Annotated in this window: 56 protein-coding genes (1 of these 56 running past the window's edge); 47 read left to right on the top strand and 9 right to left on the bottom strand. The window is 65.5% G+C overall.

What is annotated here, in order from left to right:
- Positions 1-466: the 5' portion of a patatin-like phospholipase family protein gene (locus DU490_RS13140; protein WP_114574741.1), read on the bottom strand. 620 nt of this gene lie to the left of the window's left edge; the window shows 466 of its 1,086 coding nt (coding positions 1-466); the start codon lies at positions 464-466; its stop codon lies beyond the left edge, outside the window.
- A 325-nt stretch (positions 467-791) separates the two neighbouring features.
- Here DU490_RS13140 and DU490_RS13135 point away from each other — a divergent pair, with 325 nt between their 5' ends.
- From DU490_RS13135 to corA, 5 genes are all read left to right on the top strand, one after another.
- Positions 792-1,367 (top strand): TetR/AcrR family transcriptional regulator, encoded by a 576-nt coding sequence (locus DU490_RS13135; protein ID WP_114574740.1) that lies wholly within the window; start codon positions 792-794, stop codon positions 1,365-1,367.
- A gap of 132 nt (positions 1,368-1,499) precedes the next feature.
- Positions 1,500-1,877, top strand: coding sequence for a group 1 truncated hemoglobin (locus DU490_RS13130; protein WP_181870046.1), 378 nt, complete (start codon positions 1,500-1,502; stop codon positions 1,875-1,877).
- Positions 1,878-2,144: 267 nt separating this feature from the next.
- Positions 2,145-2,588, top strand: a complete 444-nt coding sequence (locus tag DU490_RS13125) for an antitoxin Xre/MbcA/ParS toxin-binding domain-containing protein (protein WP_114574739.1) — start codon at positions 2,145-2,147, stop codon at positions 2,586-2,588.
- Complete coding sequence (locus DU490_RS13120; protein ID WP_114574738.1) at positions 2,588-3,061, top strand: RES family NAD+ phosphorylase; 474 nt, start codon at positions 2,588-2,590, stop codon at positions 3,059-3,061. Before DU490_RS13125 ends, DU490_RS13120 begins: the two co-directional genes overlap by 1 nt.
- A 4-nt stretch (positions 3,062-3,065) precedes the next feature.
- The gene (gene corA, locus DU490_RS13115; RefSeq protein WP_114574737.1) at positions 3,066-4,151 is read left to right on the top strand and encodes a magnesium/cobalt transporter CorA; all 1,086 of its coding nucleotides are present in this window, start codon (positions 3,066-3,068) and stop codon (positions 4,149-4,151) included.
- On the opposite strand, the gene DU490_RS13110 is transcribed toward corA, so the two are convergent.
- The 3 genes from DU490_RS13110 to DU490_RS13105 all read right to left on the bottom strand — a co-directional run bounded on the left by DU490_RS13110 (position 4,129) and on the right by DU490_RS13105 (position 6,240).
- A complete protein-coding gene (locus tag DU490_RS13110) occupies positions 4,129-4,788 on the bottom strand; it encodes a hypothetical protein (RefSeq protein ID WP_181870045.1) in 660 nt (219 codons plus the stop codon). The two genes, corA and DU490_RS13110, sit on opposite strands and share 23 nt — an antisense overlap.
- Before the next feature lie 121 nt (positions 4,789-4,909).
- Complete coding sequence (locus DU490_RS17475; RefSeq protein ID WP_258801658.1) at positions 4,910-5,035, bottom strand: hypothetical protein; 126 nt, start codon at positions 5,033-5,035, stop codon at positions 4,910-4,912.
- On the bottom strand, positions 5,032-6,240 hold the full coding sequence (locus DU490_RS13105) for an MFS transporter (protein WP_114574736.1): 1,209 nt from the start codon (positions 6,238-6,240) through the stop codon (positions 5,032-5,034). The genes DU490_RS17475 and DU490_RS13105 overlap by 4 nt, the downstream gene beginning before the upstream one ends.
- A gap of 456 nt (positions 6,241-6,696) precedes the next feature.
- On the opposite strand from DU490_RS13105, the gene DU490_RS13100 reads away from it, so the two are divergent.
- The 9 genes from DU490_RS13100 to DU490_RS13060 all read left to right on the top strand — a co-directional run bounded on the left by DU490_RS13100 (position 6,697) and on the right by DU490_RS13060 (position 17,527).
- The gene (locus DU490_RS13100) at positions 6,697-8,700 is read left to right on the top strand and encodes a heme lyase CcmF/NrfE family subunit (protein ID WP_114574735.1); all 2,004 of its coding nucleotides are present in this window, start codon (positions 6,697-6,699) and stop codon (positions 8,698-8,700) included.
- A complete protein-coding gene (locus DU490_RS13095) occupies positions 8,697-9,242 on the top strand; it encodes a DsbE family thiol:disulfide interchange protein (protein WP_114574734.1) in 546 nt (181 codons plus the stop codon). Before DU490_RS13100 ends, DU490_RS13095 begins: the two co-directional genes overlap by 4 nt.
- Positions 9,239-9,703 (top strand): cytochrome c-type biogenesis protein, encoded by a 465-nt coding sequence (locus DU490_RS13090; RefSeq protein WP_114574733.1) that lies wholly within the window; start codon positions 9,239-9,241, stop codon positions 9,701-9,703. Before DU490_RS13095 ends, DU490_RS13090 begins: the two co-directional genes overlap by 4 nt.
- Entirely contained in the window at positions 9,700-10,602 is a 903-nt protein-coding gene (gene ccmI / locus DU490_RS13085; protein ID WP_114574732.1) for a c-type cytochrome biogenesis protein CcmI, read from the top strand. The genes DU490_RS13090 and ccmI overlap by 4 nt, the downstream gene beginning before the upstream one ends.
- A 101-nt stretch (positions 10,603-10,703) precedes the next feature.
- A complete protein-coding gene (locus DU490_RS13080; protein ID WP_114574731.1) occupies positions 10,704-13,091 on the top strand; it encodes a cytochrome c3 family protein in 2,388 nt (795 codons plus the stop codon).
- Complete coding sequence (locus tag DU490_RS13075) at positions 13,088-14,341, top strand: glycosyltransferase family 87 protein (RefSeq protein ID WP_114574730.1); 1,254 nt, start codon at positions 13,088-13,090, stop codon at positions 14,339-14,341. The genes DU490_RS13080 and DU490_RS13075 overlap by 4 nt, the downstream gene beginning before the upstream one ends.
- Positions 14,299-15,420: a cytochrome c biogenesis protein ResB gene (locus DU490_RS13070; RefSeq protein ID WP_220270502.1), complete on the top strand. Its 1,122-nt coding sequence runs from the start codon at positions 14,299-14,301 to the stop codon at positions 15,418-15,420. Before DU490_RS13075 ends, DU490_RS13070 begins: the two co-directional genes overlap by 43 nt.
- A 9-nt stretch (positions 15,421-15,429) precedes the next feature.
- Positions 15,430-16,245, top strand: a complete 816-nt coding sequence (locus tag DU490_RS13065; protein ID WP_114574728.1) for a cytochrome c biogenesis protein — start codon at positions 15,430-15,432, stop codon at positions 16,243-16,245.
- A 19-nt stretch (positions 16,246-16,264) separates the two neighbouring features.
- On the top strand, positions 16,265-17,527 hold the full coding sequence (locus DU490_RS13060; RefSeq protein ID WP_114574727.1) for a glycosyltransferase family 9 protein: 1,263 nt from the start codon (positions 16,265-16,267) through the stop codon (positions 17,525-17,527).
- Here the strand turns inward: DU490_RS13060 and DU490_RS13055 are convergent.
- Both DU490_RS13055 and DU490_RS13050 read right to left on the bottom strand, forming a co-directional pair.
- Complete coding sequence (locus DU490_RS13055) at positions 17,459-18,865, bottom strand: radical SAM protein (protein WP_114574726.1); 1,407 nt, start codon at positions 18,863-18,865, stop codon at positions 17,459-17,461. The genes DU490_RS13060 and DU490_RS13055 overlap by 69 nt on opposite strands.
- Complete coding sequence (locus tag DU490_RS13050; RefSeq protein WP_220270501.1) at positions 18,862-20,070, bottom strand: DegT/DnrJ/EryC1/StrS family aminotransferase; 1,209 nt, start codon at positions 20,068-20,070, stop codon at positions 18,862-18,864. The genes DU490_RS13055 and DU490_RS13050 overlap by 4 nt, the downstream gene beginning before the upstream one ends.
- Positions 20,071-20,248: 178 nt before the next feature.
- Here DU490_RS13050 and DU490_RS13045 point away from each other — a divergent pair, with 178 nt between their 5' ends.
- The 16 genes from DU490_RS13045 (at position 20,249) to DU490_RS12970 (ending at position 34,892) form a co-directional block, all read left to right on the top strand.
- Entirely contained in the window at positions 20,249-21,622 is a 1,374-nt protein-coding gene (locus DU490_RS13045; protein ID WP_181870044.1) for a cbb3-type cytochrome c oxidase subunit I, read from the top strand.
- Positions 21,623-21,624: 2 nt separating this feature from the next.
- Positions 21,625-22,395, top strand: coding sequence for a tetratricopeptide repeat protein (locus DU490_RS13040; protein ID WP_147270463.1), 771 nt, complete (start codon positions 21,625-21,627; stop codon positions 22,393-22,395).
- Positions 22,392-22,916, top strand: coding sequence for a TlpA disulfide reductase family protein (locus tag DU490_RS13035; RefSeq protein WP_114574723.1), 525 nt, complete (start codon positions 22,392-22,394; stop codon positions 22,914-22,916). Before DU490_RS13040 ends, DU490_RS13035 begins: the two co-directional genes overlap by 4 nt.
- The gene (locus tag DU490_RS13030) at positions 22,913-23,707 is read left to right on the top strand and encodes a cytochrome c3 family protein (RefSeq protein WP_220270500.1); all 795 of its coding nucleotides are present in this window, start codon (positions 22,913-22,915) and stop codon (positions 23,705-23,707) included. Before DU490_RS13035 ends, DU490_RS13030 begins: the two co-directional genes overlap by 4 nt.
- 380 nt (positions 23,708-24,087) lie before the next feature.
- Positions 24,088-25,176, top strand: coding sequence for an SMP-30/gluconolactonase/LRE family protein (locus DU490_RS13025; protein ID WP_114574722.1), 1,089 nt, complete (start codon positions 24,088-24,090; stop codon positions 25,174-25,176).
- Positions 25,177-25,283: 107 nt separating this feature from the next.
- Complete coding sequence (locus tag DU490_RS13020; RefSeq protein WP_114574721.1) at positions 25,284-26,111, top strand: hypothetical protein; 828 nt, start codon at positions 25,284-25,286, stop codon at positions 26,109-26,111.
- A 60-nt stretch (positions 26,112-26,171) separates the two neighbouring features.
- A complete protein-coding gene (locus DU490_RS13015; RefSeq protein WP_114574720.1) occupies positions 26,172-27,170 on the top strand; it encodes a peptidylprolyl isomerase in 999 nt (332 codons plus the stop codon).
- Positions 27,171-27,225: 55 nt separating this feature from the next.
- Positions 27,226-29,019: a hypothetical protein gene (locus DU490_RS13010; protein ID WP_114574719.1), complete on the top strand. Its 1,794-nt coding sequence runs from the start codon at positions 27,226-27,228 to the stop codon at positions 29,017-29,019.
- A 59-nt stretch (positions 29,020-29,078) separates the two neighbouring features.
- Positions 29,079-29,510 carry a c(7)-type cytochrome triheme domain-containing protein gene (locus DU490_RS13005; RefSeq protein WP_220270499.1) on the top strand — a complete coding sequence of 144 codons (432 nt, stop codon included), beginning with the start codon at positions 29,079-29,081 and terminating at the stop codon, positions 29,508-29,510.
- A gap of 14 nt (positions 29,511-29,524) precedes the next feature.
- Positions 29,525-30,103 (top strand): c(7)-type cytochrome triheme domain-containing protein, encoded by a 579-nt coding sequence (locus DU490_RS13000; protein WP_220270498.1) that lies wholly within the window; start codon positions 29,525-29,527, stop codon positions 30,101-30,103.
- 2 nt (positions 30,104-30,105) lie between these two features.
- Entirely contained in the window at positions 30,106-31,203 is a 1,098-nt protein-coding gene (locus tag DU490_RS12995; RefSeq protein WP_114574717.1) for a hypothetical protein, read from the top strand.
- Positions 31,204-31,207: 4 nt separating this feature from the next.
- Positions 31,208-31,900 (top strand): hypothetical protein, encoded by a 693-nt coding sequence (locus DU490_RS12990; protein ID WP_114574716.1) that lies wholly within the window; start codon positions 31,208-31,210, stop codon positions 31,898-31,900.
- A 5-nt stretch (positions 31,901-31,905) separates the two neighbouring features.
- Positions 31,906-32,460 carry a c(7)-type cytochrome triheme domain-containing protein gene (locus tag DU490_RS12985; RefSeq protein WP_220270497.1) on the top strand — a complete coding sequence of 185 codons (555 nt, stop codon included), beginning with the start codon at positions 31,906-31,908 and terminating at the stop codon, positions 32,458-32,460.
- Positions 32,441-32,860, top strand: coding sequence for a c(7)-type cytochrome triheme domain-containing protein (locus DU490_RS12980; RefSeq protein WP_220270496.1), 420 nt, complete (start codon positions 32,441-32,443; stop codon positions 32,858-32,860). The genes DU490_RS12985 and DU490_RS12980 overlap by 20 nt, the downstream gene beginning before the upstream one ends.
- 14 nt (positions 32,861-32,874) lie before the next feature.
- Positions 32,875-33,801 (top strand): hypothetical protein, encoded by a 927-nt coding sequence (locus tag DU490_RS12975; protein ID WP_147270462.1) that lies wholly within the window; start codon positions 32,875-32,877, stop codon positions 33,799-33,801.
- On the top strand, positions 33,798-34,892 hold the full coding sequence (locus DU490_RS12970; protein ID WP_114574712.1) for a 6-bladed beta-propeller: 1,095 nt from the start codon (positions 33,798-33,800) through the stop codon (positions 34,890-34,892). The genes DU490_RS12975 and DU490_RS12970 overlap by 4 nt, the downstream gene beginning before the upstream one ends.
- Before the next feature lie 317 nt (positions 34,893-35,209).
- On the opposite strand, the gene DU490_RS12960 is transcribed toward DU490_RS12970, so the two are convergent.
- Together DU490_RS12960 and DU490_RS12955 are read right to left on the bottom strand one after the other, a co-directional pair.
- Positions 35,210-35,521: a cytochrome c5 family protein gene (locus DU490_RS12960; protein ID WP_258801657.1), complete on the bottom strand. Its 312-nt coding sequence runs from the start codon at positions 35,519-35,521 to the stop codon at positions 35,210-35,212.
- A gap of 114 nt (positions 35,522-35,635) precedes the next feature.
- On the bottom strand, positions 35,636-38,278 hold the full coding sequence (locus tag DU490_RS12955; RefSeq protein ID WP_114574711.1) for a bifunctional diguanylate cyclase/phosphodiesterase: 2,643 nt from the start codon (positions 38,276-38,278) through the stop codon (positions 35,636-35,638).
- Between the two features lie 253 nt (positions 38,279-38,531).
- Between DU490_RS12955 and DU490_RS12950 the strand changes: the two genes are divergently transcribed.
- The 10 genes from DU490_RS12950 to DU490_RS12905 all read left to right on the top strand — a co-directional run bounded on the left by DU490_RS12950 (position 38,532) and on the right by DU490_RS12905 (position 47,835).
- Positions 38,532-39,959: an ATP-binding protein gene (locus DU490_RS12950; RefSeq protein WP_114574710.1), complete on the top strand. Its 1,428-nt coding sequence runs from the start codon at positions 38,532-38,534 to the stop codon at positions 39,957-39,959.
- A 2-nt stretch (positions 39,960-39,961) separates the two neighbouring features.
- Complete coding sequence (locus DU490_RS12945; protein WP_114574709.1) at positions 39,962-40,618, top strand: response regulator transcription factor; 657 nt, start codon at positions 39,962-39,964, stop codon at positions 40,616-40,618.
- Positions 40,619-40,997: 379 nt separating this feature from the next.
- Positions 40,998-41,603: a Crp/Fnr family transcriptional regulator gene (locus DU490_RS12940; RefSeq protein ID WP_181870043.1), complete on the top strand. Its 606-nt coding sequence runs from the start codon at positions 40,998-41,000 to the stop codon at positions 41,601-41,603.
- 175 nt (positions 41,604-41,778) lie between these two features.
- A complete protein-coding gene (locus DU490_RS12935) occupies positions 41,779-42,903 on the top strand; it encodes a c-type cytochrome (RefSeq protein ID WP_181870042.1) in 1,125 nt (374 codons plus the stop codon).
- Positions 42,872-43,483, top strand: coding sequence for a c(7)-type cytochrome triheme domain-containing protein (locus DU490_RS12930; protein ID WP_114574706.1), 612 nt, complete (start codon positions 42,872-42,874; stop codon positions 43,481-43,483). Before DU490_RS12935 ends, DU490_RS12930 begins: the two co-directional genes overlap by 32 nt.
- Before the next feature lie 4 nt (positions 43,484-43,487).
- Positions 43,488-44,111: a tetratricopeptide repeat protein gene (locus DU490_RS12925; RefSeq protein WP_114574705.1), complete on the top strand. Its 624-nt coding sequence runs from the start codon at positions 43,488-43,490 to the stop codon at positions 44,109-44,111.
- A gap of 11 nt (positions 44,112-44,122) precedes the next feature.
- Positions 44,123-44,458, top strand: a complete 336-nt coding sequence (locus DU490_RS12920; protein ID WP_114574704.1) for a cytochrome c — start codon at positions 44,123-44,125, stop codon at positions 44,456-44,458.
- Between the two features lie 36 nt (positions 44,459-44,494).
- Positions 44,495-45,562, top strand: a complete 1,068-nt coding sequence (locus DU490_RS12915; RefSeq protein WP_114574703.1) for a two-component regulator propeller domain-containing protein — start codon at positions 44,495-44,497, stop codon at positions 45,560-45,562.
- Between the two features lie 31 nt (positions 45,563-45,593).
- The gene (locus DU490_RS12910) at positions 45,594-46,745 is read left to right on the top strand and encodes a two-component regulator propeller domain-containing protein (RefSeq protein WP_181870041.1); all 1,152 of its coding nucleotides are present in this window, start codon (positions 45,594-45,596) and stop codon (positions 46,743-46,745) included.
- A 7-nt stretch (positions 46,746-46,752) separates the two neighbouring features.
- Positions 46,753-47,835, top strand: coding sequence for a c-type cytochrome (locus tag DU490_RS12905; protein WP_181870040.1), 1,083 nt, complete (start codon positions 46,753-46,755; stop codon positions 47,833-47,835).
- Between the two features lie 34 nt (positions 47,836-47,869).
- Here the strand turns inward: DU490_RS12905 and DU490_RS17235 are convergent, their stop codons facing one another.
- Complete coding sequence (locus DU490_RS17235; protein WP_181870039.1) at positions 47,870-48,013, bottom strand: hypothetical protein; 144 nt, start codon at positions 48,011-48,013, stop codon at positions 47,870-47,872.
- 160 nt (positions 48,014-48,173) lie between these two features.
- Here DU490_RS17235 and DU490_RS12900 point away from each other — a divergent pair, with 160 nt between their 5' ends.
- The 7 genes from DU490_RS12900 to DU490_RS12870 all read left to right on the top strand — a co-directional run bounded on the left by DU490_RS12900 (position 48,174) and on the right by DU490_RS12870 (position 54,935).
- Positions 48,174-48,953, top strand: coding sequence for a response regulator transcription factor (locus DU490_RS12900; RefSeq protein ID WP_114574700.1), 780 nt, complete (start codon positions 48,174-48,176; stop codon positions 48,951-48,953).
- A 356-nt stretch (positions 48,954-49,309) separates the two neighbouring features.
- Positions 49,310-50,344, top strand: coding sequence for a histone deacetylase family protein (locus tag DU490_RS12895; protein ID WP_114574699.1), 1,035 nt, complete (start codon positions 49,310-49,312; stop codon positions 50,342-50,344).
- A gap of 66 nt (positions 50,345-50,410) precedes the next feature.
- Positions 50,411-50,767, top strand: coding sequence for a RidA family protein (locus DU490_RS12890; RefSeq protein ID WP_114574698.1), 357 nt, complete (start codon positions 50,411-50,413; stop codon positions 50,765-50,767).
- A gap of 1 nt (position 50,768) precedes the next feature.
- Positions 50,769-51,710: an ornithine cyclodeaminase family protein gene (locus tag DU490_RS12885; RefSeq protein WP_114574697.1), complete on the top strand. Its 942-nt coding sequence runs from the start codon at positions 50,769-50,771 to the stop codon at positions 51,708-51,710.
- Positions 51,707-52,837 carry a class II histone deacetylase gene (locus DU490_RS12880; protein ID WP_114574696.1) on the top strand — a complete coding sequence of 377 codons (1,131 nt, stop codon included), beginning with the start codon at positions 51,707-51,709 and terminating at the stop codon, positions 52,835-52,837. The genes DU490_RS12885 and DU490_RS12880 overlap by 4 nt, the downstream gene beginning before the upstream one ends.
- Positions 52,834-53,802 (top strand): branched-chain amino acid transaminase, encoded by a 969-nt coding sequence (locus DU490_RS12875; protein ID WP_114574695.1) that lies wholly within the window; start codon positions 52,834-52,836, stop codon positions 53,800-53,802. Before DU490_RS12880 ends, DU490_RS12875 begins: the two co-directional genes overlap by 4 nt.
- Before the next feature lie 116 nt (positions 53,803-53,918).
- Positions 53,919-54,935 carry a DUF4105 domain-containing protein gene (locus DU490_RS12870; protein ID WP_114574694.1) on the top strand — a complete coding sequence of 339 codons (1,017 nt, stop codon included), beginning with the start codon at positions 53,919-53,921 and terminating at the stop codon, positions 54,933-54,935.
- Positions 54,936-55,580: the final 645 nt, after the last annotated feature.

Genomic DNA, 55,580 nt, shown 5'->3' with positions numbered 1-55,580 from the left:
TGGTAGCAGTGATGAACACTTTCGCCTTGCGGCAGGCGTTCACCCGTTCGAAGTCGACCAGCTCGCAGACCAGGTCACGCAGCGGATTGATGGCCATGGGGTTGAGTTTCGCGGGCGCGATCAGCTGGGTGAGGCTCTCGAAGAACAGGTAGCTCGGCGAGTTGTCGAGGCCGTCGTTGCCCATCAGCCGATCCCAGGGGCTGCGCTGAATGGGAGAGAAGCGTGCCGCATCGCTGACCCCCTTCCAGAACGTGTGCAGCGCTTCCCGGGCGCCCTCGCGCCCACCCTTGTGCAGCCCGTCGGCCAGCACCACCGCATTCATGGCGCCGGCGCTGGTGCCGCTGACACCGTCGATCTCCAGCCGATCCTCTTCCAACAGGCGGTCGAGCACGCCCCAGGTCAATGCACCGTGGGAGCCGCCGCCCTGCAATGCCAGATCGATTCGCTTCTTGTCATCCTTCGCCATGTTGTCTCCTTGTGTCCTGAATCCAGAAGCTTGAGTGCTGCGATGCAGTGTAGGCTTCCTGGTTGGGTCTGTCTGCACCGGGGGAGCCGGCCGGGTTAGTGGGGCCACTCAGCGAAGGCAGGTCGATAGCGCTTGACGAAGCGTAAACTTGAGCCACACTGATAATAGACCAGTCGGTCTAAAGAAAAATGATCCAGAGCGGTCCAGAGCGGGTTGATCCATAGAAGGTTGATCCATAGAAGGTTGATCCATAGAAGGTTGATCCATAGAAGGTTGATCCATAGAAAGTCGGTCTTAGAGGAAACTCGGTGTCTGAGGAAAGTGAATGCAACATGTAACGAAGGATCGGTTGCTCGAGGCGGGGCTCGCCATGTTGCTGAAACAGGGATACAGCGATCTAGGAATTCAGGCTTTACTGTCGGCAACGCACACGCCCAAGGGTTCCTTCTATCATCATTTCAGCAGCAAGGAGGACTTCGCTCTTCAGGTCGTTGATCGCTATATGGTGGAAGTGCATTACGGCCTGGACCTGAGCCTGGGCAATACCTCGCTGGCGCCCCTGGAGCGAGTTCGTCGGTTCTTCGAACTCTCCTGGGAAAAGTACCGCCAGGAAGGTTACCTCGGCTGCCTGCTAGGCGGCTTGGGTCAGGAGCTTTCCGGTATCAGTCCAGCGTTTCGCGACAAGATAGAGACCTGCTTTATTACCATCGCCGAGCGTATCGCCGGCTGCCTGGAAGAGGCCCAGCAACAGGGAGACTTGCCGCCTGACAGCGACCCCCGGGAAATGGCGGATCTGCTGGTGGACTGCTGGGAAGGTGCGGCACTGCGCAGCCGTTTGCGTCGCAATCCCGGCCCGCTCGAACGCATGCTCGACTTCTACTTTTCGGCCGCATCTCGATAGGTTTTCATTCGAGCCGCCGAGAGGTTCTTGTTTGAGCAAAAAATGTACCGACTGGTCTATTCCGGGCAGTCATTCCGCCTGCCCCAAACCAGCGGTAAGGGTTGGTGAATAGACCAACCAGGGAGGTACAAGATGACAAGTATTAGCCTCTATGAGCGCCTGGGCGGCGAGCGTGGCATTGCCGCACTGGTCGAGGATATCGTCGAGAGTCATATGCAGAACCCAAACATCCAGGCGCGATTCCTGCCCTATGCCGAAGACCCGCATCACCTGGAAGAAGTCAAGGGCCACCTGCGGAATTTTCTCTCGGCAGGTGGCGGTGGGCCCCATGAGTATCACGGCAGGAGCATGCCTGAAGCGCATCGCGGCATGAACATCAGTGAGGCGGAGTACATGGCCGCCATCGATGACATTCTCGCAGTGCTCGACAAGCATGAAATCGACCCCCAGACGCGGCAGGAGATGCTCGGCATCGCCTACTCGCTCAAGGACGAGATCATGCACGTCTGAAGGCCATGCATGTCTGAAGACATAACCTCGACGGGCAGGCCCGGCGCCTTATGGCGACGGGCCTCTTTCGTCATAGGGACATGCCATGAAGGCGCTCATACCCGTCCACCATCACGCCTCCAGCCGGGTATCCAGGCTGCCATCCAAGGCCTCTGCCACGGCCTCGATCGCCAGTTGTCAGGTTTTTTGGCATTATGATGATATTTGAGCATCAAAATGAAGTAGAGTGTCATAGGAGCATAAGCAGGCTGATACGAGGGGCTTACCATGGAAGTGCTGGAGAGAGACTGCGGCAGCGAAGAGGGGATTCAGGGGGTCAGGGTGCCGCCCGCAGTGTACCGCGACAAGGTCGCCTTCATTCAGATGGTGCGGGAGGGGATCTCGGGCAGCGTCGTGAAGCAGGCTATTCATGCCTTGGGCGATAACCGGGAGCTGTTCGTCAGGCTGCTGGAGACGACGCCGGGCAACCTGCACCGTTTCTACAAGCGCAAGGCGTTGAGTCGCACCGACAGTGAAGAAGTGTTGGATGTGCTTCGGGTTTTCTACCAGACCCGCAAGGTATTCGGTGACGGTGACAAGGCGTTGCGCTGGCTCAATACGCCCATTCCCGCACTCTCTGGCGAGAAGCCGCTCGACCTGTTCGACACCTTCGAGGGACGTAGTCTCGTTCGCGAAGTCCTGCGCAAGGTCGAGTACGGGGAGTTCAGTTGATGCGGCTGTTTCGAATCGGGCCTGATCAGCACATCGAGAACATGAGTGGCATGGGCGCCAGCTATCGAGATGGTGCCCGGTGGAATACGGCTGGTGTGGCCGTACTCTATTTCGGCACGACGCCGAGCGTAGCGATGCTGGAGCTCGGAAACTATGTCCCCTCACCGCGCGATCTTCCCGACAGCTATCGGCTCGCGGTTTTCGAAGCTCCGGATGATACGGTGGAAACCTGGTCGGTCGATCGGTTGCCTGCCGAATGGGCCGAATTTCCCTGCTCATTTTCCACCCAACTGCTTGGCACGCAGTGGCTGCAGCGGAGGGAAAAACTGATATTGCTGGTACCGAGTTGTGCCGTGGCGGGCGGTATGGAAAATATTGCGATCGTCAATCCTCTCCACCCCGACGCTTCGAAGATACGACTGCTCGAAAAGCACGCCACGATCTATAACGAGCGAATGTTCAAGGGAATCTGAACCGATGACACGACTGTTTCACAAGCACTACCACCCGGCTGGCACCGCGCCCGGGACGCTACGCGAGCTATCGCTGGAGCAGGCCGCTCTGCACGGGCCAGCTGAGTTCTCCCTGGCTTGCCGCGATGCCGGCCGCTGGGGTGAGATGGGCGAGATCCGGCCTGAGGCGATTCCCGAGTTCGGCACGGACGAGCCGCTTTGCTGGCTGCACGTGCAGGGCATGCCCACTGCCGAGGAGTTGGAACTCCTGGGCCAGCGGGTGGGGCTTCACCCGCTGGCCCAGGAGGACATTATCAACGGCGGCCAGCGCCCCAAGGTAGAGCGCTTCGATGCATCGCTGGTGATCATTCTCGGCATACCCGAGGTAGACGCCGAGGGCAGCCTGCATCTCTATCAGCTATCCCTGTTCATGGGCCACAACATTGTCGTCAGCGTTATCGCCGAGAGCCTGGACCCCTTTATTGAAGTGCGCCGCCGCCTCAAGGAGCGCGGCGGGCGTGCGCTGGCAGAGCCCGACGACCTGCTCTATGGCCTGCTCGATGCTGCAGTGGACCACGCCTTCCCGGTGCTTGATGGCGTGGGCGAGCGCATCGAGGAGCTCGAAGTGGAGATCCTCAACCATCCCGACAGCTCGACGCTTGGGAGGCTGCATGGGCTGAAGCGAGAATTGATCATGCTGCGCCGCTATTTATGGCCCACCCGCGAGGTCATCAACCAGCTGCTGCGCGATCACAAGGACTTGTTTATGCCCGATACGCGCATGTGGATGCGCGATGTGTACGACCATACCGTGCAGGTAATAGACCTGGTAGAAAGCTATCGCGACATGACAGCCAGCCTGCTCGACATCTATCTCTCGAGCATGAGTCACCGGCTCAACGAGAGCATGCGTACCCTCACTATCATTGCCACCATCTTCATGCCGCTGACCTTCATCGTCGGCGTTTACGGCATGAACTTCGCCCACCCCACCAGCCCCTTCGCCATGCCCGAGCTCGGCTGGTACTGGGGCTATCCTCTGGTATTGGGTGCGATGATCGCCGTCGCCATCGGCATGGTGGTGTGGTTCAAGCGCAAGCGCTGGTTTTGAATATCCACCGCCTGGTATTTAGAACGAACCCACCAGAGACCCCGCCACGATGAGTACGATCAAGGAGATGATCGGGCGAGATGCCGGCCGCCTGACCCATGGCCAGGTAGGTGTCGCCAAGGGTGGACAGGGCGATGCTCATGCCGCCGGAGGCAGAGTCGGTCATGCCGGCCAGCAGATTGACGGCAAGGGCCAGAGAGATCAGTGGCCTGTCGCCGCCAGCGGTGGTCACCCAGGCGTTGATGGCCTCGAACGCCACCAGCGAGGCGATCACCGAATCGAAGCCGACCAGGCTTGCGGTGTTGAAGATGGGCAGCAGCGAAGCATTGGCGCCGTAGACAGGATCCGACAGGTAGCCGGTGTCCATGGCCGGGATGATCACAGCGGTGAATAGTAGATTCAGCGCAATCACCAGCACGATCGGCAACAGTGCCAGGGGTAGCGAAGGCAGCCCACGGCGCGGTTGCGGGTCGACCTCGGCCAGGTCGAAGCCTTCGCCCGCAGCGCGCTCACGCAGGTAATCGTGCGGTGGGGGTTCGCTTTCATGCTCGCCGTAGCCTTCGCCGGCCGCCCGGGCCTGCCTGGCGCGGTAGGTCAGCCAGGCCTGCCCCAGGCCCAGCATGACCAGCCCGGTCATGATGCCGAGCCCCGGTGCGGCGAATGTTCGGAAGGCATGCCAGGGAGCTGGCGGCGGAATGCGCGGGCGGTGCCTTCGCAGCAGCGCTACAAGCCAGGGCAGGCAAGCACTGACAGTTCGCTCAGCACAGGCGTACACCGAGCAGCAGCAGCGAGGCGTCGGCCGTTTGCCAGCCCCACCACACCAAGGCCAGGGCGCCTCCCAGGGCCAGCATCGCGGCAATTTTCACCAAGTAGTGTCGGCTCATGCCTGGGCCTCCATTGGCTTGGGACGATTGACGGGTGCCTCGCTGATAAACCAGTGCAGCAGTGCCGCGACCACCGAGAGCAGAATGGCGAGCTTCCATACCACATCATAGTGGCCGGTGAGATCGTAGAGGTAACCCCCCATCCACACGCCCATGAATGAGCCGAGTTGGTGGAACAGGAAGACGATGCCGCCCAGCATCGAGAGATGGCGCACCCCAAAAACCGAGGCGACGATACCGTTGGTCAGCGGTACGGTAGAGAGCCACAGCAATCCCATGGCGATGCCGAACAGATAGGCGCTGGCGGGGCTCAAGGGCAGGAACACGAAGGCCGTGATCACCACGCCGCGGGTCAGATACAGCCAACTCAGCAGGCGTGGCTTGGAGTAGATGCCGCCCAGCCAGCCGGCAGTGTAGGTGCCGAAAATATTGAACAAACCCACCAGCGCCAGCACGGTGCTGCCCACCCGAACGGCCAGGCCATTGTCGAACAGGTAGCCGGGCAGGTGCACGCCGATGAACACTACCTGAAAGCCGCACACGAAGAAGCCCAGGCAGAGCAGCCAGAAGCCGCGATGCCCGGTGGCTTCGTCCAGCGCGGCGCGCAGCGAGAGATCGGTGGCCTGGCGCGCAGAGGGGCGGTCCTTCAACAGGCTGCCGAGCGGCACCATCATGGCTGCCAAGGCACCCATCGCCAGTAGCGCGGCCGACCAGCCCAGCCAGCCGAGCAGGCCGAGGGTGCCGGGCAGCATGGCGAACTGGCCGAACGAGCCCGCCGCGCTGACGATACCCATGGCCATGCTGCGCTTCTCCGCCGCCACAGCACGGCCCACCGCGCCGAGGATCACCGAGAAGGTGGTGCCGGAAAGCCCCAGGCCGATCAGCAGCCCGGCGGAAAGCGACATGCCCAGTGCCGACTCCGAGAGCCCCATGAACGCCAGCCCCAGCGCGTAGAGAAGGCCACCGATCACCACCACCCGGGCGGCGCCGAAGCGGTCTGCCAGCGCCCCGGTGAAGGGTTGTGCCACCCCCCAGATCAGGTTCTGGAGTGCCAGGGCGAAGGCGAATACCTCGCGTCCCCAGCCCAATTCGCGGCTCATTGGCTCAAGGAACAGACCGAATCCATGGCGCAGACCCATCGCCAGCGAGATGACAAGGCTGCCCAGGATAATGATCAGCAGTGAGTGACGACGAAGGGCATCCATGGACGGGGCCTGTTTGCAGACTAACGAACTTCCACTATCGCGCGATATGCGTGGATTGACAATATTGCCGCTTGGCGACTCTCCCGTCGCCGTTGTGTCGCATGCGTAACTGCCTGGTGATGCGTTATCATGAATGCGCTCCCTTCAAAGTGCAGATGCGTCATGTCACGGCGATTGTTGTTTCCGCTACTCACCGAGCTTGCCGGCCATTCTGGTGGCGGGGTGCAGCGACATCGAGCAACGGACTCGACGCACCCAGTGCGACGCAATTCGGACCTAAGTCCGTGTCCCCCCTTTCGAGCCCGCTGGTACCCTCTGCGCTGGGGGTTCGTATCGGTCTGTCCGTGTCCACGCGATGGTGTGGGCGGCGGAAGTGGAATACACCTGAACGCATAAAGAGAGGCTGAGAGACGGTTCCCTTCATGGGGCCCTCGACTGGCAAGGAGAGGTGGAGAGATGACGGCCGAGATCGGTCAGTTTGCCCTGGTTCTAGCGCTGCTGATGGCGCTTGCCCAAGGGGTGGTGCCCCTGATTGGGGTGCAGCGAGGGTGGTCGAGCTGGGTGGCCTCGGCGTACACGACGGTAGCGGGGCAGTTCCTGTTCCTCTTCGTGGCCTATGTCTGTCTCACCTACGCCTTTTTGACCCATGACTTTTCGGTGGCCTACGTGGCCAACCACTCCAACTCCAACCTGCCGTTGATGTATCGCATTGCTGCCGTCTGGGGCGGGCACGAGGGGTCGCTGCTGTTGTGGGCGCTGATGCTGGCGGGATGGTCCCTGGCCGTGTCGCGTTTCAGCGGCAGTCTGCCGCAGGTGATGGCGGGTCGCACCATAGCGGTGATGGGTCTGGTCAGCGTCGGCATTCTCTCCTTCACGCTGTTCACCTCCAACCCCTTCGAAGTTCTCGCAGTGGCTCCGCCCGACGGGCGTGATCTCAACCCGCTGCTGCAGGACCCGGGTCTTATCCTGCATCCACCGGCGCTCTACATGGGCTACGTGGGCCTGGCGGTACCCTTTGCCATCGCCATCGCCGCCCTGCTCGGCGGTCGTCTCGACGCCGCCTGGGCTCGCTGGTCGCGCCCCTGGGCCACGGCCGCCTGGGCCTGGCTGTTCCTCGGCATTGCCCTGGGCAGTTGGTGGGCCTACTACACCCTCGGTTGGGGTGGCTGGTGGTTCTGGGATCCGGTGGAGAACGCCTCCTTCATGCCCTGGCTCGCCGCCACAGCCCTGATTCACTCCCTGGCGGCGACCGACAAGCGCGGCGCCTTCCGCACCTGGACCGTGCTGCTGGCGATCGTGGCATTCTCGCTGAGCCTGCTCGGCGCCTTCCTGGTGCGCTCGGGCGTGCTCACCTCGGTACATGCCTTTGCCACCGACCCAACTCGCGGCACCTATATCCTGCTGCTACTATCCACCGTGGTGGGGGGGTCGCTGGCCCTCTATGCCTGGCGCGCACCCAGCGTGAAGGGCGGTGCTGAGTTCACGGCGGTGTCGCGGGAGGGCACGCTGTTGGCCAACAATGTCCTGCTGGTGGTGGCGCTGGCGGCCGTACTGCTCGGCACCCTCTATCCGCTGGTCATGGATGCACTGGGCCTGGGCAAGATCTCGGTGGGGCCTCCCTATTTCGATACCGTGTTCGTGCCCTTGATGCTGCCGTTGATCTTCCTCACCGGCCTCGGGCCATTGATGCGCTGGAAGCGAGTCGCTCCTGGTGAATTGACCGCACGCCTCTGGCACACACTGCTGGCGGCTCTGGTGTTCGCCGTGCTGCTGCCGCTGCTGCTTCAGGGTAGTACCACCGTCATGGCCACCCTGGGTCTGACCATGGCCTTCTGGCTGATCCTGGCCGCGCTGCGTGATATCTACGCCAAGGTGGCGCATCGCCAGCGCCGGTTGGCGGCGCTGCGAAAGCTGCCGGCATCTTACTGGGGCATGCATGTCAGCCACATGGGCCTGGCCGTGCTGGTGATCGGCATCACCGTGCTGAGTGTCTTCGAAAGCGAGCGCGATGTCCGCCTGGGGCCGGGAGAGCAGCATGAACTGGCCGGCTACACCTTCGTGCTGGAAAGCATCGAGCAGCGCCGCGGCCCCAACTACGACGCGCTCGAAGCGCGGGTGGTGGTCACCCGTGACGGCGAGCCGGTTACCGTATTGCTTCCCCAGCGGCGCACCTACTGGGTGCAGACCATGCCCATGAGCAACGCGGCCATCCATACCACGCTGCGCCGCGATCTCTTCGCCGCCCTCGGTGAGCCGCTGGGCGGGGGTGCCTGGTCGCTGCGCCTCTATCACAACCCGCTGCAGGTATGGCTCTGGATCGGTTCCGGGATGATCATACTGGGCGGCTTCATCGCCGTCGCCGACCGCCGCTACCGGTTGCTCTCCCGGCGCCGCGAACGCGCCGCCGATGCGGCATCGAGCGATACCACAGTGCCCGGCCGGCAGGAGGGCGTGGCATGAAACGTGCGTCGCTGCGCTACCTGCTGCCGCTGGCTGGCTTCATGGTGATCGTCGGCTTCCTGCTGGTCGGCCTGGGGCTCAACCCGCGGCTGATTCCCTCGCCGCTGATCGACAGGCCGGTGCCTGTCTTCACCCTGCCGATGCTCGAAGACACGACACGCGAAGTGAGTCAGGCCTCGCTCGAGGGCGAAGTTTCCCTGGTCAATGTTTGGGCGAGCTGGTGTGTCTCCTGTCGCCAGGAGCACCCGGTGCTGATGCAGCTCGCCCACGAGCACGGTATCCCCATTCACGGCATCAACTACAAGGATCGACGCAGTGACGCACTGGAGTACCTGCGTCACGGCGGCAACCCCTTCCGCTGGAACGGGCATGATCTGGATGGTCGGGTGGGTATCGACTGGGGCGTCTACGGCACGCCGGAGACCTTCGTGGTCGATCGCCAGGGGCGCATCCGCTACAAGCACACCGGCCCGATCAGCCCGCGCCAGGCGCGCGAAGAACTGCTGCCGGTGATCGAGCGGCTGAGGGGAGAAACGACATGAAACCGCTGCTGCTGATGGCGCTGCTCCTGCTGGGCGTGGTGGCCAGTGCCCAGGCCGCCTACGAGCCGCGTGAATTCCGCGAGCCGGCCATGGCCGAGCGCTACCAGTCACTGATGCATGAGTTGCGCTGTACGGTGTGCCAGAACCAGTCACTGGCTGACTCCAACGCCGGTCTTGCCCAGGATCTACGCCGCGAGGTCTACACCCTTGTCAACGACGGGGCCAGCGAAGCGGAGGTGATCGATTTCATGGTCTCGCGCTACGGCGAATTCGTGCTCTATCGACCGCCACTGCGCCCCGCCACCTATTTACTCTGGAGCGGACCCTTCTTGCTGCTGCTGATCGGCGTCGTGGTGCTTTATCTTACCGCACGCCGCAGCCAGGCGGGGCATGCGGATGCCTCGGACCCGGCGGCGCAAGAGCGTGCCCGCCATCTGCTGGAAGAGGAACCGGAAGCATGAACATGGCAACATGGATCACCGTAGGGCTGGCGTTGCTGGCCGCCCTGATGCTGGCCTGGCCGCTGCTGCGCCGGGTGCGCGCCGAGCGCTCGGCTCGTGCCGAGCGCAAGCTGAACCTGACCATCTACCGGCAGCGCGCCGCCGAGCTCGAGCAGGAGCGTGACGAGGGCCTGCTCAATGGCGACGAGTTCGCCCAGGCTCGCCGCGAAATGGAACACAACCTGCTGGTCGATGTCGACGAGGCACCGGATGAAGCGCCGATGCTAACCGCAGGGCAGGGGCGTATGGGCCTGCTGGCCGTGGCCGTGCTGGTGCCGTTGATGGCCCTGGGTCTGCAGTACTACCTGAAGGACCCGACAACAGCCGCCGTCGCCTCGGTTTCTCCGAACGCCGGTGCCGGAGGTGGTGAAGTTGCCGGCAGCGCAGAGGATGGCCACGAGGCGGGCGAGGTCGAACAGATGGTGGCCGGCTTGGCTGCGCGTCTCGCCGAGGACCCCGAGGATGGCGAAGGGTGGCTGATGCTGGCCCGCTCCTACACCTTCCTGGAACGCCACACCCAGGCGGCCGACGCCTACGCCCAGGCGCGCCAGCGGCTCGCCGACACACCGGAACTGCTGACGCGCCAGGCCGAGAGCCTGATCTTGGCCGCTGGCGGCCAAGTCACGCCGCCGGTCGTCACGTTGGTCGATGAGGCGCTGGCCCTGGCCCCCGAGTATGGCTCGGCGCAGTGGCTGGCCGGCATCGTCGCCTACCAGCAGGGCGACTATGCCCGCGCCGGTGAACTGTGGCAGCGCCTGCTGGCCCAGATGCCACCTGGCAGCGAATCGGCGCAGATGGTGCGAAATGCCCTGGACGACGTGGTGGCTCAAGGGGTCGAGCTTGAGGATGTGACAGGCTGATACGTTGTTCAGACCGGGGTTGCCTGTGATGAACAAATGTCTGTCGACATGGAAGCACGAACCACGAGAGGGTTCCGTGAGGCGAGCCATTGGGTGAGATCATGATGAGAAATCGGATTGCGGTTCTGCTGTCGATAGGCCTGGCGCTGGCGTTGCTCAGCGCTCCGGCCTTGGCGCAGCGCGCCTCCGACATCGCCAACACCCGGCATAACCTCTCGGTGAGCGGCCCCGGCGAGGTCACGGCAACCGGCGAGTCGCAGCTCTGTGTCTTCTGCCACACACCACACAGCAGCAACCGCGAGATTCCCTCGCCGTTGTGGAACCGCGACCTCTCAGACGCCACCTACACCCTCTACGACTCCGCCTCGCTGGATGCCACCGATCTCAGCGAGCCGGTGGGTGCGTCACGCCTCTGCCTGTCGTGTCACGACGGTACCCTGGCCATCGGCTCTGTGCGCAACGAACCCGGTCGCGGCGGGGGCAGCGGCTCCATCTCCATGCAAGGCACGGCGGATGACGGCACCATGCCACCCGGTGCCGGCACCACCACCGGCTATACCCGCGACCTGGGTGTCAACCTGACCAACGATCACCCCATCTCCTTCACTTACGATAGCGCCCTGGCCAGTGCCGACGGCGAACTGCGCGACCCCTCGCTCGAGGCTCACATCGGCATTCGCGCCGGTGACCGGCCCCTGCTGCCGCTCGAGGATGACGGCAGCGGCAACGGCCTGCTGCAGTGCACCACCTGTCACGACCCGCATATCAATGAACCGGGGGAATACAACAAGTTCCTGCGCGTCAACCGCTTTCAGGTGAATCCAGCCGGTGGGGGGGCCTTCTCCGAGGACAACGACCAGATATGCCTCGCCTGCCACGACAAGCTCGGTGAAGCCTGGGCGAGTTCGGCTCACGCCGACCCCAGCGTGGCCGACCAGGTCTACAAGGATGATCCCGCCGACATTCGCCAGTTTCCCCGCGGCCTCCAGGTGTGGCAGGTGGGCTGCCTCAACTGCCACAACCCGCATACCACCGAAGGAGCGCGCCGGCTGCTGCGCGAAGGCACCGACAGCACCGCCACCCCCAAGGCGGGCGGCAGCTCGGCCATCGAGGAGACCTGCTACCAGTGCCACACCACCTCGCTCGGCAGCATCGTCGAGGGCGGCACCGGCACGGTGCCGGACATCCGCAGCGACTTCCAGTTGGCCAGGCGCATGCCCATCACCACCGCCGACCAGCCGGCGAGCAGCGAAGTACACGACATCAGGGATGCCGATTTCACCGAGAGCCGCACCACCTTGGGCTATCTCAACCCGGACAATCGCCATGCCGAGTGTACCGACTGCCACAACCCCCACCGGGTCATGCGCGACTCACTGTTCACCGGTACGCGCAATGATGGCCGGCGCACCCATGTGGTTGGCGGCCCCGATGGCAATCTCGCCTCCGGGGTGCTGCGCGGCACCTTCGGGGTCGAGCCGGTCTACAGTAGCGAGAGCTTCTTCGACCTGCCCATGGGCTACACGGAGAAGCGCGGTGACGGCGGTATCGCCGCGAGCACTGACGTGGGCAGCAGTTGGGTCACCCGCGAGTACCAGATCTGCCTCAAGTGTCACTCCGATTTCGCCTACGAAGATGACAACGTCTACCCCAGCGGCAGCACCCGCCCGCCGCTGGGTGGCCCCGGCCTGACCAGCCCCTCGGACACCCAGCGCAGCAACTACACCCGCTACACCAATCAGGCCCGTGAATTCCAGGCACCTCTGGCGCACCAGGGCAATCCCGGCAACATGGGCAACGCCGCGGGGGCCAGCTACGACAGCAACAACCACCGCTCCTGGCATCCAGTGATGGAGCCCACCGGGCGCACCGCGTCGCTGCGCAATAGTATGAATTCCAGCGTCTTCCGTCCCCCGTGGAACCAGAACATCGGCAACCAGACCATGTACTGCAGCGACTGCCACGGCGCCAACACCCCGGCCGGGCAGCACGAGCCTTCCACCGGCCAGGCCTGGGGCCCCCACGGTTCGCAGAACAATTTCCTGCTCAAGGGGTTGTGGAACACCAGTTCGGGCTCCGGCCAGGGCAATGCACTGTGCTTCAAGTGCCATGACCAGAGCAGCTACGCCGGCTCCGGCAGTAGAACCGGTTTTCGCACCAGCCGTGGCGACGGCCACGAGGTACACAGCAGCGAGGACAAGATGAACCGGACCCGCTGCAACTGGTGTCATGTGGCCGTGCCCCACGGCTGGAAGAACAAGGCGCTGCTGGTCAACCTCAACGACGTCGGGCGCGAGGTGGGTCTCGACCCAGGCACGCGCATCCCCAACAATCAGTTGCCCTACAGCAACGGCCCCTACTACCGCAACGCCATGCTCAAGATTCGCAACTTTCGCCAGAACGCCAACTGGTCAGAGAGTGATTGCGGCCCCACTTCCGGGGACATCGGCGAGACATGGATGACCGAAGTCTGCATGAATCCCCCATGAGCCATTCTGCAAGATCGCTTGTGCGGCCGCTGGCCTGGCTGCTGGTGATGGGCTACCTGGCCTTCATCGCCCTGCAGTACCACCAGGGCTACGGTGGCGCCGCGGCGGGGGAGCGTCCCTTCTGGACGGATTACACGCCCACCTACGGGGCGGCGTTGCTGGCGCGTCATGAAGCGCCGGAAAACCTCTACTACCCGAAGCGCATGGCGGCGGCGGCGCGTGTCGCCGCCAATGCCGCCTACGACTACCGCTTGACGGATGAGCAGCTCGACAGGGTCGGCTTTCCGCCCTGGATGTATCCGCCGACCTTCATCGTGCTGGTGCTGCCGCTGGCCTATCTTGCCTATCTACCGTCGCTGGCCGCCTGGTTGATACTCACCGCCGTGCCCTACCTGGTGGCCATGCGCCGTATTCTTCCCGATGGGGGTCTGTTGCTGGCCCTGGCCGCTCCGCCGACTTTCTACAACCTGATGTACGGCCAGACCGGGTTCCTCATCGCCGGGCTGATCGCCCTGGGCCTGGTGCAATTGCGCCGCAGGCCCTGGCTGGCGGGGGTGTTGATCGGCCTGGCCAGCGTCAAGCCGCACTTCGGGGTCTTGATCCCGATCGCTCTGGCCGCGGGCGGGCACTGGCGTGTCTTCGTCTCGGCCTCCTTGACCGTGGTGGCCATGGTCGTCGGCAGTGTACTGCTGCTGGGCATGGATGCCTGGTACGGCTTCATCGGCACGCTGCTCTTCAGTCTGGAAGGCTTCGGCGCCGGCGCCTACGCCTGGCACGCCATGACCTCGGTGCTGAGCACCGTCAACCTGGCCGGCGCGTCCCTGGAATTCGCCTGGGCCGTGCAACTCCTGACGAGCGGTGCGATGGTGCTGCTGGTGGCCGCGGTCTGGTACCGCGGCCGGAGCGAGCCCGCGACCCACGGGCTGCAGTGCGCCGTGCTGTGCCTGGCGGCGACGCTGGCTGTACCGCTGGTCTACCTCTACGACCTGATCATGGTGGTACCGGCGGCGGCCTGGCTGCTCGCCGACCTGCGTGCCCGTGGCGGCCGCAGCGGCGAATACCTGTGCCTGGGCGGGGCACTGGCGCTGATTCTGCCGCTGTATCTGATCGCCTCGCGGCTCGGCTTTCAACTCGGCGCCCTGCCCAGTGCCGTGCTACTCGGCCTGGCGCTCAGCCGCCTGGGCCCGTGCGGTCGGTCGCTGCTGTCATGGCGAGCAGCCCCCGTGCCACCTCGTTCCGGGAGGGCGTGATGGGGCTCTTGTGGCAAGGAATCCATCGGTTGGCCTCGCTGCGTTTGACTCTGGTGCTGCTGCTGCTGCTGGCTCTCGGCGTGTGGCTGGCGCTGCGCAGCGAGTTGCGCACCACCTGGACGCTGGTGGTACCCTTGGCCCTGGTGGCCATCAACCTGGCTGCGTCCCTTCTGGTCAGCCCGGTGTTCCGCCGTCATCCCGGCCTGCTGGTGTTCCATCTGGCCCTGCTGACGATCCTGCTGCTGGTAACGGCGGGACGCCTCACCTATCTCAACGGGCATGTCGACGTGGCCACCGGCCAGGCCTTCGAGGGGCGCTTGACAGTGCAGGATGGAGGCTCCTGGCACGCCGGCGACCTCGCGTCGGTCTCGTTCGTCAACGAAGGCTTCATCATCGACTACTCCCCCGGGCAGCGCCGTGACCGCACTCACAACCGAGTGAGCTGGCACGACGCGAGCGGCGAACGTCACACCATGGTGATCGGCGACAACACACCGCTGGTGCGCGAGGGGTACCGCTTCTACACCACCCACAATAAAGGCTTCGCGCCGATTTTCATCTGGGAACCCGCCGACGGCTCGCGTCCGCAGCGTGGCAGCGTGCACTTGCCGAGCTACCCGCTGAATGATTATCGCCAGGCCGCAGAGTGGACCCCGCCCGGCGCCGAACAGGCGCTGTGGGTCATGCTCGAGATCGAGGAAGAGGTGCTGCCGGCTGACCAGGTTGCCCATTTCCGCGCGCCCGAAGCGCACCACCTGCTGCTGCGTTTCGACAACAATCGTCAGATACTGCGTCCTGGCGACGGCGTCGAAATGGCGGAGGGGTATCTCACCTACATGGGCCTGACCACCTGGATGGGCTATCGCGTCTATTACGATTGGACCATTCACTGGTTGTTCGCTGCCGCCGCCCTGGGAGTGGCCGGGCTGGGCTGGCACTATTGGGCCAAGTACAATCGGCGCCCCTGGCGGCCGCGCTATGTGGAGAGTGAGGCACTGCGCCACAGGGGCGCGCAGACCGACGCCAACGTGCCCGCCGGCGACGACACCAGGGCGTCCTTGCCGTCACGTCAAGGTTGAGGAGTACGCATGGAACTATGGGAAGTTGTGCTGTTGTGGGGCGCCGTGCTCGGCTACGTGCTGGGTGGCGCAACGGCCATCACCGGCGTGGTGCTCAAGCGTTTGCCGGAACGCAGTGTACTGGCATTGCTCGCCCTGGGGCTGGCCTTGCACACGGCATCATTGGCGGTGCGTTGGGTGCGCCTGGGTAATGGCCCCTACCTGACGATGTTCGAAATCCTGTCGAGCAATATCTGGAGCTTCATGCTGGTGTTCCTGATCGTCTACTGGCGCTACCCGGTGGTGCGGCCGGCCAGCGCCATCGTGATGCCGGTCATCTTCACCATGATGGGCTGGATGAAATTGAGTGACAATCATCCCGGACACCTCCCCAGTCAGTACGATACTACCTGGCTGTTCATCCACATCGGCTTCGCCAAACTGTTTTCCGGCATGCTGCTGGTGGCGGTGGGGCTTGCCGGGATCATCCTGTTGCGCCACCTGCAGCCGGCTCGCGAGCGCTTCGCCCGCCTGCCGGTCAGCGACAGCCTGGCCGAACTCGCCTACCGTTTCATGGCGGTGGCGCTGATCTTCCATAGCCTGATGCTGGTAGCGGGTGCCATCTGGGCCCAGGATGCCTGGGGGCGATACTGGGGCTGGGACCCGCTGGAGACCTGGTCGTTCATTACCTGGTTGCTGCTCGCCTTCGCCCTGCACCTGCGAGTCACCCTAAAGCCCTCGCCGCAGACCAGCGCCGTCCTGGTGGTGGGGGTCTTCGTGCTGGCCTTCCTGACCTTCTTCGGGGTGCCCTTCGTCTCTGTGTCGCCCCACAAGGGGATGATGTGACCCTCCATGAGGTGCGTTGATGCTCACGCCTGACCGCCTTCGCCGTCTCGACCGCTGGCTGGGCGCGCCGGTTGCCTGGCTGGCCTCCGCCTGGCTGGCCCTGCGGCGTCGCCAGGCACGGGCGGACGAAACAACGGGCCGCGTGCTGCTGCTGCAGCTCTCCGAGTCCGGCAGCATGGTACTTGCCGACCCGGCGATCCGTGCCCTGGCACGCCAGCAGGGTGAGCTGCCGCTGTGCGTCACCCTGGCGCGCAACGCCCCGGCACTGGCGATCACCGGCACCTTGCCACCGGAACGGGTCTTCGCCCTGCATGTCGAGCGGTTCTGGCAGCTACCCGGCGAAGCGTGGCGCCTGGCCCGCTGGGCGCGGCGCCACCAGGTGCGTACCGTGCTCGACCTGGAACTCTTTTCCCACGGTTCGGCGCTGCTTGGCGTGCTGGCCGGCGCACGGCGCCGCGTCGGCTTCACGGCCGAGGGGCTGCGCCACGGGGCGCTCTACACCCGGGCCGTGCGCTACGATCAAAACGTCCATATGGCGCGCAACTACCTACGCCTGGTCGCCACTGGGCTCGACCAGCCGGCGGCATGGGGCGAGGCGCTAGCGCTGACGGTGCCGCTGCGTGCCGGCGATCCCGCAGTGCGGGCGCGGCTGGGCGAGACCCTGGCCGCCCGCCTGCCCGAGGGTAGCCTCATTGGGCGGCGCCTGGTGCTGATCAATGCCAACGCCAGCGCCTGGCTGCCCCAGCGGCGCTGGCCGCTGCCTGCCTATGCGGCGCTGGTGCGGGCACTGCTGGCGCGTCATCCCGACCTCGTCGTGGCGCTGATCGGTGCCGCCGAGGAGCACGATACCACCACGGCGTTGGCCGCCGCGGTGGCTAACCCGCGTTGCCTGGACTTCGCCGGCAAGGTGACGCTGCCCGAGTTGCCGGCGCTGTTCTCGCTGGCCAGCCTGATGGTCAGCAACGACTCCGGCCCGGCCCACTTCGCCGCGGTGTCACCGCTGCCGGTGGTGGTGCTCTTCGGCCCCGAATCGCCGCTGCGCTACCGTCCGCTGGGCAATGCCCGTACGCTCAGTGTGGGGCTCGCCTGCTCGCCCTGCGTCAGCGCCACGAATCAGCGGCGCACCCGCTGTACCGACAACCAGTGCCTGCAGCAGATCGGCGTGGATGCGGTACTCGCGGCCGCGGAGGCGACACTGGGCCCGCCCAAGCCTTCAGCGCTGTACCAGGTAGCGCATCACGCTGGGCAGGCGGGCGAGCAGCCGGCCGCCACCATGGGGTGACAGATAGTAGCGCCAGAAACTCGCCAGGTGGCGCGCGACATAACCGGGGCGCAGGTAGAACTCCCGGTACATGCGGCCGTGCAAGGCGGCGATGCGTGCCGCTGAAATCGCGCTGCACTGGCTCGGCGCGACGATGTAGTGGTAGTCAGCCCCGCGGATGCGCTGCGCATCGGGCAGGTCGTCCCACAGGTCGACATCGGGGTAGGGGCGGTAGAGGTGCACCTGCAGATAGGCGCTGCGCAGCCGCCGAATCAGCGCCTGGGTGGCTTGGGCGTGCTCCTCGGTCTCGCCGGGCAAGCCCAGGGTAAACATCGCCACCGTGGCAATGCCGGCGCGGTGCAGCGCCGCGCTGCCCGACGCCGCGGCGGCCACCCAGGCCTCGCCGTCGGCGGCCTTGCCGATCGTCTCGATCATGTGCGGCGAGCCGCTGTCGATGCCCAGCTTGATCAGCGTTGCCCCCGATTCCCGTGCCGCGGCGATGCGTTCGTCGTCTAGCTCGTCGGGGCGGGCGTTGGCCATCCAGGGCAGTGTCAGGTTGCGCCGGCATAGCGCCTCGGCCAGTTCCAGGAACCGCGACCGATGCACCAGCAGCGAGTCATCCTCGAAGGCAATCGCCTCGGCGCCGACATCGCGCAGCGCCGCCACCTCATCGACGACCTGTTCGACGGGACGCGTGCGCAGTCGCCGTCCCGCGCTCTTGCGCACGATCAGCGTGCAGTGGCGGCAGGGGCGCGGACAGCCCCAGGCGGTGAGCAGGTACCCCCAGCGTCGTGCCGGGCGACCGGGCGTCGGGAAGGGGAAAGCGTAGTCGGCCAGTTCATCGACGCTGAAGCGCGGGCGCGGCAGCGCCTCGGGGTCCCACACCAGGGCGGTGCTGAAACCGGCCTGTTCCGCTTGCAGTCGCTCGAGTGGCTCGCCCGCCAGCAACCGGCCGAGCAGGCGCGGCACCTCCTCCTCGGGTTCGCCGCCCACCGCCAGGTCATAGGCCTCGTGCCAGCCGTCGTAACCCGCCTTGGTGACATGCTCGACCTGCTGGCCCACGGCGATGGTCACCACGCCGGCATGGCGCAGGGTGCGCCCCAGGCGAATCGACTCGTCGAGGTTCCAGGTCACCGCCCGGATCACCGCGTAACGCGAGCGCCGGGCAAGGATAGTGGCAGCCGTCTGTGCCACCGAGAAGGGTGTCAGCCAGCCATCGATCAGTGGTGGCGTCTCGCCCGTGGTCGTGGCCAGCGCCGCCTGGAGGTACTTGAGGTCCAGTGGCGGTGCGCAGTGGCGAGGATGGGCCGTGTGTCGCGCACTCTCGCGGTCGACCCGCACCAAAATCACGTCGCTCATGGCAGTTCCCGGGCCAGCTCGTGCAGGGTGTCTAGCAGGTAGTCGCGTCGGCGGGGCGTCAGGCCATCGTAGAGCGGCAGCATAACCGCCTCGGCGAACACCCGGGCGGCGCCGGGACAGTCGTCGCGACCTAGCCGGTGTGCGGTGTCGCTCATGATCTCCTCGCCGATGCCGAGGTCGACCCCCCGCGCCAGTGCCGCGCGGCGCAGTTGGCGAATATCGCCGTCGAAGCGGGCCACGCACTGGTAGAAGGCAGGGGTGCCGAAGGCATCCCGCCGCTGGGGACGAAATCGCGCCGGCAGTTCGGCGGCGAGCGCCGCACAGGCCGCCTCCAGGCGCTGGTTACGGGCATCCAGGCGCGCCAGTCGGGGCAGGGCGAGGTTGGCCTGGAAGGCGCTGAGGTGCTGCTGGGGGCCACGGCGACGGGCATTGGCGCGTCGATAGAAGGCCTCGAAGCGGTTGGCGCGCTTGTCGTCGAAGAGGTGACGCGCCAGCACGCCGTAAGCGGGGCTGCGCACCACCAGTTCCTCGGCCCCCTTGAACAGTGCTCTGCGCAGGGCGGGCCATGACGACGCCGACGGCCCGTTCAGGGCGGTATCGACGTAGGCCGCCAAGGCATCGTCCGCGGTGGCCAGCACCCCGCCGCCAAAGGCGGCTACCGGCTTGGTCGGCTCCAGGCTGAACAGCGCGGCGCGGCCGAAACTGCCCACCACCCGGCCAGCCACGCGGGCGCCGGTGGCATGGGCGCAATCCTCGATCAGCGGCACCCCGTGGGCCTGGGTGACGGCGAGGATGCCTTCGATGTCGCAGGGGGCGCCCAGCATGTGCACGGCCAGCACCGCCCGGCTGCGCGGCCCGAGGCAGGCTTGGACGCTCGTCGGTGTCATGTTGTAGGTGTCCGGGTCGATGTCGGCCGGCACCAGCACCAGGCCGCGCGACTCCAGCAGCGGCAGCAGCTCGCCCAGGGTGTAGGCGGGAATCACCAGCTCGTCGCCGGGCCTCAGGCCCAGGCCATCGACAATCAGGCCCAGCGCCAGACGGCCGCTGGCCGTGGCGCGGGCGTGGCCCACGCCGATACTCCGCGCGAAGGCGGCCTCGAAGGCGCGCACCTGGGCGTCGCGTCGTGAGGCGGCCTGCCAGGGCGCCAGCAGCCAGGCCAGGGCGTCCCGGCCCTCCAACGCAATACGGCGGCGCGGGATCATCATGGCCGTCCACGGCGGTGGCGCAAGCGGAGAGGGAGAGGGAGACGTGATGACATGCAAACCTCCGGTGTAGGGACGTGACGGCGAGTCTATCATGCTCTCTGTGACCTGCAGAGGCTGCGCTCGGCATCGGACCAAGGTCCGTGTCGAGCCCCTTGCCGGCGCAGGTACTATCCGCCAGATGCGTGACAATACCTCACATTCTTCGCCGGATATCGGTGCGCGTCATCCCGGAGCACTGGGCTGGTTGCTGCTTGCCGTGGCGGCGCTCGGTCTGTCCGCCGCCATGGCGCTGCTGCTGGTTGCGGCACGCACGCCGGGCGTCGCCACGCTGTTGGCGGGGCGTATCGCCTTCGCCGAGGCGCTGGTGCTGCATGTCAACCTCTCGGTGCTGGTCTGGTGCCTGGCCCTGGCCGGCCTGCTGTGGGTCTGGCGGCGTCCGGTCGTCGGCCGCCTTGGCGACGTACCGCTGGGCATGGCCGGCGGCGGAGCGCTGCTGATGCTGCTCTCCCCACTGGTGGGGGGCACGACGCCGGTGGTGCTCAGCAACTACGTGCCGGTGCTCGATCAATCGGCCTTCCTGGTCGGTCTGGCGCTGTTTGCTGCCGGCATGGCCGCTGCCGCGGCGCGATTCGTGGTGCTGGCCTGGCCGCGTCGTTGGCCGACTACGCTGGGCGCGGTGCTCGACCTGGGGCTGTGCGGCGTCGCCATCAGCGTGCTGATGGCCGGTGCCGTGCTGCTTTTGGCCCTGGCCGAATTGCCCCGGGGGCTGCCCGTGGCGGTCTACTACGAGCGCCTTTTCTGGGGCGCGGGCCATGTGCTGCAGTTGGCCTACGCCCAGTTGCTGGGGGTGGTCTGGTTATGGCTTGCTGCCCAGGGAGGGGGGCGCTGGGCGTTACCGTCCAGCCATGTCGCCGGCTGGCTGCTGGCCGGCTGGCTGCCGACCCTGGCGGCACTCGTCATCGCCGTGGCCCTCCCGGTGCTGGCGCCCCGTCAGGCCCAGGCCTTTACCCTGTTGATGGTAGTGGGGGGGTGGTGGCTGCTGCTGCCGGCACTGGCGATCGGCCTGCGCGGGCGGCGGGCCGTACCCCTCGCCGCGCGGCTGACCCTGGCGCTGTCGCTGGGGCTATATCTGCTTGGCGCCCTGCTCGGTAGCCTGATTCGCGGCGACACCCTGCTCGTGCCGGCTCACTATCATGCCGTCACCGGGGCGGTGACGTTGGCGCTGATGGGTGGCGTATACACCCTGCTGCCACACCTCGGTGGCCGGCGACTCGCCACACGCCTGAAGACCTGGCAACTCGGGCTCTACGCCAGCGGGGTGGCTCTCATGGCGCTGGGGCTGGCCTGGTCGGGCATCCACGGCGGCGTACGCAAGACACCGGGCGCGCCCGTCGACGAGATGGCCCTGGCGGGCATGGCCATGATGGGCGTGGGGGGCATGGCGGCCATTGTCGGCGTGTTCGGCTTCGTGGCACTGCTGTGGCTGGCTCTGGGCGCGCGCCGAGGCGTGCCTGCAGCGCTGCCCCAGTCCCCCGACGGAAAGCGAGGATGATCATGGACCGGAAAACCAGGGCGGCACTGCTCGCCTCCGTGGCGATCGTGGTGATCGGCTTCGGCCTGTCGCGGCTGCCCACGGCATCGCTGCTGGCCCCCGATCACCTGCCAGAACTGGATGACTGGGAGCCGGGGCACACCGGTACAGCCGAGTCCGTCGATGAACTTGCCCTGAGTCGCAGCGGCACCCTGGTATTGCCGCCCCCGCTGCTCGCCGATCCCGACAGCGCCCCCGAGGCGCACGTGCGCGAAGCCGGTGAAGCGGCGCTGCGCGAGCGCTTCAATCAGGCGGCGGTGATGCTTCACGCCGGTGAATACGACTACGCCATCAAGGCGCTGCATGGCGTGCTGGCCCTCGCCCCGCGCCTGCCCGAGGCCCACGTCAACATGGGCTTCGCCCTGCTCGGCAGTGAAACTCCCGGCCCCGCTGCCGACTTCTTCGCCACGGCCATCGAACTCAACCCCTATCAGGCCAACGCCTACTACGGCCTGGCCATGGCCAGCGAGGTCCTCGGCGAGCGGGAGGCGGCCCTGGGCGCCATGCGCAGCTTCATTCACCTGGCCGGCGACGCCGAGCAGCCCTACCTGCCCCGGGCCCGCGCCGCCCTGTGGGAGTGGCAGGCGGCGGTGGAAGCCGAGCGGGCCGTTGTCTCGGGAGAGGCATTTGCCGGGGCTGAAGCGGGTCATGTCGCGGAATACGACATCCTTGTCGTGATAGACGACGCCCTTGCCGCAAGAGAGGGTGCCTTCGCCGTGGGAGAGCCCCCATGAGGCGCCGCACCGCCTGGCTGATCGGCGCCGCCGCCCTGGCGCTGGCCGTGATGGCCCTGGCCGGGCGCGAGCCGCCCGCGCCGTTGGTCGGCCAGGCGGCCCCGGCGCTGGAGTTGCCGCGGCCCGACGGCACGACCTGGCGTCTCGCCGACCAGCGTGGCCGCGTCGTGGTGCTCAATCTATGGGCCACCTGGTGCCCCCCGTGCCGCAGGGAGATGCCCGCGCTGCAGCGTCTCAGCGAGGCCCTGCCCGAGGCGCAATTCACGGTGGTGGGCCTCTCGGTGGATGAGGACCGCTTCCTGGTCGAGGAGTTCCTGCGCCGCCTCGCCATCACCTTCCCGGTGGTTCTCGACCCTGACGCCCGTGTCACCGACGACGTGCTCGCGGTGCGTGCCTATCCCGAGACCCTGCTGATCGACGCCGACGGCGTGGTGCGCGAGCGCATCCTTGGCGAGCGCGCCTGGGACAGCGCCGAGTGGCAGGCGCGAATTCGCGCCTTGGCCGCGGAGGGCGCGCCATGAAGTGCAGGGCGTTCCTGCTGTTGCCGTTCCTGCTGTTGCTATTCCTGCTGCTCGTCGCTGGCGGCGCCCAGGCGCAGTCAGGCATGCAGCAGTCGCCGCACAATATGGCGGCCCAACAGGGCGGCGGCGAGGCGGTGCCAGCCGGCGACCGCGAGGTGTGCATGGCCTGCCACACGCCCAGTGGGCGGGCCGATGACGTCGAGCAGCCGCTATGGCAATCCGCAGGAGAGCTGCCCGAACGCGGGTATAAAACCGTCGATGTCCTGGCGCGCAGCCAGGGTGCCGAGGGCGGCGATGGCGGTAGCATCTCGCTGGCCTGCCTGGCCTGCCACGACGGCAGTCAGGCTCAGGCGGTGGGCGGCCTTCAGGGTGGTGGGGCGCGCAGCGTGCTTTCGGGCCTTGGCGGCACCGCCTTGCAAGCCACCGTCGCGGGGGGCGGGAGTGGGCATGGTCCTCATCCGGTAGGCATCGCCTACGCCCGTGGCCAGTTCAACGACTCCACCTCGCGCAGCGCGAACACGGAGGCGCTGTTCGCCTTCCCTTCGCAGCCCACCGCCGAGTACCACCCGCCGCAGCGCGACGTGATCGATGAGCAGGTGATCTGGTGGATGGGCGGTGGGGCGGTGCGTGGCAAGGAGGATATCCACCTGTATACGCGCCCGGGCGGCGACGGCGAAGCGATCCCCTACGTCGAGTGCGCCAGTTGCCACGACCCCCACAGCCTGCGCGAGAACCTGCTGCGCCGCGACAACAGTGGCAGTGGGGTGTGCCGTGCCTGTCACGCCCTTTAATGATGAAACCATGATCTGTGTCAAGACAGTGCCAGCCAGCCGGGAAAAATAGGACCTAGGTCTGATCTCGGCACTGTCGGGCGGCCTCATCATATCTGATATTCGGTTGTACCATGCGGTTATGCAAAGGGCTATGCGTAGCCACATGGATTATGCGTAGCCCAATGCATGGCGACGAGCTATGTCGCTGGACCCTATGGCATGTCACGCATGGCATATCACGCATGTCATATACCGTATTACATATATGGTGACTCGGTATGGCATATATGAGGTTGCGCTACATAATGGTTACGATATATCCATATATGGTCTCACCATGGCGTTGGCTGCGGCCGGCGCGAAATACACCCTATCACAGCCCGAGGTGACGTTACGCCATGAGGCTCATGCGTTCGCTGGCATCACTCCAAGGCCTGGCGCTGGCAGCACTGCTAAGCGCCTGTGCTGCCGGTCCGGTCGACGACACGGTGCGTGGAGATCTGGTCTTTCCCGAACCGCCGGACGAGGCGCGCTTCATCTTCGACACCACGTTGATCAGCACCGCCCAGGTGACCCGGGTCGAAGGCAGCAACCGCCTGCGCATGATGGTCACCGGCGAGAACCTCCGCGGCCAGACTCTACCCAAGCCCTTCGATGTCGCTGTCTGCCGCGGGCGTATCTACGTCAGTGATACCGTGGCCGGTCGGGTCTTCGTCTTCGACCCGGTCGAGGGTCGCAGCTTCGAGATCGGCGATCGCCGCCCCGGCGCCCTGGCCAAGCCCATGGGGCTGGCCACCGACCGCGACTGCAACCTCTATGTCGCCGACATCTCCCAGAGTCGCGTGGTGATCTACGACCGCGACGGCAACTACCTCACCGCCCTGGGCGGCTCGGAGGCCTTCGAGCGCCTCTCCTACGTGGCGGTGGATGCCGTCGGCGAGCGAGTCTATGCGGTGGACACCGGCGGGGTGAGCAGCCGCGACCACCGCGTGCGCGTCTTCGACCGCTTGAGCGGCGACCACCTCTTCGACATCGGCACCCGTGGCCGGGAGGCCGGCGAGTTCAACCTGCCGCGCGGCATCGCCGTGGCGCCGGACGGCACCGTCTACGTGGTCGACAGCGCCAACTTCCGCGTTCAAGCCTTTGACCGCGATGGCGAGTTCCTGCATAGCTTCGGCTCCCTGGGGCGCCAGATGGGTCAGTTCTCGCGACCCAAGGGCATCGCCGTGGACCCCGAAGGGCGGGTCTATGTCGCCGACACCTCCTTCGGCAACTTTCAGATCTTCGACGACGAAGGGCAACTGCTGCTCTTCATTGGTGATCGCGGCACCCAGGGCGGCCCTGCGCAGTACATGCTGCCCAACGGCATCGCCGTGGACGAAGACGGCCGCATCTACCTGGTCGACCAGTTCTTCTCCAAGGTGGATATCTATCGGCCCGCGGCGCTGGCACGCACCGACGGGCACCTGGGCGCCTGGTTCCGCTAGGCAGCAACGACAGGCGCGCCAAGAATCCGGCGCGGCGGCGACAAGGCGCCGTCGGCGGCGGGAAACGAGCAAGGAATGGCCTACAACATGACGAGAGGGGACACACCATGACACACACCAATCAACGGGGCGCCTGGCGCTCCCTGCGCCGCGGCCTCGCCACCCTGACGCTGGCCCTGGGCGGGCTGGCTCTGGCGGGCGGCGCCCAGGCACAGATGGCCGGCACCGGCCACGACCTCACCGACGGCACCGAGGGGCGAGAAGGCGCGCTCGGCGAGATCTGCGTCTACTGCCACACCCCCCACGGCGGGGATACCGACGCCGCAGCGCCGCTGTGGAACCGCACGATGACGGACAGCATCACTGAACGCTACTCGGCGCTGGGCACGGTGACCCTGCAGGGCGAGGAGGCGCCGGTGGGCTCGGTGTCGCTGGCCTGCCTCTCCTGCCACGACGGCACCCAGGCCATGGACACCGTGATCAACGCCCCGGGGCGTGGCCTGGGCGATACTGGGGACAGCACCTTCGTCATGGACAACAGTGCTGAGGGCGTGAGCAACGATATCGCCATGCGCGGCACCGACCTGCGTGACGACCACCCGATCAGCATCCAGTTCTGCGGCGGCGGCATCACCTCGACGGGTGGCGCTACGACGGGTACCTGTAACGACCCCGACTACAATACCCCCGAGTTCGATACCATCAACGGCAACGACGTCTGGTGGGTGGATGTCGACGCTACCGCTGGGCGTCAGCGCACCGATATCTTCCTCTATACCCGCACGGATTTCTCCGGTGGCGCCGCGCAGCCGGCGGTGGAGTGCGGTAGCTGCCACGACCCGCATGTGGCCTCAGCGAATACTGCGGCCGAGGTCCACTTCATGCGTACCAGCAATGCCAATAGCGCGGTATGCCTGGCCTGCCACAACAAGTGATGCGTTAATTTCGACCGGCCCGTCGCCCTGCGGCGGGCCGGTCGTTCGACTGGAGAGGCGATGATGAGAGTGCGCAACGGTTACGCCAACGCCCTGGGCGCCGCGACCCTGGCGCTGCTGCTGGTGGCGGCCCCCGCCGGGGCGGCCCGCGAGGCCCCCGACCCGGCGGCCACCTTCGCCACGGTGAATGGCACGGTGATCACGGTGGGCGAGTACGCCCAGGCGCTGCGCCACGAGGCGCGCGACAGCTTCTACCACGGCCAGCCGCCGGAGGGGGGGCTGGCGCGCTTTCAGCGCCGCGTGGCTGACGCCCTGGTGGAGCGGGAACTGCTCGCCACCGAGGCGCGTCGGCGCGGGCTTTCCCCCGACGCCGAGGCCGTCGAGGCGGGGTTGGCCCGCCTGGCCGAGCGCGGCGCCGACGAGGCAGCGCTTGCTGCCGAACGCGGGCGCCTCGAAGCCCGCAGCCTTATCGATCAGCTCGAGGCCGTGGTGCAGGCGCAGCCCGAGCCCGACCCCGCGGCGGTGCGTGCCTTCTACGACGCCAACCCGGCGCTTTTCACCGAGCCGGCCAAGCTCAAGCTTGCGGTGATTTTGCTGCGCGTCAACCCCGGCGAGGGTAGCACGGCCTGGCAGGCGGCCCACGAAGAGGCCGAGTCGATCCTGGCGCGGCTGCGCGATGGGGCCGACTTCGCCGAACTGGCCGAGATCCACTCTGCCGATGGCAGCGCCATGGATGGCGGCGACCTGGGCTATGTTCACGAGGGCATGCTGGCCCCGGAGATCGAGGCCGCGGCCCGCGAACTGACGCCTGGCGAACTGGCTGAACCGATCACCGTGCTCGAGGGGGTGGCCGTGGTGCGCCTGGAGGGGCGTCAGGCGGCGCAGCTTCGCGACTTCGCCGATGTTGCCGAGCGCGCGGCGGGCCTGCTCGCCCGCGAGCAGGGCGAACAGGCGCTGACGACACTGCGCGAGACGCTGCTGGCCGAGGCTGAGGTGACCCTGCGTGATGAACTGCTGGAGCCCGCCGGTGGCATCGGCGCCGATCCGGACGAGCGCTAGCCTTCTGCCAAGCCTGCGGCTCCCATCGAGCGGTGGTTGCGGCGCGAGTGGCTACATGAGAGCCCTGGCGGCGGGGCTCATAGTGGCGGGGCTGCTCTCGGTGGGGCTGCACTCGCCCGGTGTCCTGGCCGCACCGCTGACCGGTAACCTGGAACTGGGCGGGCGCTATACGCGCAGCGACGGTGCCGGCCGTAGCAGCGAGAGCCAGGGGCAGAATGCCACCCTGCGTCTGCGCAAGAGCACTTATGTGTGGCAGCCGTGGTTCGCCCAAGTCAACGCCGAGGTGGGACTGTCGCTGACCCGCGACAGTTCGCGCGTCGAGGGCGAGTCGACGCGGGCGACCAGCGGCGAGGTTGTCGACGGCAGGCTGGATCTGACGTTGCTGCCGCCCTCGCGTTTCCCGCTGCGGCTGTGGCTCGAACGCCGCGACAGCCGCTTCACCGACGACCGTCTGATCGGCTCGTCGCGGCTGGACCGCACGCTGACGCGCTACGGCCTTCGCCAGCAGTACCGCAGCCCGACCGCCGGCAACTACGTCTTTCGCCTGGAGGAGACGGTGGTCGAGCAAGTCGATGACGCCACCCAGCGTGACGAGCGGCTGAGCTGGTCGTTCACCGGCCAGCGCCGCTTCGAGCGCCACGACCTGGGCGTGCAACTGGATCAGGACCGCACCAGCAGCGAGCCCGAGTCGCGGCGCACCGAACGCAGCGACCTGTCCCTGCGCCATCGCTATACGCCGGACATGGAAGGGCCGGGCAGCATCACCTTCAATAACCTGGCCAACGCCAATCGCCGCCGCACCAGCACGCCGCAGCTACAGTCTCGCTTCGATCGCAACCAACTGAACAGTACGGCAATGTGGCGCAATCTGGGCGGCCGGCCCCTGGACTTCACCGCCAATGCGCGGCTGATGGAGACGCACAGCCGCGGCGGCGACACCGCCAGCGAGCAGCAGTTGCTGGCGCTCAATACCGGGGTGCGTTACCGACTCTCCGACCAGTGGCGTTTCAATGCCAACAGCGGGGCGACGCTGCAGCAGCGCGAGCACCGCGATGCCACGGGCCTCACCAGCGAGCAGAGCCAGGTGGCCCACCAGCATGGTGCCGCGGTTGACTTCAGCTCTCAGGTACGCACCCTGGCCGGCTTCCGCCACCGCTGGAACGCCGACCTGAGCAGCAACTACCGCGATGGCGGCGACGGCGAGGGGGCCGCCAGCGGCAGCCTGGGGGTGGGGCAGAGCCTGGACCGGGCACTGGCCAGCGGCGATTTCGGACGCCTGCACGGGCGCGCCAACCAGTCCGCCTCGCATCGGGTGTCGAGCGTCGACGAGTCGGGCTCGAGCCTGCAGCACGGCCTGGCGCTGCGCTGGAACCGCCCGCTCAGCGAGGGCTCGGCGTTCGGCGAGTTGCAGTTCAGTGACGCCCGCCAGTTCAACGCGGGGCGCCAGGCCAGGGTGTTTCAACTGGCCAACCTGCAACTGTCGTTGCAGCAGCAGGTGAGCCCTGCTCAGTCGCTGTCGGCCAACGCCACCCTGCAGGTGAGCCGCAGCGGAGACGAGGCGGGCTTCGACCACTGGCAGCCGAGCACCAGCCTGGGGCTGGTCTACCGCCAGCAGGGGCTGTTCGGGGTGCAGCGACTGCACTGGCGCTCTGACCTGCGTTATACTAGCGACAACCTGCTCTACCTGGTGCGCCGCGAGGACGCCTTCGAGGAGCGCGAGCAGGTGCGCTGGGAAAATCGACTCGATTACCGCATTGGCATGATGTCGGCGTCCGTCTCGGCCACGCTGACGGAGAACGACGGTGTGCTCGACCAAGCCTATCGATTGACGTTGAGCCGCCGATTCTAAACAACGAAATGCCCCGTCGGGCGCATTCGTGGAACTGGGAAAGCACGAGGAGTCCATTTATGTCTGTCGGAACAAGGGTGCGCCACCGGGCGTGGCAAGGGGGCATCATGGCCGCGGCGCTACTGGCGCTGGTCATGACGCTGTTGTTGGCGCCGTCCGAGGCGCGGGCCGAGTACGGTGATGTGGTGATGAACAACTACTCCGACGAGGCGGACATGCGCCCGGTGGTCTTTCCCCACTGGTTCCACCGCATTCGCTTTCGTTGCAAGGTATGCCACGGCGACCTGGGCTTCGAGTTCGAGGCCGGCGGCAACGAGATCAACATGCTCAAGATCATCGATGGCGAGTACTGCGGCGCTTGCCACAACGGCAACATTGCCTGGGGCGTGGAGAACTGCGAGCTGTGCCACACCGGCAAGCCGGGTACCGAGACGCAGGTTCACGGCAGCACGCTCAAGCGGCTGGTGACACCCGCCAGCCAGAGTCAATGAGGGGGAGTGACAGCATGTTCCGATTCGCCAGTCTCGTCGTTGCCGTACTCCTGCTCACGGTGCCGCTGGCCCAGGGCCAGGGCAACGATCCGCTCAGCTTCAACCGCCTGATGCCCTCGCCGGACACGCGCAATGCGCCGCCCGCCGAGGATGGCATTCATGACGCCGCGTCCGAAGGTACGCATATGCTGCAGACGCCGCGCGAGGCCTTCCAGCCGTTGCCCGAATCGAATGCCGGCAATTACGTCGATTGGGTCACGGCGCTGCAGGAGGAGCACATCACTCCGCGCTTCGACCTCAATGACCCGACCCGCAGGCCGACGGTAATGGACCTCAACATCGTTCGCGAAGTGAAGGGCTCGATGCCCGATGTGGTCTTTCCCCACAAGGAGCACACCGAGTGGCTGGACTGCTCGAACTGTCACCCGGCGATCTTCATTCCCCAGCGCGGGGCCAATCAGATGAGCATGGCCGAAATCATGCTGGGCGAGCAGTGCGGTGCCTGCCACGGCCGCGTCGCCTTCCCGGTGACCGACTGTCGCGCTTGCCATTCACGACCCAAGGATGGCGCCCAGGCGGCGGGGGGGCAGTGACCATGCGCCTCACGACCCTGACTTCGCTGCGGCCCGTCTCCGGCCGCAGCGTGCTGGCGGCGTTGTTCGCCGCCGGCCTGCTCGGCGGCTGTGCCGCTGGCTCGCCCCCGCCGGCGGAAACACCGGGCAGCCCGCCCGACGCGGGCGCCATGGCGGCCACCGAGGCCGAGCCCTCCGCGGCGGCCGACCTTGACGTTGAGGTCCGTCCTGAGACTGCCGCCGTGACCACCGCCGAGACCAACTCGCCGGAACCGGCGACGGCCGACGAGGCGCTGCCCCGTGGTGACTCGACACCCGTTCAAGCCCCGCCCAGCGGGGTGCCGGGCGGGGCTCACCTGGCTTTCGTGGCGCGCCTGATCGAGGAGTCGTCGGCGGCGGCCCAGGTCGAGAGTAGCGACAACCCGGCCGCGCATGCACGTCGTGACGTGGCCCGCGAGCAGTACCGCCAGGCCGTGGCGGCCGCCCAGGCGGGCGATGCCGAACAGGCCGACGAGCTCGGCAAGGAAGCGACCCGCCAGATGTTCGAGGCGGTGCGCCTGGCCGAGTCCGAAGAGGTGGTGGGCGAGAAGCGAGAGCGCGACTACGCGCGGCGCCTGGAGAGCGTGCGGGCGCTGCTCGAGGCGCACCAGCGGGTCGGTACCGAGGACCGCCTGGGCAGCGACTTCGCGCGCAGCCGCGAACAGGCGCGAGACAAGCTGTCTGAGGCCGAAGCACTGCATGGGCGGGGCGAGCTCGCCACGGCACGCGGGATTCTCGACGAGGCGTATGTGGCTCTCAAGCTGAGTATCCAGGCGGCGCGGGAAGGCGCCACACGGGTGCGTACCCTCGACTTTGCCACCAAGGCGGAGGAGTACCAGCACGAACTGGGGCGCAACGACACCCACCAGAGGCTGGTGGGCCTGTTCATGCAGGACGCCGGCACCTCCGAGGGAGCGCGGACGATGGTGGCGCGCTTCGTCGAGGAGGGCGAGTCGCTGCGCCGTCAGGCCGAGCAGCAGGCCTCACGGGGCGATCATGCCGCCGCAGTGGAGAGCCTGGAGGCCTCCACCGGCCAGTATATCCGCGCCTTGCGCACCGTGGGTATCTTCATTCCGGGGTGAGCTAATGCGACACACAGGCAAGCGCGAGCAACTCCGGCGGTGGCAGGTGGCAGGATTTTCCGCGGGCCTGCTTTTCTTGTCGCCCGGCGCGGTGGCGCAAAGCGAACCGTTGTTCGATGATGACCCGCTGGCCGCCGAGCAGCGCCAGGCCGAACGGGAGGCGCGCCAGGCGGTGGCCTTCCAGGAACGCCTGGTCAGCGCTCGCTCGCTTCTCGACGCCTATCAGCGTCTGGTCGAGGAACAGTCGCTCGATGGGGCTGCCGCCGATGGCCGGGCAGCCATCCGTGAGGCGCTGGCGCGGGCCGAGGCGCGGTTTGCGGCAGGTGAGCGCGAAGTCGCCAGGGCGCAGTTGGAAGACGCCTACGTGCGGGTCGAGGTCAGCCTGGGCGCGCTGCTCGATGGCACTACGCTGCGCCTACCACTCAACTTCGCCTCCGCCGAGGAGGAGTATCGCTACGAGCAGCGTCGCCATGCCACGCACCGTGAACTGGTCGCCCGTTTCATGGCCGAGCCCGAAGCCCGCGATGCGTCGCGCCAGCGCCTGCTGGCGGCGGTCGATGTCAGTGAGAAATTGCGCGATCAGGCCGCGGCGCAGGCCGGCCGCGAGGAGTACGAGACGGCCATTGCCACGTTGGAAAACGCCACGCGCGAGTTGATCCGGGCCTTGCGCTCGGTGGGCATCTTCATACCGGGGTGAGCATGATGAGAATAGCCAGATGGATAAGCGTGGTGCTGTTGGCCGGGCTGGCCATGACCAGCCCGGCAGTGGCGCAGGAGGCAGCGCCCAAGCACAAGCCGCTGGCCGAGGATGGCCTGCACGACCCTGATTTGCCGGGGGTCCACATGCTGCAGGAACCCGGCGATGTGCTGGGCCACCTGCCAGCCACCACGTCCGGTAACCTGGTGGACTGGAACAAGGCGGTACGTGATGGCTATATCGAGCCACGCGCTACACTGCTGGATAGAGGCGAAGTCAAGACTCTGGATCTGGACATCTACCTGCCCAACACCGGGGATGCCAAGGTGGTGCGCTTTCCCCACCTGGAGCACAGCGAATGGCTCGATTGCAACAACTGCCATCCCGTACCCTTCGCCGAGGAGGTCGGAGCTACGCCCATGAGCATGCTCGAGATCCTGATGGGAGAGTACTGCGGAATCTGCCATGGCGCCGTGGCTTTCCCGCTCACCGAGTGCAGCCGCTGTCACAGTGTCGACTATGACGACTACCTCAAGATCCGTGATCAGCAGCGGCGCTGAGCGCGCCGGTCGGCGGTGGTCGCGTCGGCTGGCTGTGCTGCTGTTGCCCCTGGCCGTGGCTCTGCCGCCGGGTACCGCCGATGCCGAATACGCCGACGTGGTGCTCAACCGCCTCTCCGAGGCGGCCGACATGGCGCCGGTGATCTTTCCCCACTGGTTCCACCGGGTACGTTTTCGCTGCAAGGTGTGTCACTCCGATTCCGAATTGGGCTTCAAGATGCGGGTGGGGGCCAACCCCATGGACATGCAGCGCCTCCAGGAGGGCGAGTACTGCGGGGCCTGCCACAACGGCCAGATCGCCTGGGGGCTGGAGAACTGCGAACTATGTCATTCCGGCAAGATGGGGCTGCCGACCCACATCAAGGGCGGCCACGAGACCTCTGGCCCTGGTCGATGGTGAGCCGGGGCACGGGGATGCGCACGGCTCTGCTGCTGGTTCTGCTGGGGCTGGGTGGTTGCGCTGCCTTGCCGCCGGGTCAGGCCGGCGAGGCGGCGCCCTGCGGCTGGACTGTGGAGGAGTGGCGCAGCATTGATGGTGGCTACCTCGATGAGCGCTTCGTGCGGCTGCGCCAGCCCGTGGCGCTGGATGCCGATATCGAAGGGCTGTGGTTCTACGATGCCGGCCATGACAGCATCTTCCTGCTCGAAGCGGTCAGCGATCGGCTACGCCGGGTGGCGACGCTCTCTGCCTCGCGAGAGGTACGATTGCGCCTGGATGGCGTCGGCCAGCTCTATCTGGCCGACCCGCGAGCCGGTAGCCTGTTGCGCCTCGATACGGTCACCGGAGAGGCGCAGTCCTTTGCCCGCGAGTCGCCCCTCGCGCCCACCGCCGTCGCCCTGGACCGCCTGGGGCGCGTTCTGGTGGGCGACGGCCAGGCCGGGCGGGTGGTGGCCTACAATGCCCATGGCGGCTTCGAGGCGCCCGTGGCGGACGATCTGCCACCGCTGGGCGGCGTAGCCGGGTTGCTCGCCCGCGACGAGCAGCTGTGGATTGTCGACCCGGTCGAGCGACGGGTGCATCTGGTCGAGGCGGGTCGCGCCCGGGTGGTCTTCACGCATTCCGCCTGGGTCTCCCCCGGGCCGTTGGCCGATGATGGCCGTGGCGGGGTGGTGATGGCGGATACCGCGACGCGTACCCTTTATCGCCTCACCGCCGAAGGGCCGGTGGAGGTGCTGACCCCGGTGCCGCTGGACGTGCAGCGCATCGACGACCTGGTCGGTGATGGGCGCGAGATCTATCTGGCCGACGGCGCGCGGGGGCAGATCCGGGTGCTGGATCTGGTGCCTCTGGGTTGCCCGGTGGCGCCCGGTGAAGATGCGACGGGAGACGACAATCCATGAAACGCTGGGCCGGAGTGGGGGTGGCGCTGCTGCTGGCGGGATGTGCGAGTGCACCCGAGTTGTTCCATTACCGCCCGCCGGCAGAGCCCGGCGAGCAGTCGACCCAGGTGTGGCCGGAGCCGCCGGAAACGGCTCGTTACGCCTACGTGGGCCAGTTGCTTGGCGAGCAGAACTTCCGCGCCGCGGCCGAGGCGCGCTCCACGGGGGAGCGCATGGTGCGTTGGCTGGTCGGGCTGGGAAGCGGCGATCGCGAGCCCACCGTATTGCGCCGCCCCAGTGCGGTGACGGTGGATGCCGACGGCCGTGTCTATGTCACCGATATGGCACACCCCTCGGTATATGTTTTCGACCCGGTGGCGCCGCGGCTCTCGGTGTGGGAGCGCGCCGACGTGGGGCAGCCCTTTGTTGCACCCAGTGGGGTGGCGATACTGCCGGATGGTGAGCTGCTGGTGGCCGATGCCGAACTCGGAGCGGTGTTCCGCCTGGATGGCGAGGGGCGACCGCTGGGGCGCTTCGGCGACACGCCTCTGCTGCGCCCCGGTGGCGTGGCCTGGGACCCTTACCGCGAGGAGGTGGTGGTGAGCGACATACGTGCCCACACCCTCGAGGTGTTTGATGCACGTGGCCACCACCGGCGCACCCTGGGTGGCCCTGGTCAGGCCCCGGGGCGTTTCAATGCCCCGACCCAGGTGGCCGTTGCCGCCAGTGGCTATTTCATCACCGATACCTTCAATGCCCGGGTTCAGCATCTGAGCCCCGAGGGTGATCCGCGCGACAGCATCGGCCAGCGGGGCTTGCTTGTCGGCGACCTGGTGCGCCCCAAGGGGGTGGCGGTGGACCGGCACAACAACCTCTATGTGGTCGAGTCCTATTATGGGTATCTGCTGGTCTACGACGATCAGGGGCGTTTTCTGATGCCACTGGCGACGGAGGGCACGGCGCTCGGGGGGCTCTACCTGCCGGCGGGAGTGGCCGTGGATAGCCGCCAGCGGGTCTACCTGGCCGACATGTTCAATGGCCGTGTGCTGGTGTTCAAGTACCTCGACCAGGGCATGGATCCTGACTTGATGGGACTGGTGCGGTACGACTGAGCCGCTCGACACGAAATGCGCTGTCCACACATGGCACAGGGCGTGACACGACGCCACATAACACGACGCCACATAACACGACGCCACATAACACGACGCCACATAACACGACGCCACATAACACGACGCCACATAACACGACGCCACATAACACGACGCCACATAACACGACGCCACATAACACGACGCCACATAACACGACGCCACATAACACGACGCCACATAACACGACGCCACATAACACGACGCCACATAACACAACGCCGCCCGGGGGCGGCGTTGTGCTTTGCAGTGCGGCGCTCAGAGCGCCATAACGTTTACTTGGCCTGGTCGATCATGTACTGCACGGAGGCTTTGACGGCGTCTTCGCCGACATGGCCTTGCGGCGGCATGCCACCCTTGCCATCGATCACGCTGGCCACCAGGGCGTCGGTGCCGGCTTCTAGACGCGAGGCCCAGGCAGCGGCGTCGCCCAGCACGGGGGCGTCGGCCAGGCCGCTGTCGTGGCACATGGCGCAGTTGGCGGCATAGGTTTCCTGGCCGAGATCGGCGCTGGCACTCATCGGCAGGACCAGCAGGGCGCCGGTCATCAGCGCGGAGGAGAAGAGAACGTTCTTGGTGACTTTCATGATTGTGACTCCCGATGGTTTCACGGTCTGGACTGGGTCGTCCATTTTTTTGCGAGCCGCCTCCTGCTAAGGGAGGCGAGCGTGCCAGATGATATTGGGGATAAGTTACTCCTATTACGGTATTTTGTTATCGGACCATGGTCCGATTTGCCCTGGGTCGGCGGTCACGCGACATGGGTCGACCGCCGGCCTGCCCAGATGAAATCCCTGGGCATAGTCGATACCCAGCGTGCGGATGGTCTCGAGCACCTCGGCATTCTCGACGAACTCTGCCACGGTCTTTACGCCGAGTTCGCGAGCCAGGGCGATGATGCTGATGACGAAGGCACGGTCGCGGTGGTTCTTGGGCAGATTGCGGATGAATTCCCCTTCGATCTTGAGGTAGTCCACCGGCAACCGACGCAGGTAGTGGAAGGAGGAGTAGCCGGAACCGAAGTCGTCGATGGCGAAGGCGAACCCTTGCGTCTTGAGGGTGCCGACCAGCTCTTCCAGCAGGTCGAGGTTGGTGACCGTGTCGCGTTCGGTGAGCTCCAGTACCACGCGGCCCGGCGGCAGGGCATGGCGCTCGCGCAGTTCCCCGAGGGTGGCGAGGAACCTCTCGGAGAGGATCGCGCGTGGCGACAGGTTGACGAACAACTGGCCGGGATAGCCGTCGGCACGAAAGCGGGCGAAGGCCTTGTCCATCAGGATCAGGTCCAGGTCGGGCATCACGCCCATGCGCTCGGCGACGGGGATGAACTCCGACGTGGGCAGCAGTCGTCCCTTGCTTTCGATGCGCATCAGTACCTCGTGGCAGGCGACCCCGCCGCTCTGCGTGGCCACAATGGGCTGGAAATAAGGCACCACACTGCGCTCGCGAAGGGCGCGTAGCACGCGTAGACCCTGCTCGCCCATCGAGCGGAAATTATCGACGAGTTCGTCCGCGCCAGGTAGTGCCACCCGGTGCTTGCCCAGGCTCTTGGCGCTGTAGACCATGTTGCTGGCAATGACGAAGAGGTCCCGGGCGCTGCCGGCGTGCTGCGGGTAGATGGCCACGCCGATCGAGGCGCTGAGGTGGATGGTCGTGCCGTCGGGGGCCTCGAGGGGCAGGTGATCGAGCTGCTTGATGAGCCGGTGCCCCTCCTTCTGACTGTCGGTTGCGTTGGCTCCGGGCAGCACCAGGGTAAACTCGTCGCCGCCGTAACGGGCGAGCACGGCGCCACGAGGCAGGTGTTGCTTCAGGGCGTCGGCGATTTCGCAGAGCATGCGGTCGCCAAACCCATGGCCATAACGGTCGTTGAGCTGCTTGAAGTTGTCGACATCGATCACCAGCAGGGCCACCGGCTTGCCCGACGGGCCGGCGCGGTCTATCTCGTGGGTGAACAGATCCCAGAACATGCGCTGGTTGTGGAGGGTGGTCAACGGGTCGCGGGTGGCCAGTGTCTCTACCTGCTGGGTGTACTGCTGTATGGCGCGGATCGAGCCGATGACGTTGAGCAGCGTCGGCAGGATGCCGCTCAGCACCGTGCGGCCCACGGCGTCATTGGCGATGTTCGTCTGCAGGGCCAGTGCGCTGATATTGCCGATACTCGGTGTGTCGAGTCGATGCACATAAAACTCGTCACGCAGGGTGGCGGCATTCAGGGCTGCTTGGGGACGTGTGACATCGCTGACGTGATGATGAATCTCGTTTACCGTTCGGGCGTGTGGGTGCGAGAGCAGTCGACGCGCCACGCGTTCGATCAGGCGGCGGTCGCGGGGCGAAGGTTGGCCGCGCCAGAACAGGTCGAGCTGGCAGGTGCCGGCATCGTCCTCCAAGACGGTGATGAGCAGTGGGGCGTCGATGACCTCATTGATTTCACGTCCCAGCAACTGGACATAGCGGCTCCAGTGCTGGATGACGTTTGAGTTGATCACGAACTTTTCCAGCAGACGCCGCTCGAGGGTGAGGACGTCGCGGTCGACCGCGACGTGGCGCAGGCGCTCGATCAGTAGCTCGACGTGGCGCATGATGTCGTCGAGCTCCTTGAAGCCCAGCGGCAGGTTGCGTGTCTCCAGTTGGTTCATGTCGCTTAGCGCCTGGACTTTCTGCACGCGGCCGCGGAAGATTCGCAGCGAGCGGTTGATGCGCCGCGTGGCGAGCAGTCCCGCCGCGGAGGCCAGCAGCAGCGTGAGTGGGCCGGTGGCGAGCAGCAGCGAAAGCAGCTCGCCGCGCGCGCGATCCATCGCCGTGCCCACGTGCTGATAGACTTCCACAGCGCCGAGCACGTCGCCGGTCTGGGCGTTGTCGTGACAGCCGAGGCACTCCTGTTGGGCCAGTACCGGCATGATGTGGCGGTGATCGATGCCGTCGGAGAGGGTCAATTTCTCCCCGTCGCGGTAGACCTGGCGCACGGCCGCGTCTGGTACGGCGCTGGGGGCTTCGCCGAAGCGCTGGTTCACCCGCTCGCCCCGGTAGAGCTCGACGCGGATGTTGCTGTTGTCGAAGGATTGCTCCAGCGAGTCGAGAAAATCCACGAGCTGTTTGCGGTTCCAGCCCAGGCGCATCACCTGGTACATGCTGGCAAAGGTTTGCCGCGAAAGCACTTCGGCGGTCTCCGCGGCGCGCTCTTCGAGGGTTCGCGAATAGATGGTGGAGGCGGCGGCGAAGACTACCAGGAACACGGTAAGGGCGATCAGGGCCACCGCCGAAATAATGTAGGAATTGAGGCCGGGGCTGCGAAAAGCGCCCGGCGCCGGCGTAGTATCGGGCGCTCGGTTGCCCGCAGTTGTCGGCATCTCGGGCCTCGCGTTAAGTGTCGGAACGGCCCAGGCACCATGGGTGGCAACCAACAGGCCTGGGAATGAGTAGTTGATATGCTATGTCGTCAAATGCCTATGTGCATTGGGCCAAGGTCCGGGGTGGTTTGCGCCCTTGGTCTTTTGGCGGTGATGTGGAAGGCCGGTGGTACCTCTCGCCTGGACCAAGGTCCGGCGCCAGGTGGGGCGGCATTTGTTACAATATGTGGCGAAAGGAACAGCGGGGAGTGTGATGGGCGGGATTGAACATGCGCTGAGCCGGATGCGCAACGTTGGCCTGACGGCGCGCTTCAGCCTGGTGAGTCTGCTGCTGCTGTCGTTCGCCTTGCTGGTGTTGGGCGCCTGGTTGACCCTGCGCATCGAGACGGCGGCAGTCACCCGCAGTACTGAGCTGAGCGGGACCTATATCCAGGTCTTGATGGGGCCCCATCTGCGCAAGCTCGAACGGCAGGGCTGGCAAGGTGCCGAGGCGATCGCCGCGCTGGATGCGCATTTCCACGACGAGGCGGTGCTCGACAGCGTGCCGGCGGTTAAGGTGTGGCTGGGCGACGGTACCATCGTCTACAGCAGTACGCCGCAGTTGATCGGGAGTCGCTTTCCGGTCGATGACACCTTGCGCCGCGCCTTTGCCGGGGATGTGCAGAGCAGCATCAGTGAGCTGGAGGCGGCGGAGAACCGCTTCGAACGTGACATCGCCGATCGCCTGATGGAGGTCTATGTGCCGATACGGCGGGAGCGAGGTGGCGAGGTCTACGCGGTGGGTGAGTTCTACCTCTCGTTGGCGCCCCTGGAGGCAACTGCCCAGACGGCGCGACTACAGACCTGGGGGGTGGTGATCGGCCTGGGGGGGCTCGTCTATCTGCTGCTGTTCGGCATGGTGCGTGAAACGAGCCGCACCATGCGCCGTCAACGCGACAAGCTGGCACGCTACTCCATGCGCCTGCGCGCCCTGCTTCGGCAGAATCGGCGCATGCATCGGCGGGTGGTACAGGCCGGAGCCAATGCCATGGCCATCAACGAGCACTATCTGCAGCGCCTGTCGGCCGACTTGCACGATGGTGCGGGGCAGGACCTGGCGCTGGTGCTGCTACGCCTGGATGAGATCCAGGAGCAATGCACATCTCGCCAGCGGGTGAGGGGAGGCTGCGGACTATTTCTGTCGGAGGAGCTCGCGGCGATGCGGGTGGCTGCGCAGTCTGCACTCCAGGACGTGCGCAGTCTGAGCAAGGAGTTGCGCCTCTCGGCCGTCGATACGGCCTCGGTGGTGCAGACGGTGCAGCGGGCCGTGCGTGACTACGCCCGCAAGACCGGGCGCAAGGTGTCGATCGTGCAGCACGGTGACGACGTCGACGCTCCCCAGTCGGTGAAAATCACGCTATACCGGGTCGCCCAGGAGGCGTTGATGAACGGTTTTCAGCATGCCCGGGAGGCGGAACAGGAGGTCGACATCTCGGTCGGCGACGATCAGGTCACCCTCAAGATCACGGACACCGGGCCAGGATTTCGCGTGGGTGAAGCACTCGTCTCGGGGCGCCTGGGCCTGGTGGGCATGCGTGACCGAGTGCAACTGCTTGGCGGCGCCTTCAGTTGTGTCAGTTGCGAGCGACAGGGCACCCGCGTGACGGCAACCCTGCCGAGGCTTTTGCCAGGAGGCAAGTGAGCATGGAAACACCGATTCGTGTGGTGATCGCCGATGATCATCCGCTGCTGCGTGAAAGCGTGGCGCGCACCCTGGGGGCCGAGCACGGTTTCACAGTGATGGCGCAGGCGGCGCGTGGCGATGAGGCGGTGGTCGCCGTGCGTCACCATCAGCCCGATGTGGTGTTGCTCGATATCAGCATGAGAGGCGGGGGCGGCGGAGGGCTCGATGCGATCGAGGCGATCAATGCGGCCAGCCCCGCCACCCGTGTGGTAATGCTGACCGCATCCGAAGATGAAGATGATCTGCTTGAGGCCTTCAGGCGTGGTGCGAGCAGCTACGTGCTAAAAGGCGTCTCGGCAGTAGAGTTGCGGCATATCGTTCGGCTTGCTGCCGCGGGTGAGGCGTATGTATCGCCCGACCTGGCTGCGCACATGTTGGTGGACCTCGCAGAACCCACGCCGGCGCAGGGCCTCGAGGCGCTGACACCCCGGGAGGCGGAGATCCTGGCGCTGCTCGGCGACGGCCTGACCAATCGCGAGATTGCCGAGCGGTTGATGATTGCCGAAAAGACAGTCAAGCACCACATGACCAGCATCCTGCACAAGCTCCAGGTACGCAATCGCCTGGAGGCCGCGTTGCTGGCGTCGCGACCTTCGCGGTTCAAGCCGGCGCCCTGAAAAGGGCAGCAGTTTTTCACCGATTCCGCTCCTGCGACAATTCGACACTTGTGCCGGTGCCTTTTTTTCTGTATCCGACTTCAGTCCTGTGGCATTTCGGTATTTGTGCCGATGCGGCCTCTTCACCAGCGGGTTAATGTGACTGGGGGGAGGTTGGCGCCCCGCTAAGGTTGGCGTCCCGCTATCAGGAGAGTGAGTCATGAGTACAGCAGCATCGGCCTGGGCTGGTTTGGCCAAAAAGCCCGTGCGTCAGCAACAGATGCCAGTGCATAGCCGCCCGGAGCGATACTCGCTGAGCCCGCTAGAAAGGCCTGCCGCCTCTTGTCGAACCTGTCACCTGGCCACCGTGTGCAGCGAGGGCGCGGCAGAGTCGGTCGTCTTGCATTGCCTGTCCATCAAGCAGGCGCTCGATGTCAGCGTCGTCGATGCCCCGGCCATTGGGGTGCTGGTGTCGGGGGTGGTCAAGGTGAGCCTGGGCTCGCCGGGCGAGGGGGGCAGTGTGCTGGCCTTCCACTACCCCGGCGAGATGATTGATCTGACCGCCTACCGTGAGGGTGGCGCGGGAATCCGACTGACAGCCGTGTTGCCGGTGCGGCTTTGTGTTCTTTCTGCGGGGCACTTCGCCTCCGGTGGCAGTCGCCTGATTGAGGGTTATCAGCGCCTGCTTACCCATTTCGCGGGGGGGCTCGTTCACCAGTTGGCTGAGGCGCGGATGCGTCAGGGGCAGAGTGCCGAGCAGCGCCTGGCGGCGGCATTGCTGGATATCACCCGGCGTCTGGCCGCGACAACCCAAGATGTCGACAGTGTCGTGTTGCCCATGTCGCGACGCGATCTTGCCGACTATCTGGGCATGGCCCAGGAGACCATCAGCCGGCAATTCCGGCGTCTTGAGTCGCTAGGCTGCATTGAGCCGCGTGGGCGGCGAATCATGCTATGCGACCGTTCGCGACTCGAGGCCCTGGCCCTGGCATACAAGCGATGCTGATTCGGCGAGTTCGGTTACGACCAAGGTCCGTGGTGACCTTTACTGGCCGTTGATAAGGTGGAGATGACTCCACCCTCGGTTGTGTCTTGCCATGAAAAGTGTTCTCCGCTCTGTTGCTTGTTCACTCTCGCTGCACCGTCTGACGAAGCCTGCCCGTTTGACATGCCGATTCGGCATGATAACCCTGCTGCTCAGTGCTGCCGGGCCGCTGGCGTTTGCCGAGGAGGGGCCTGACGGCCGCACCATCTACATGAAGAACTGCTCGGTTTGCCATGGCGAGTCGGGCGATGGGCGCAGTGGCGCCCGCTTCGGACTCAACCCACCTCCTTCCTCCTTCACCGAGAACTACCACGGCGATCGTGACCGTATGCTGGGCGCTGTCATCGCTGGGGTGCCCGGAACCGCGATGATCGGGTGGAGCGGGCGCCTTAGTCAGGTCGAGATCGAGGCGGCGGTGGATTACCTGATCGATGAGGTTGTGTCGACCGGGAGGGGAGCTCCCCAGTCGTCGGGAGCGCTGTCGATTCGTGACCTGATCGGTGAGGAAGTGGTTGCGCCGCATGGGGGTGTCGATCCGCATGGGGCCATGCCCCGGGAATCCAGTCGTGAGACGGTTCCTGCAGCGCGGCGCCCCCCGCCGGTGGATAGCGAGGCGGCACAGCTCTACGCACGCAATTGTTCAGTGTGCCATGGTGAGGACGGCACTGGCGCCTTGTGGGGGCGCCAGGGCTTCAACCAGCCGCCGGTGGACTTTACCGACAGCGTGGCCACCGAAGGCATGAATCGGGAAGCCATGATTGCCATTGCCACCCACGGCAAGCCAAGCACGGCGATGGTCGGTTTCGGGGGGCGGCTCTCCAGCGAGGCGATCGAGTCCATCGTCGACTATATCCGCGCGGCCTTCATGGGTGAGCCATCCGGCGGTGATGCGCTCGATCCCGCCCTGGGGCTGACCCCGCGCGACCGCAGTGGCTATGCCCCGGTGCCCATGGAGGTGCCGATGCCCGATGGGCTGACCGGCAATGTCGCCCGGGGTGCCGGCCTCTATGCGGCCAACTGCGTGATGTGCCACGGCGCCAGTGGGCAGGGGGATGGCCGTCGCGCCTATTTCATCATCCCCAGGCCGCGCGACTTTACTGCAGCCGATGTGCGGCCTGCTCTCAATCGCCCGGCGATCTTTGCAGCGGTCAAGCATGGTGTACGTGGCCGCGAAATGCCGGGCTGGCGGTTGGTGCTCAGTGACCAGGAGATGGCTGACGTGAGTGAGTATGTTTTCCGTACTTACGTGGCCTCGGAGTAACGCGGCCCGCCTGCTGGCCGTGCTGGCTATCGCCGTTCTGGTCACGGCGTGCCGCACGGCATTGACCTCGGCGGATTCGCCCGAGGAGCAGCGTGGTGCGCGTGTCGAGCTGCCACAATCGGTGGGCGAGGTGCGGCACGCCGGCGAGTTGGCTGACCATTACGACCATTCCATGACAGGGATCGAGGCGTTGCAGCACCCCGCCCAGGCGATGGCCGACTTCCCGCGTACCCGCCTCGGCGAAGTGGACTGGGTGGAGGCCATTCGCCAAGGGCGCATCACGCCACGAGCCGGGCTCGCCGACGACGCGGTGATGACGCGGCTCGATCTCGATATCATCATGCCGCGCACGCGCGCGATGGCCTACGTGCGCTTCTCGCACGCCGTACACACGGAGTGGCTGGGTTGCGACAGTTGTCATGATGCCCTCTTCGAACCGCGCCAGGGCGCCCATCGCGCCGATATGAATGATATTCTCGAGGGTCGCTCCTGCGGCACCTGCCATGATCGGGTGGCCTTCTCCTCTTACGCCTGCGAGCGGTGCCACAGCGTGCCACTCGATGATGATACGGTGAGGTGATTCCATGGATACACAGAGTCGCTGGTGTACTCTTCTGCGCCGCGCGAGCCGTGGCGGTGTGTTGGCCCTGGCGATGACTGGCGCCACCCTGGCTATGGCGGAGTCGCCGCGCGAGGCGGTCGAGCGGGCGCTACAGGTGTTCGCCGACGGCGATGTGGTGCAAGCCATGCAGATTCTGCAGCCGGTGGCGGAGGCGGGCGACCCATTGGCTCAGGTACGCCTGGCCTATATTTTCGATCAATCGCGCCTCTATGAGCCGGCCCTGCGCTGGTATCGCGAGGCGGCCGAGGCGGGCAACACCGAGGCGGCCGTCGGCCTGGCCACGCTAATCGTGGCGGGTGAGGGAACCGCAGCCGACCCTGTCGAAGCCGGCCGCTGGATGCGCCGTGCCGCCGAGGCCGACCATGCAAGGGCCAACCTGGCAATGGCGGCGGCCTACGAGCGTGGTGGTCTGGGGCTCGAGGTGGACCCGGCCGATGCGCTGGAGTGGTATCGGCGAGCCGCCGAACTGGGTAGCCGCGAGGCGCGACAGCGTCTCGCTCGGGCGTATGCCGATGGAGAACTGGGTCTCGCGCCCGACCCACAGGCCGCCGCCCGGTGGGCGGAGAGTGCCGGTGCCAACCAGTGAGGAGAAGGGCCATGTACATTTCTCAATGGCGCCGCCGCCGGCGGCTCTGGCGTGGTGCTCTGCTGGGGCTGTTACTTGCCACCGGCAGCGCTGAGGCCGCGGATATCAACGAGGGGCGCAGTCTCTACGAGGAGCAGTGCACCCAGTGCCATGGTCCGGATGGGCGCGGCGAGTTGCCGGGAATGCCGAACTTCCAGCAAGGCGATGCCCTGATGCAACCCGATGCGGCGCTCTTTGCGGTGATCAGCCAGGGGCAGGGCGGCATGCCTGCCTTCGAGGGCATGCTCAACGAGCGAGAGATCCTTGATGTGATTGCCTTTTTGCGGACCTTCATGGGCTTCTATTAGCAGCCTGCCCCAAAGTGGGCAGTAGCGGAGGATGTGATGTTGCAGCGAGTGTGCGGATGGCGCGGCCTCGGTGGCCTGGCGCTGATGCTGGGTGCGGGAGTGCAGGCTCAGGCTGCCCCTTACACGGTGGTCGAGAGCTTCAATGTGGGAGATGACGTTTATGTGCGCTCCCTGGCTGTCGAGGCGGATGCCGAAACGCTTTGGGTAGGCACCTCGTCGGGCCTGCTGGAGATCGGTCTGGCGGGCTATGAGGTACGCAATACCTTCACCCGTGCCGATGGCCTGGCCAACGAGTATATCTTCGCCATCGGCATCGACAGCCGCGGCTACAAATGGTTCGGCACCAACGCCGGGGGTGTCTCGCGCTACCGCGATGGGGAGTGGCAGACCTTCTTTCCCATGCACGGCCTGGCTGACTACTGGGTATATGTCTTTGACGAGCAGCCTAATGGCGACTTCTGGATCGGCACCTGGGAGGGCGCGAACCGGGTCGACCTCGATACCCTGACATTCCACACCTACCTGGATGAATTGATCAACGAATGGGTCTATGGCCTGGCGATCGATTCCGAGGAGCGGGTCTGGTTCGGCACCGAAGGCGGGGTCTCCATGTTCGATGGCGAGACGTGGGAGCACTGGACGCATGATGACGGCCTGGGATCGGACAACCACCGTCGTCTGTCGGTGAGCCCCAACACCGGGCTCGGTACTCGCGATCGTCACGACTTGACGGTGTTGGAGGGGGGCGAGGAAACCTTCAACCCCAACTATATCTTCGCCATGCACGCCGACCCCGAAGACCGTATCTGGGCCGGTACCTGGGGCGGTGGCGTTTCGGTCTACGAGAACGGGGCTTGGTACAATTACACCTCGGCGGACGGCCTGGCCGGGGATCTGGTCTACAGCATCCTCCAGGCCGAGGATGGCGCCTACTGGTTTGGTACCAACCGTGGCGTTAGCCGTTTCGACGGCGAGACCTGGCAGACCCTGGATACCGGGGACGGCCTGCTGGCCAGTCATGTCTACGCCTTGGCCCAGACCCCCGACGGCGATATCTGGGCCGCCTCGCGACGCGGGGTCACCCGCCTCGGGCAGGCCGAGTGATCCTCTCATTCTTTACAGCAGGAACCGCGAAATGAAGAGCAATCAGGTAGCGTGGGTCGGCGGTGTGGCAATGTTGGCCCTGGGGGCTGGCGTTCTGTCACCGGTGACTGTGCCCGCGGCACAGGCGCAGGAGAGCGAGGCGGCGCCGCTGCCCGCACAATTCACCCACTTTCGCGTGGGTCAGCGTAATGTCAAGGCGATCCACCAGGACGGCCACATCATGTGGGTGGGCACATCCGGCGGGGTGATTCGCTACGATAGCCACGCCGAGGATTATGAGCTGATCGACAATCGCAACGGCCTGCTCGCCAACGGCATCTTCTATGTCGGTGAGTTGGAGGGGCGGATCGCCGTCGGCACCTATGGTGGTGGTATTTCGCTGCTCGCCGAGGACGGCTCCTGGGACACCTACAACGTGCCCGACGGCCTGGGCGATGCTTTCGTCTATGATGCCGCCCTGGATAGCCAGGGTGATCTGTGGATTGCCACCTGGTCCGGGATCAATCGCGTGCGTGGTGGGGTCGAAAGCCTCGACCAGCCGGAGCAGTGGGACCTGTATACCGTTGCCAATAGTGATGGCGGTCTACCCAACGATTGGGTCTATGCCCTGGCGCCGGCCGAGGACGGTACCGTGTGGATGGCCACCGAAGGCGGACTGGCCGCCTGGCGTGACGGCGAGTGGGAGAGCTGGAAACACGAGGATGGACTGGGCGCCCCCTACGCACTGGTACGCGATGCCATCACCTTCATGGACGACCCGGCACAGGTCTCGGACCACCACTCTCGCCAGAAGGACGAGATGGGCTTTGCCGAAGTCGACGTCGCTTACAACGCCAACTACGTGGTAGCCCTCGAGCTCGACGCTGAGGGCGGGGTGTGGACCGGCACCTGGGGGGGCGGTCTCTCGCACTTCGACGGCGAGCAATGGACCACCCTGACCACCCATGATGGCTTGCCCTCCAACCATGTCTTTGCGCTGCACCGTGATTCCGAGGATCGGTTATGGATCGGTACCAGTGACGGCCTGGCGCGGCTCGATGGCAAGGACGCAGCGCTCAAGCTCTTCACCACCGAGCACGGGCTGTTTTCCGACCTGGTCTTCTCGATTACCACGGTGCCTGATCAGGATGCCCTGTGGGTCGGCAGCTATGGAGGCATCGCCAGACTGGTGGGCCTGCAGTGAGGTGAATATGCACTTTCGCAAGGGCGGCTTCGGCCGCCGTTCATTAGCTTGGGTCAGCACCGCTCTGACGCTGTTGCTGGCCCTCCCCGCGGCGGGTGAGGGCCTTGATGAGGGCCAGCGTCTCTACGATTTCTACTGCTATCAGTGCCACGCCTATTCTGGCACCGGCGAGACGGTGGCGGCGCGTACCCTCGATCCTCCGCCCCGCGATCTCACCGGTGAGTGGGTGAGTTCGCTTAGCCGCGAGCAACTTGTCACGGCGGTGCGCGATGGGCGGCCGGGCACCGGCATGGTGCCATTCGGCGAGGTGATGGGGGAGGCAGGCGTTGAGGCGGTGGTCGATTACGTGATCGCCACCTTCATGCAGGGCGAGGCTTCCGATGCCCGTTACCACACCGAGGCCAACGGCTGGCCTGACCACGAGGCGCGCTACGCCGTGGCTTTTCCCTTCGCCCGTGGCGAGTTGGCCCTGGATACCCCGGTGGAGGAGCTCAGCGAGCGTGAGTTGCGTGGCAAGCGCCTCTTCTTGTCCGGCTGCGTTACCTGCCATGAGAGCGGGGTCGTACGCGATCCGGGGCCGGTGTGGGAGACCCGCGCCGTGTCGTTTCCGCGCGGGCGCTATGACCATCGCAACCCGCCCACCGGGGCAGGGCCACTCGATGCCATCAGCGGTGCCTCCCCTTACCTGCGGCATGAACTGGCGCCGACGCTGCCAGAGGGGGCCAGCGAGCAGGTGGTGCGGGGTGAGACGCTCTACCAGGACAACTGCGCTTTCTGTCACGCTCCCGATGGCAGCGGTCGCAACTGGATCGGCAGTTTCCTCGAGCCGCGCCCGCGCGACCTGACAGCCCCGACGGTGATGCGCCACATGACGCCCTCACGGTTGGCCGCGGTGATTCGCCAGGGCTTGCCCGAGACCTCGATGCCGGCCTGGGAAGCGGTGCTCGACGAGGCAGAAATTGCTGCCATGGTCGCCTACATCGACGCACTCTTCCATCCGCTGGCGAAGGACAGTGAAGCGGCGATTTCCATCTCGCCCCCCAGCCCCCGATCGACGCCGGCGTGGCAGCGTCACGCCACCAGCCATTGAATGAATGGACCCGCCTGCTGGCGGGTCTTTGGTGTCAGGCAAACCGGATCTGTTGGATAGGCGTGTCGCGCAGCGTGGCAGGAGGGTGCTGGGCCAGCCGGCTGACCAGCACGCGGTGCTTCGCCGGGTCGATCAGTCGTCGTCGTAGTTCCCGCGAAAAGTGGTGGGAATCGGTCACTCCAGGGGAATTTCTCTTCGTTTGTTCACGCCGTGCTGCCCCTCGGTCCTGGTTGGTTGCGATTTGACAAGTCATTCGAAGTTGACTCGCATCAACTTTGTTGACGGTTAACTAATGCATACTTTCACTTACAGGATCTGTTCACAGAGAGGCGAATCCGATGAGTGTCATTATCGGCGCAACACAGCACATCGCACATCGCTTCGAGTGGGGAGAAACGAGGTGCGATGCCAGCGGGTCAGAAGACTCGCTCGATACGGACACGGCTCTGATTCGCATCGTGCTGGCCGACGACCATCCACTGATGCGCGAAGGCATTGCTCGTTCTCTGTCTGAGGCACATGGCTTCGAGGTGGTGGGAGAGGCCGAGGACGCGACAGGGGCCGTCGATCTCGTTGCTCGCCACGCCCCCGACCTGGCCGTGCTCGATATCAGTATGGGCGGCGGCGGCGGCCTGGCCGCGGCTGCCGACATCTTGGCACACTACCCCGCGACCCGTGTGGTGCTGCTGACCGTCTCCGAGGAGGAAAGTGACCTCAACCTGGCCCTGAAGCTCGGGGTCAAAGGGTATATCCTCAAGGGCGTCACCTCGCGCGAATTGCGCCGGGCTCTGGCCAGTGTCGCCCGTGGCGAAGCCTTCGTGTCGCCGACGCTGGCAGCGGAACTGCTGGCGGATGCCACGCGCTCGCGCCACCGCCGCGAGATCGACCTCGATGCACTGACCCAGCGGGAAGAGCAGATACTCAAGCTACTCGGTGATGGGCTGACCAATCGCGAGATTGCAGATCGACTGTGCCTGGCCGAAAAGACGGTCAAACACCACATGACTAATGTGTTGCAGAAGTTGCAGGTGCGTAACCGAGTCGAGGCGGCACTGGTCTCTCGGCAGCGCTACCCCTCCACCAGCACTCGGGATCACTGCGTGCTTCAGCGAGTCTAGGAGCCTGTCGGACTTAACGCTGATCTACTCTTGGCCATACGGCGTTGAAAATCGGCTCGCGAGCGAGTCCGATCAAAGTTGGCGCGATGGTTTCCCTGAAGCGCGTGGCAGAGTAGTGTAGGGGATACACCGACCGAGCGGACACCAAGAAACCGTCATGGCCTGCCTCGACCGCAATACCCGCAAGCTGGGTCAGCCATATCTATCCCATGCCCATCGCCTGCTGCTTCTGATGACTTGCGGCACTCTTGACCTTGGGTCGAGGGTGTCGGCGACCTCAATGTCGGTGGCCGTGGTAGCCGGGCTTCCGTGCCAGCCTGTTCGACTGAGGCGTGCACAAGGCAAGGAACCATCCCATGAAGTTTTTCTATCATCCCGACCAAGAACGTCATGCGCCGACGACTTTTCTGGTGCGTGGCCAGCCGACTCCGTCACCGGAGGGGCCGAAACGTGCCGAACTCCTGGCCGGTGGTCTGGCAACGATAGGGTTCTCCCTGACCGCCCCGGTCGAGATCGACAGCCCGACGCTGCGAAGCCGACTGGCCAAGATCCACACGCCACGTTACCTGACGTTTCTCGAAACCATTCATCGGCGCTGGCGTGAACTGCCCGGTGCCTCGGAACTGGTGTCGCCCAACGTTCATCCCTGCGGCGGAGGGCATCACTACCCGCGCCACCCGGTGGGACAAGCAGGCTGGCATCTGCATGACATGGCCTGTCCGATCGGTGGCGATAGTTTTGCCGGTCTCCTGGCCAGCGCTGCCACAGCCCAGGCCGCTGCGGATGCGTTATTGGGTGGTCATGGCACCACCTATGCGCTGTGCCGGCCACCTGGTCACCATGCCGGGCCGGATCGGGCCGGTGGCTTCAGCTTCCTCAACAATTCGGCACTCGCCGCAACCGTGCTGCGCGAGCACTTCTCGCGGGTGGCCATCCTGGATGTCGATCTCCATCATGGCAACGGCACCCAGGATATCTTCTACTACCGTGGCGATGTCTGGACCGGGTCGCTTCATGTCGATCCCACCGACTTTTACCCCTTCTTCTGGGGCGGGACCAACGAGGAGGGCATGGGCGAGGGGCTGGGCACCAACGTCAACCTGCCGCTGCCGTTGGGCAGCGATGGCCGGGTCTTTCTCGACACCCTGGATGAGCTGATCTGGCGGATGAACGAATTTCGACCCGAGGCGCTGGTGGTGGCGCTGGGGCTTGACGCCCACCGCGACGATCCACTGGCCGGCATGGCTCTGGAAACCGTGGATTTCACTGCCATCGGTCGGCGGCTCGCGGCACTGTCGCTGCCCACGGTGCTGGTACAAGAGGGGGGCTATCCCACCGAGCACCTGGGCGCTAATCTGGCCGCCTTCCTGTCCGGTTTCACTGGCGACTGAGACGACGCCCCCCTGCGATATCCCGCATTAGCATGACGAATCGAATAGACAAGAGAGAGAAGTGACATGAGCATCAGCTATCGCGACAGCAACACACGCATGAGCCAGGCCACCGTTCACAACGGTACCGTCTACCTGGCCGGCCAGGTTCCCCAGGACGCCAGTGTCGATATGCGAGGCCAGACGGAGCAGGTGCTGGCGCGCATCGACGAACTGCTTGCCCAGGTTGGTACCTCCAAGGAGCACTTGCTTTCGGCTCAGATCTGGGTGACCAGTATGGCCGAATTCGACCAGATGAACGCTGCCTGGGACGCCTGGGTGGTGCCGGGGCGGCCGCCGGTGCGCGCGGCCCTGGAGGCCAAGCTGGCCAAGCCCGAGTGGAAGGTCGAGATCATGGTGGTGGCAGCGCTGCCGGAGGCCTGAGATGCGCATCGTATCCGCTGAAGAAGTTGCTGCTGCGCTCCCCTGGCCGGCGCTGGTGGAGCGCCTGGCGACCACTTTTCGTGTTGGGGTGGAGTCGCCGCCCCGACACCATCACGCCATGCACCGGCCCGATGGTGAAGCCACCATGCTGCTGATGCCCGCCTGGGAGCGTGCTGGCTATATCGGCGTGAAGATGGTCAATGTCTTCCCCCAGAACGCCGACCATGGGCTGCCTGCCATCTCGGGGGTCTATTTCCTCAGCGAAGGCGACCACGGACGGCCGCTAGCCTGCCTGGACGGCAGTGAGCTGACGCGCCGCCGCACGGCTGCCGCCTCTGCCCTTGCCGCACGGGAACTGGCCCGGAAGGAGGCCTCATCCCTGCTGGTGGTGGGAACCGGCAAGCTGGCGCCCATGGTGATCGAGGCCCATGCCGCGGTGAGGCCGATCACGCGGGTACGTATCTGGGGTCGCAACCCCGAGAAGGCGCGGAAGCTGGCAGCGGTGTATAGCGGTCGTTTCGATACCGAAGCGGTAATAGACCTGGAAGCGGCGACGCGCGAAGCGGATATTATCAGCTGCGTGACGCTCTCCACGGAGCCGTTGATACGCGGCGAGTGGTTAGCCGCCGGCACGCATCTCGATCTGATCGGCGCCTTCCGATCGAGCATGCGGGAAACCGATGGTGAGTGCCTGCGCCGCGGCGAAGTCTTCGTCGACACCTTCGCCGGTGCCAGGGGCGAAGCCGGCGATATCCACCAGGCCATCGATGAAGGGGCCTTCTCCTTCGACGAGATTCGTGCCGACCTGGCCGAGCTGCTGCTGGGCAAACAGCCTGGGCGCTCCTCCGAGGAGGCAATCACGGTATTCAAGTCGGTGGGAGCTTCTCTCGAGGACCTGGCCGCTGCCATCGAGGTCTGGGAGCAACTGGAGGCGAAGGCATGAGGGCAGGCAGTAGTGCAGGAAAAGGAACGGGTTTTTTCTGGCATGAGCGCTGCTTCTGGCACGACCCGGGGCCCATCGGTGTCTTCTCGTCCCGGGGCGAGTATCTGCAGCCTCAGCCGGCATCGGAGAGCCCCGAGAGCAAACGCCGCCTGAAGAACCTGCTCGAGGTGTCGGGTCTGATCGATGAACTCGAGGTGCGCAAGCCGCCGGCGGCTTGCCGAGAGGACCTGACGCGGTTCCATACCGCACGTTACCTCGACGAGCTGGAGGCCGGTGACCAGGCCGAGGGCGGCGATGCCGGCGAAGCCGCCCCCTATATGCCGGGCAGCCTGGCGGCGGCGCGGCACTCGGCGGGCCTGGCCATCGCTGCGGTGGAAGCGGTGGCGACTGGTGAGCTGACCAATGCCTATGCACTGTGTCGACCCCCTGGGCATCACGCCGAGGCCGACCGTGGCCGTGGTTTCTGTCTACTGGGCAACATTCCGGTTGCGGTCATGCGTGCCCGCGCCCTGGGCCAGGTGCAGCGTGTGGCGATACTTGATTGGGACGTGCACCACGGCAACGGTCAACAGGCAGCCTTCTACGACGACCCGGACGTACTCACGATATCGATTCATCAGGCCGGCAACTATCCACTCGATACCGGCTTCTTCGAGGAGTTGGGGGAGGGCGCCGGGTACGGTGCAAACCTCAATCTGCCGATGCCGCCGGGTTCCGGTATCGGTGCCTACCGCTATGCCATGCAGGAGCTGGTGCTGCCGGCTATCGGTGGTTTCGCCCCGGACCTGATCGTGGTGGCTTGTGGCTATGACGCCTGCGGCAAAGACCCGCTGGGGAAAATGCTGCTCAACAGCGCTGCCTTCGCCGCCATGACGCAACAGATGTGTGCGCTTGCCTCGCGCATCAGCGGCAATCGACTGGTGATGATCCATGAAGGAGGCTACTCGGAAGGCTACGTGCCACTGTGCGGTCACGCCGTGGTCCAGATACTCTCTGGCAGCCGAATTTCGGTGCCCGACCCCCAGAACGACGAGATTGCTGCCTGGGGTTACCAATCCCTGCAGTCGCATCAGCGAGCGCTGATCGACAGTTGGCGTGAAGGCTGGATACAGGCGGCACCGCTATGACCCCCCTATACGACCGCGACGGCTGGCTCTGGCATGACGGCGAGTGGCTGCCCTGGCGCGATGCCCGCACCCATCTGCTGACCCATACCCTGCACTACGGCATGGGGTGCTTCGAAGGAGTGCGTGCCTATCAGGGCCCTGGCGGTACCAACCTGTTCCGCGTCGCCGAACACACCCGGCGACTGCTGGACAGCGCCCATGCTCTGGACATGGCAATGCCGTTCACCGATTACGACCTGATCGAGGCACAGCGGCAGTGCCTGTCCCGCAACGGCCTGGCCAATGCCTACCTCAAGCCAACGGTCTACTTCGGTGCCGAGGGGCTGGGGCTGCGGGCCAAGGGGCTGACGGTCCACGTGATGGTGGCGGCCTGGGACCTGGGTGACTACATCTCGCCGGAAGCCACCTCCATTGGCCTGCGCGCACTGACCTCCTCCTGGGCCCGGCATCACGTCAACATCAGCCTTTGCCGTGCCAAGACCAACGGCCACTACGTCAACTCGATGCTGGCACTCAATACGGCAGTGAAGGCCGGTTTCGACGAAACGATCATGCTCGACCCGGAAGGCTATGTCGCTGAGGCCTCGGCAGCCAATGTCTTCCTGCTACGAGACGGCGTGTTGCACACCCCCGAGATCACCTCCTGCCTCCAGGGCATCACCCGGGACAGCGTGATTCGGCTGGCCCGCGAGGTGCTGGGCATCGAGGTTCGCGAGCGCCGTATCACCCGCGACGAGCTCTATACCGCCGATGAGGCCTTCGTCACCGGTACCGCCGCCGAGATCCTGCCACTGCGCGAACTCGATGGACGCCATATCGGCGGCAGAATCGGCGCACCCAAGCCGCACAAGCCGATCGCCGACGACTCCCTCACCGCCCGTCTGCAGCGGTTATACCGACGCGTGACCCGCGGCGAGTTGGGTGATGACCTGCAGCCTTTGCGCTCCTGGTTGACCAGGGTGTAAGACCAGGGTGTAAGACCAGGGTGTAAACAGGACATCGGCACCCGCCTGAAACCAGTGGCAATTCCATTCAGTGTGTAACGTGCTAACGTGCGACTACCTGAACAAGATGGACCGAAATGGCACCGGCAATCGTATGGATCGCGCTCTTCACGCTGCTGACGCTGGGCATGCTCTGGGGTTTTGCAGCCCTTTGGTTTCGTCTCGCGCTGCCTTCGCCGTGGCGTCAGTTCACCTTGGGTCTGTGGGGCCTGCTGACCCTTGGCCTGGTCGTGCTGGGGCTGGAGGTGTCCGTGACGGCGGGCCGCGACTGGTCGGCACCGATCGGGCAGATGCTGTTGCTGGTGGTGCTGATGACATGGTGGTTCCGGCTGCGGCCATCGCATGATCGCCCCTGGGCCGACGATGTGGTGCATATGGCTACCGGTGAGGTCGAGGGCAATCGCCTGACCTTGCACCATGTTCGCAACTTCGACTGGCGAACCCGGGACGAGGCGAAGGTCTGCTGGGAACGTCGTCATTATGACCTCGACCGGCTGGACTCCGTCGACATGATCGTTTCCAGTTGGGGACGGCCAGGTATCGCCCACGTGATGGTCTCCTTCGGCTTCGGTGGGGATGAATTCGTGGTGTTCTCTGTTGAGGTGCGGCGCCAGCGGGGTGAGCGCTTCTCCGAAATCGGCGGTTTCTTCCGCCAGTACGAGCTGGCAATCGTGGCCAGTGACGAGCGCGATGCCGTGCGTCTGCGCAGTAACGTGCGTGGTGAACAGGTGCGGCTATTTCGTATCACCATGCCACGGCACGCCATGCGTTCACTGATTCTCGCCTACGTCGATGAGGCCAACCGTCTGCGCGAGAGTCCGCGTTTCTACAATACGATCTTTGCCAACTGCAGCACCCTGGTATTTGCCATGGCCCGTCGTATCGGTGCTGGGCTGCCACTGGACTACCGCATGCTGGTCACCGACAGGTTGCCCGATTACGCCTTTGCGATGGGTGGTCTATGGCGGGGCCACTCGTTGAATGAACTGGTAGATCGGGGAAATATTGTCGAACGGGCGCATCAGGCCCACGACGACCCGGCCTTTTCGCGGCGGATTCGCCACGCTGTTCCGGGCTGGGAAGCGCTGTCGTAGTGGCTGGAAGCGAGTCGTGCCTGAATCGGAGCAATAGAACCTGGCAATATGAATTGCGCACAAGAAGTCGGTTGGCAAGATGATGGTGTGACAATATAAAGAACGCCACGGGAAAGCCCGTGGCGCATGTCCTCCCTGGGCATCCTCGGGATGCCGAACCTATCCCTGGCAGGCGTCCGTGCCCGCTCGCATCCGTGTCGCATCACTCGGCAGTATCCATTGCCCGCCCCCTTTGGGGAACACAGCCTTTATCACTCACCTGGATGACAACGCAACAACAAGGAGATGACAGGTGTGTGATGCCAGCCCTATCCAGTCTAGGAGGCAAGTGGCATTCGCGCGATATAACAATTATGCCGCTTCACTTATTTCTGTGATCAGCCATGCCACTACGCAGGAATGATACCTTCCCCCAACGGCGCCACGCCGCTGTAGGAGCATCTTCAGATCGCGACTGGAGGCCGAAGGACTCCCGGCGGTGTTGCCATGGTCGCGGTTATTGCCAACGTCGGCAGCCGCCGCCGAGGCGCCTGGCGGCGCCAGTCGCGATGGAGACCAGCGCTCCAACAACGATCCTCTCCACCAACGGCGCCACACCGCTGTTGGAGTATCTTCAGATCACGACTGGAGGCCGCAGGCCTCCCG

This window comes from Halomonas sp. DQ26W, assembly GCF_003339685.1.
GTDB lineage: Bacteria > Pseudomonadota > Gammaproteobacteria > Pseudomonadales > Halomonadaceae > Halomonas.
This window is presented reverse-complemented; position numbering and strand designations above follow the sequence as displayed.

What these genes read in the sequence shown, in the direction of transcription:
- DU490_RS13135 (WP_114574740.1), top strand. Translation starts at nt 792, where the DNA reads ATGCAACATGTAACGAAGGATCGGTTGCTCGAGGCGGGGCTCGCCATG.
- DU490_RS13130 (WP_181870046.1), top strand. Translation starts at nt 1,500, where the DNA reads ATGACAAGTATTAGCCTCTATGAGCGCCTGGGCGGCGAGCGTGGCATT.
- DU490_RS13125 (WP_114574739.1), top strand. Translation starts at nt 2,145, where the DNA reads ATGGAAGTGCTGGAGAGAGACTGCGGCAGCGAAGAGGGGATTCAGGGG.
- DU490_RS13120 (WP_114574738.1), top strand. Translation starts at nt 2,588, where the DNA reads ATGCGGCTGTTTCGAATCGGGCCTGATCAGCACATCGAGAACATGAGT.
- corA (WP_114574737.1), top strand. Translation starts at nt 3,066, where the DNA reads ATGACACGACTGTTTCACAAGCACTACCACCCGGCTGGCACCGCGCCC.
- DU490_RS13110 (WP_181870045.1), bottom strand. Translation starts at nt 4,788, where the DNA reads ATGACCGGGCTGGTCATGCTGGGCCTGGGGCAGGCCTGGCTGACCTAC.
- DU490_RS17475 (WP_258801658.1), bottom strand. Translation starts at nt 5,035, where the DNA reads ATGAGCCGACACTACTTGGTGAAAATTGCCGCGATGCTGGCCCTGGGA.
- DU490_RS13105 (WP_114574736.1), bottom strand. Translation starts at nt 6,240, where the DNA reads ATGGATGCCCTTCGTCGTCACTCACTGCTGATCATTATCCTGGGCAGC.
- DU490_RS13100 (WP_114574735.1), top strand. Translation starts at nt 6,697, where the DNA reads ATGACGGCCGAGATCGGTCAGTTTGCCCTGGTTCTAGCGCTGCTGATG.
- DU490_RS13095 (WP_114574734.1), top strand. Translation starts at nt 8,697, where the DNA reads ATGAAACGTGCGTCGCTGCGCTACCTGCTGCCGCTGGCTGGCTTCATG.
- DU490_RS13090 (WP_114574733.1), top strand. Translation starts at nt 9,239, where the DNA reads ATGAAACCGCTGCTGCTGATGGCGCTGCTCCTGCTGGGCGTGGTGGCC.
- ccmI (WP_114574732.1), top strand. Translation starts at nt 9,700, where the DNA reads ATGAACATGGCAACATGGATCACCGTAGGGCTGGCGTTGCTGGCCGCC.
- DU490_RS13080 (WP_114574731.1), top strand. Translation starts at nt 10,704, where the DNA reads ATGATGAGAAATCGGATTGCGGTTCTGCTGTCGATAGGCCTGGCGCTG.
- DU490_RS13075 (WP_114574730.1), top strand. Translation starts at nt 13,088, where the DNA reads ATGAGCCATTCTGCAAGATCGCTTGTGCGGCCGCTGGCCTGGCTGCTG.
- DU490_RS13070 (WP_220270502.1), top strand. Translation starts at nt 14,299, where the DNA reads ATGGCGAGCAGCCCCCGTGCCACCTCGTTCCGGGAGGGCGTGATGGGG.
- DU490_RS13065 (WP_114574728.1), top strand. Translation starts at nt 15,430, where the DNA reads ATGGAACTATGGGAAGTTGTGCTGTTGTGGGGCGCCGTGCTCGGCTAC.
- DU490_RS13060 (WP_114574727.1), top strand. Translation starts at nt 16,265, where the DNA reads ATGCTCACGCCTGACCGCCTTCGCCGTCTCGACCGCTGGCTGGGCGCG.
- DU490_RS13055 (WP_114574726.1), bottom strand. Translation starts at nt 18,865, where the DNA reads ATGAGCGACGTGATTTTGGTGCGGGTCGACCGCGAGAGTGCGCGACAC.
- DU490_RS13050 (WP_220270501.1), bottom strand. Translation starts at nt 20,070, where the DNA reads ATGATGATCCCGCGCCGCCGTATTGCGTTGGAGGGCCGGGACGCCCTG.
- DU490_RS13045 (WP_181870044.1), top strand. Translation starts at nt 20,249, where the DNA reads ATGCGTGACAATACCTCACATTCTTCGCCGGATATCGGTGCGCGTCAT.
- DU490_RS13040 (WP_147270463.1), top strand. Translation starts at nt 21,625, where the DNA reads ATGGACCGGAAAACCAGGGCGGCACTGCTCGCCTCCGTGGCGATCGTG.
- DU490_RS13035 (WP_114574723.1), top strand. Translation starts at nt 22,392, where the DNA reads ATGAGGCGCCGCACCGCCTGGCTGATCGGCGCCGCCGCCCTGGCGCTG.
- DU490_RS13030 (WP_220270500.1), top strand. Translation starts at nt 22,913, where the DNA reads ATGAAGTGCAGGGCGTTCCTGCTGTTGCCGTTCCTGCTGTTGCTATTC.
- DU490_RS13025 (WP_114574722.1), top strand. Translation starts at nt 24,088, where the DNA reads ATGAGGCTCATGCGTTCGCTGGCATCACTCCAAGGCCTGGCGCTGGCA.
- DU490_RS13020 (WP_114574721.1), top strand. Translation starts at nt 25,284, where the DNA reads ATGACACACACCAATCAACGGGGCGCCTGGCGCTCCCTGCGCCGCGGC.
- DU490_RS13015 (WP_114574720.1), top strand. Translation starts at nt 26,172, where the DNA reads ATGATGAGAGTGCGCAACGGTTACGCCAACGCCCTGGGCGCCGCGACC.
- DU490_RS13010 (WP_114574719.1), top strand. Translation starts at nt 27,226, where the DNA reads ATGAGAGCCCTGGCGGCGGGGCTCATAGTGGCGGGGCTGCTCTCGGTG.
- DU490_RS13005 (WP_220270499.1), top strand. Translation starts at nt 29,079, where the DNA reads ATGTCTGTCGGAACAAGGGTGCGCCACCGGGCGTGGCAAGGGGGCATC.
- DU490_RS13000 (WP_220270498.1), top strand. Translation starts at nt 29,525, where the DNA reads ATGTTCCGATTCGCCAGTCTCGTCGTTGCCGTACTCCTGCTCACGGTG.
- DU490_RS12995 (WP_114574717.1), top strand. Translation starts at nt 30,106, where the DNA reads ATGCGCCTCACGACCCTGACTTCGCTGCGGCCCGTCTCCGGCCGCAGC.
- DU490_RS12990 (WP_114574716.1), top strand. Translation starts at nt 31,208, where the DNA reads ATGCGACACACAGGCAAGCGCGAGCAACTCCGGCGGTGGCAGGTGGCA.
- DU490_RS12985 (WP_220270497.1), top strand. Translation starts at nt 31,906, where the DNA reads ATGAGAATAGCCAGATGGATAAGCGTGGTGCTGTTGGCCGGGCTGGCC.
- DU490_RS12975 (WP_147270462.1), top strand. Translation starts at nt 32,875, where the DNA reads ATGCGCACGGCTCTGCTGCTGGTTCTGCTGGGGCTGGGTGGTTGCGCT.
- DU490_RS12970 (WP_114574712.1), top strand. Translation starts at nt 33,798, where the DNA reads ATGAAACGCTGGGCCGGAGTGGGGGTGGCGCTGCTGCTGGCGGGATGT.
- DU490_RS12960 (WP_258801657.1), bottom strand. Translation starts at nt 35,521, where the DNA reads ATGAAAGTCACCAAGAACGTTCTCTTCTCCTCCGCGCTGATGACCGGC.
- DU490_RS12955 (WP_114574711.1), bottom strand. Translation starts at nt 38,278, where the DNA reads ATGCCGACAACTGCGGGCAACCGAGCGCCCGATACTACGCCGGCGCCG.
- DU490_RS12950 (WP_114574710.1), top strand. Translation starts at nt 38,532, where the DNA reads ATGGGCGGGATTGAACATGCGCTGAGCCGGATGCGCAACGTTGGCCTG.
- DU490_RS12945 (WP_114574709.1), top strand. Translation starts at nt 39,962, where the DNA reads ATGGAAACACCGATTCGTGTGGTGATCGCCGATGATCATCCGCTGCTG.
- DU490_RS12935 (WP_181870042.1), top strand. Translation starts at nt 41,779, where the DNA reads ATGATAACCCTGCTGCTCAGTGCTGCCGGGCCGCTGGCGTTTGCCGAG.
- DU490_RS12930 (WP_114574706.1), top strand. Translation starts at nt 42,872, where the DNA reads ATGTTTTCCGTACTTACGTGGCCTCGGAGTAACGCGGCCCGCCTGCTG.
- DU490_RS12925 (WP_114574705.1), top strand. Translation starts at nt 43,488, where the DNA reads ATGGATACACAGAGTCGCTGGTGTACTCTTCTGCGCCGCGCGAGCCGT.
- DU490_RS12920 (WP_114574704.1), top strand. Translation starts at nt 44,123, where the DNA reads ATGTACATTTCTCAATGGCGCCGCCGCCGGCGGCTCTGGCGTGGTGCT.
- DU490_RS12915 (WP_114574703.1), top strand. Translation starts at nt 44,495, where the DNA reads ATGTTGCAGCGAGTGTGCGGATGGCGCGGCCTCGGTGGCCTGGCGCTG.
- DU490_RS12910 (WP_181870041.1), top strand. Translation starts at nt 45,594, where the DNA reads ATGAAGAGCAATCAGGTAGCGTGGGTCGGCGGTGTGGCAATGTTGGCC.
- DU490_RS12905 (WP_181870040.1), top strand. Translation starts at nt 46,753, where the DNA reads ATGCACTTTCGCAAGGGCGGCTTCGGCCGCCGTTCATTAGCTTGGGTC.
- DU490_RS12900 (WP_114574700.1), top strand. Translation starts at nt 48,174, where the DNA reads ATGAGTGTCATTATCGGCGCAACACAGCACATCGCACATCGCTTCGAG.
- DU490_RS12895 (WP_114574699.1), top strand. Translation starts at nt 49,310, where the DNA reads ATGAAGTTTTTCTATCATCCCGACCAAGAACGTCATGCGCCGACGACT.
- DU490_RS12890 (WP_114574698.1), top strand. Translation starts at nt 50,411, where the DNA reads ATGAGCATCAGCTATCGCGACAGCAACACACGCATGAGCCAGGCCACC.
- DU490_RS12885 (WP_114574697.1), top strand. Translation starts at nt 50,769, where the DNA reads ATGCGCATCGTATCCGCTGAAGAAGTTGCTGCTGCGCTCCCCTGGCCG.
- DU490_RS12880 (WP_114574696.1), top strand. Translation starts at nt 51,707, where the DNA reads ATGAGGGCAGGCAGTAGTGCAGGAAAAGGAACGGGTTTTTTCTGGCAT.
- DU490_RS12875 (WP_114574695.1), top strand. Translation starts at nt 52,834, where the DNA reads ATGACCCCCCTATACGACCGCGACGGCTGGCTCTGGCATGACGGCGAG.
- DU490_RS12870 (WP_114574694.1), top strand. Translation starts at nt 53,919, where the DNA reads ATGGCACCGGCAATCGTATGGATCGCGCTCTTCACGCTGCTGACGCTG.